Source organism: Acinetobacter seifertii, from assembly GCF_000368065.1.
In the GTDB taxonomy this organism is placed as follows: Bacteria; Pseudomonadota; Gammaproteobacteria; order Pseudomonadales; family Moraxellaceae; genus Acinetobacter; species Acinetobacter seifertii.
In genome coordinates this window covers 115,344-173,014 of the sequence record NZ_KB851205.1, presented here as the reverse complement: position 1 = coordinate 173,014, position 57,671 = coordinate 115,344, and the positions used below count along the sequence as shown (strand labels likewise).

Here is a 57,671-nt window from a genome sequence, read left to right as displayed (position 1 = left end):
GTCTTTAAGCTGGGTGAGCTGTGAGTTTTTAGGAACTAAAATTGCTGACGCCAATGGCTTGGCTGCTTCATAAGCAATGTAATATAAAGGCTTGCCCGCTGCTTGAGCATAGACTGGAGGTGTGTCTCCAGTAACGCCAACATCGAGTGAGCCAACAGCCAAGGCTTCTAAAATTTGTGGGCCGGCAGGGAACTCATTCCAAGTGATTTTGGCATTTGGAAATTCTTGTTCAAATAATTTTTGCTGCTTAGCAATTGCAAAGTTGATCGAGCTTTTTTGAAAACCGATACGAAGTTCTTTTACAGTAGGGTCTATTGCCCAAGCAGGTGCAGCAATCGTTAAACCTAAGACAGCGACTGCGCTAAAGCGCTTAACTAACTGAGTCCACTGACTCTTATTAAATAATGACTGATGTTGCATATAGATATCCTTGTTCCCTTCAGGCAAGGCACAGCATTTATATCGTTATTTAAGCTGTGCCAAAGCTGGGTTTATTTCAGTTTTAAAATGGCATCTTGAATGGTGAGCTTGTTTGGAATGAGCTTTTGCGCATAAAAGGCATCGGCTACATATTGTTGTTCTTGGGTGACCTTGTCAGATATTGGCTGAACACCAAAACCCATTCGCGAAATAGAAGTTTTGAGTACATCAAATTCAAGTGCCGTAGGTTTTTCGAGTAGCTTGGCCGCTTCATCTTGATGCGTGCTGACCCATTGGGTTGTTTGATTTAGCGTTTGCACAACAGTGTTGAGTACTTTTGGATTACTTTCTGCAAATTTACGATCAGCTAAGTAAAACTGATGATTGCTTACCAAGTTTTCACCTGTTGCTAAAACACGAGCCTGAATTTGATGTTCAGCTGCTGCAAAGAACGGGTCCCAAATGACCCATGCATCGACAGCGCCTTTTTCAAAAGCAGCACGTGCGTCTGATGGCGGTAAATAAACTGGTTGAATATCACTTAAGCTTAAGTTGTTGGCTTCTAGAACTTTCAATAATAGGTAGTGAACATTCGAACCCTTATTCAGTGCGACACGTTTGCCTTTTAAATCCTGAATTGAGTGAATAGGAGAGTCTTTTTGTACCAATAATGCTTCTGCTTTTGGTGCAGCAGGTTGGTTTGCAACATAAACTAAATTTGGGTTGGCTGCTTGAGCAAAAATAGGTGGTGCTTCACCTGCTTCACCCAATGAAACGCTTCCGACATTTAGACCCTCAAGTAATTGAGGACCCGCAGGAAATTCGACCCATTTCACTTGTACGCCTTGATCTTTTAGCGCTTTTTCCAAGTCACCACGAGCTTTTAAAATAGGAAGGATGCCATATTTCTGGTATCCAATATTTAGAGTTGTGGTGGTCTGTTCCTCTTTTTTGGCACAACCACCTAGCATCATCACTCCCGCAAGGCTGGCAGCAATGACTGAATATTTTGCCCATGAAGTGGAATTAAAAAGTGCCATGTGGTTTCGTGCTCCCCGAAAGAGAAAAAGAAAAATAATTGGATGAGCAGATACCCTAAAGGGATTTTTATTTCATAAAAAATAAGTATTCAGTCTTTATTTATGCAAAAAAAAGCTAAAAACATTCGGCGATAAACTTATGCAAAAAAATGATTTATTAAACAGAATAATATTTAGGAAATAATTTTTAAGTTTTTGTAAATAAAATGAAAAATATGAAATGAAGAAAATTTAAAGATTTAAAAAAAGTACAACCATACATTAATGGTATGTATGGTTGTAATTTTGGGACTAAGCTTATCTGAAATAAGAATATCTTAAAAAATGCAAAGACTAGGGAAGCAGTTTTTTAAACACTAAAGAATTTCTTTGATAGTTATATAGTGCCTGACGGGCATTTGGTAATTCATCAACAGTGACTTGGTGGAAACCATGTTCTAAAAACCAATGAGCAGTTCGTGTTGTTAACACAAATAATTGACGAATACCTTGTTGTTTGGCCTTTTCTTCAAGGAATTGCAGAATTTGGCTACCACGATTTGATTTGCGATAACTAGGGTGTACTGCTACACAAGCAATTTCTGCCGAACGAGTTTCATTAAATTCAGTTGGAATTGGATAAAGAGCAGCACAAGCCAAAATCATACCGTCTCGTTCAATAACCGCAAACTGGCTAATTTCCTGCTCTAAACGTTCACGCGAACGATAAACCAAAATGCCTTCTTCTTCTAACGGGCGCAATAAATTCATTAAGCCACCCACATCTTGAATATGGGCTGTGCGAACTTCTTCATAGTGCGCATCGGTAATCATGGTACCCACACCGTCACGGGTGAAGAGTTCTTCAATGAGTGCACCATCATAGGCGTAAGAAATTAAATGAACACGATGAACACCCGATAAAGATGCCTTTTTTGCTTCCTGTAAATGTAGGGTTAGGGTGGGGCTACTGGTCTGGTATTGCTGAATATAGTAATCAAGTTGATGCGGACTTAATTCACGCAATAATTGTCCTTCTTCATTAAGCAAACCTTGTTGCTCACCTAAAAATATTAATTTATCTGCTTTTAAATAGGTTGCAGTTTTCGTTGCAACTTCTTCAGCTCTTAAATTAAATACTTCACCTGTGGTTGAATAGCCAGTTGGACCAAGTAAAACAATATTATCGTTATCAAGATGGCGTTCAATCGCGTCGGTGTCTATGGAACGAACCTCTCCTGTAAGCTGAAAATCCATACCATCACGAATACCATAAGGTTTAGCTGTTACGAAGTTCCCTGATACGACGTCTATGCGAGCACCGTACATTGGAGAATTAGCCAATCCCATAGATAACAATGCTTCGATTTCTAAACGAATAGAACCGACAGCACTCATGACACAGCTTAATGATTCACGTGTGGTAATACGGCTATTGTCATAAAAAGGTGTTTCGATACCTTTATCTTTAAGGTTTTGATTAATTTGTGGACGTGCGCCATGGACTAAAATTAAGCGAATACCAAGTGAATGCAATAAAGCAATATCATGGATAATGTGTTCAAAATTAGGATCGCGGACTGCTTCACCGCCGAACATTAAAACAAAAGTTTTATCGCGATGGGCATTAATATAAGGTGCTGAATGTCGGAACCAATGTACATAATGTTGGGTGTTATTATGTGATTTCTCTAAAGACTTAGTTGGCATACCGATCTCGAATCAACAGCAAAAAGATATAAAGATGATTCTAAACAAAAAAGCTTAAAGTCGCATGTATTAGATAGAAAAACGGGACTGTTCTAAATTTTGTGTAAGTACTTAATTTTCATTTATCCTTCAGAGGATAATTACAAAAGGTACTTCACATGGATGAAGCAACAATCAAAAGTATGGCTGCCGAATTGGCTAAAGGTCTAAAAACACCAGAAGACTTAAACCAAATGACAGCAGTCTTTAAAAAATTCATGATTGAAACTGCACTCAATACTGAACTTTCAGACCATCTCGGTTATGAAAAGCATCAGCCCAAGAAAGGCTCAAATAGCCGTAATGGGTTTAGTTCTAAAACCATTACAACTCAAGATGGACAACTGGCTTTAGATATTCCCCGTGATCGAGAAGGTTCATTTGAGCCACAAATTATCAAAAAGCACCAAACACGCATCACCAGTATGGATGACCAAATCCTCTCACTGTATGCAAAAGGAATGACTAATAGGGAAATTGTAGCCTTCTTCAAAGAAATGTACGATGCCGATGTGTCAGCATCTCTCATCAGCAAAGTTACCGATGCTGTGATTGAGCAAGTGACTGAGTGGCAAAATAGAGCCTTAGATAGCCTTTATCCTGTTGTCTATCTTGACTGTATTGTTGTCAAAGTCCGTCAGCACTCCAATGTGATTAACAAGTCCGTATACCTTGCTTTAGGCATCAATATGGATGGGCAAAAAGAATTACTGGGTATGTGGATTGCTCAGACAGAAGGTGCCAAATTCTGGCTGTCAGTCATGACAGAGCTAAAAAATCGAGGAGTACAGGACATTCTTGTTGCCTGTGTAGATGGATTAAAAGGCTTCCCTGACGCGATAGCCTCTGTTTACCCTCATACTGATATTCAACTGTGTATCGTGCATGTTGTACGCAATAGCCTGAGATTTGTAAGCTGGAAAGACTACAAAGCTGTTACGTCGGGTCTGAAAGCGATTTATCAGGCAAGTACAGAGGAAAATGCTTTAAAATCCCTAGACATCTTCTGTGATCAATGGAATCACCAGTATCCCAAAATTGGAGAATCCTGGCGGGCCAATTGGGAAAATATCCGAACGATCTTTAGCTATCCAGCCGAAATACGTCATGCAATTTATACAACAAATGCGATTGAGTCGTTGAATAGCGTAATACGCCATTCAACGAAGAAAAGGAAAATCTTTTCATCTGATGACTCAGTAAAGAAGGTCATTTACTTAGCAACATCAAATGCTGCGAAGAAATGGACGATGCCAATTCAAAATTGGCGTTTAGCAATGAATTGGTTTACGATTCAGTTCGATGATCGATTAAAAGATCATTTATAAAAAATGGAACTTACACAAAATAATTTACAGGCTCAGAAAAACACCCAAATTACATTTGGGTGTTTGTTGGTTTATTAAATTAACGAATCACTTTGATAATTTTATGACTTTGCTCATTTACGAGTACGTAGTTACCGTTCACTTTATACCATTTTTGAAAACGTCCAGGCTTAGTCAATTTATCATGCGTGCGATAGTCGATGACATAACGTGGGTGCTGATATTCATGTGGTACGACTTGGCCTTCTCGCCAGATATTGGCACGATCATCTTTATGAATTACTTTGACTGGTCTGACGTCATGGTTTCGGTAGTTATCATGATGGTCATGATCATTTGGTGCAGCCATCGCTGTTGATGCGATTAAACCACTCATTGAAAGAACAATTGCTGTTGTTAGTTTTTTCATAATGAACCTCGAATGATAAATTAAATTTCGATAATTGAAGATTAGTGAAGAATTACAGATAAATCGTGAAGACTAAGAACAATAAATGTGAAAAATATCTAGGAAATAAGAAGAAATTTAGAATATATAAATTTTTAATATCTTATTGATATAAAAATAAAAAAGGATAAAACCGATGGGCTTTATCCTTTTTTACTAACTGATGAGTGAGGAGCTATCAGTTTTATAAACCACGGATGCTAACAATGCTATTAGAATCTGTGTCGACTAAAATATAGTCATTATTGATTTTGTACCATTGTTGATTACGGTCTGGTTTAGGCAAGTTATTGTCTCTATAGTCGACCTTATAGCCATTACCGCGATAATGCTGTGGCATAACATAGCCTGGCTGCCAGCGATGTTGTTTTAGACGCTCAAAACCGCGTTCTTCGCGCATACGACGCTCATCGCGAAAACGATCTTCATCATCGTCACGGTCATGTTTATGCCCACGATCATTCCATTCACCACGAGGCCCACCTTTAGGTCCTTTCTGGCCATGTCCTCGGTCAAATGGAGGATCAGCAAAGCTTGCCATACTGGTGGTCAGTACAGTTATGCTAAGGGCTAAGATGGTGAACAACTTTTTCATGATGCATCCTCGTTTACATCTGATGTCTCTCATGTTAAATACTGTACGCGCAAAATGCAGAGAAACTGTGAAGATCATTTAATGCTTCAATTAAAATTACGGATAAATCCAGTGTTTTATCAATAATAAAAAAGGCTTGTATATATCTTTTCAGGTATAGCCAAGCCAGATGTGATGATCGGCCGTAATTTATTTTAGCTTTTCATCTATAGTTATTTAGTCCTGTGCATCAATACTTTGACCATTGAGCGTCAGGCTATCTTCACCCATTAAATAAAGATAAGCCGGCATGATTGACTCTGGTGTTGGTAATGTTTTTGGATCTTCTTCAGGATAAGCTTTAGCACGCATTGCAGTACGTGTTGCACCTGGGTTAATGCAGTTAAAGCGAATATTTGGATAAGTATGCTCAGCTGCAAAAATCTTGCTCACAGCTTCAATCGCGACTTTAGATACTGAATAAGCACCCCAAAGTGCACGTGCTTCGCGACCTACGCCAGAGCTGGTAAACACAACAGAAGCGTTATCTGATTTTTGTAAAAGTGGGAGTAAGGCTTGAGTAAGCGCAAAAGGTGCACGTAAATTGACTGCCATCACATCATCCCACACTTCTGCTGGGTAATGAGCGAGTTCTACTCGATCACCTAAAATACCGGCATTATGCAAAATACCATCTAGACGTCCAAATTGCTTTTCTAACGTATTGACTAAAAAGTCATAATCACGATCAGAAGCACTCGAAAGCTGGAGCGGTAAAATTGCAGGTTGAGGGGCGCCTAAACCTTCAATTTCATCATAAATTACTTCAAGTTTATTTAAGGTTCTACCATGCAAAACCACAGTTGCACCGTGTAAAGCATAACTGAGGGCCGCAGCTCGCCCGATTCCATCACCTGCACCGGTGATTAAAATAATTCGATCTTTGAGTAGATCTGGACGAGGTTGATATTCTGAATATTTCATTGGTAAACCTCCTTCTTTTTATACTGATATAAATAACCGTTAAAAAAGCCTGTAAAACTCTTGTGTTAACTTATCATACGCTGATTTTCCTGTAGAGCAGGAAGCTTTTGACGTAACATCTCGTGTAATTCTGTCACCGTATTTACAATCGAATCGGCTTGCCACGCGGCTAAATCATCACGATGTTCGATAGGTAAATAGCCGTATGCTGCCAAGATGGTATACATATTGGCATTGCGACCAGCATCAATATCACGTGGGTGATCGCCCACATAAATAATTTCATCTGCTGGAATATTTAACTGCTTTGCAGCCAAATACATCGGTTCTGGGTCTGGTTTAGTTTTAGAAACATCTTCCGGACACACTAAAACTGCACAGCGTTCAGTCAGGTTTAGCTTTTCTAGAAGAGATTCACTTAAACCGCGTGGTTTATTGGTGACAATACCCCACGGTATTTGTTGGGCTTCCAGCTCTGCCAAAAGCGGATACATCCCTTCAAATAGATCTGTATCGACGACAATATTATTGCCATACATATCTAAAAAATTTTGTCGATGTGCCAAGAAGATTGGATTGGTTACATCCAGCTCTGGATAGACCAATTTGACCATGGCGCGTGCACCTTCAGACACCTGAGTGCGAATAAGGTCTGCTTCTACAACAGGACGTCTTGCATCACGACACATTTGTTGAATAATGCGAATAAAGTCGGCAGCGGTATCGATGAGAGTGCCGTCTAAATCAAATAAAACAGCTTTCATCATGCACCTGTCTTTACGGTATGAACCATATAGTTAACATCAACATTTGGTGCTAACCAATAACGCTTCGTAATTGGGTTGTAGTGCAAACCTGTCATTTCTTTTAAAGTTAAACCTGCATTACGAATGTCATGTGCCATTTCTGACGGGCGAATAAACTTGTGATAATCATGCGTACCTTTTGGAAGCATGCGTAGCACGTATTCAGCACCAATAATGGCAAATAAATATGATTTTGGGTTACGGTTAATGGTCGAGAAGAACACATGGCCACCTGGCTTAACCAAAGCCTGACATGCTTTAACAATAGATGCAGGGTCTGGAACGTGTTCCATCATTTCCATGCAAGTGACCACATCGTATTGACCTGCTTGTTCTTGAGCCAACTCTTCAACTGGAATTTGGCGATATTCAATATTTTGGACATTTTCTTGTTGAGCATGTAAACGACCTACTGCTAAAGGCGCTTCACCCATATCGATGCCGAGTACGTCTGCACCGCGGCGCGCCATACTTTCAGCTAAAATACCGCCACCACAGCCAACATCAAGCACCTTTTTACCAGCAAGACCACCGGCACGTTCATCAATCCAATTTAAACGTAATGGGTTAATTTGATGGAGTGGGCGAAATTCAGAATGTTGATCCCACCATTTGGCAGCAAGAGCTTCAAATTTTGCGATTTCTTGTAAATCAACATTCAATTGCGACATGGTGCTACCTCTAAACTTGGGTTATCTTTTTGATGTAGTTCGCTGTTAGTGTAGCGATTATTGGGAAAAAAGCGATAAACCCAATAAAAAACTTCACAGAAGCAAAACGAATTTAGCATATTTGTTTTATATTTAGGGCATAAGCTAATGCATAACAACTTAGAGGAAAAGCTGTAACAATGAAAAAATTGGTTTTGGGTGGTTTGAGTGCAGCAATTATGGCCGTATCGGGTAGTGCAATGGCAGCAGATTTCGTTGCTGGTAAAGACTACACCGTAATTGCCAATCCAGGCAAAGTGGAAGTACCGGGGAAAATCGAAGTTCGTGAGTTCTTTTGGTATGGTTGTCCGCACTGTTTTAAACTTGAACCGCATATGCAAGAGTGGTTAAAACAGATTCCGAGCGATGTACGTTTCGTACGTACGCCAGCTGCTATGAACAAAGTATGGGAACAAGGGGCACGTACTTACTATACATCTGAGGCATTAGGCGTACGTAAGCGCACGCATTTACCATTATTCCATGCAATTCAGGTGAATGGTCAGCAGATTTTTGATCAGGCTTCTGCGGCTAAATTCTTTACTCGTTACGGTGTGCCTGAACAAAAATTTAATAGCACTTACAACTCATTTGCAGTAACTGCAAAAGTTGCCGAGTCAAATAAACTTGCTCAACAGTACCAATTAACAGGCGTTCCTGCTGTAGTGGTAAATGGTAAGTATGTTGTACAGGGTGAAGATGGTAAAGTTACTCAAGTACTTAATTACTTAATTGAGAAAGAACGTAAAGCAAAATAATTTTGAGTGCGTTAGAAAAAGGGCTTCATCAGAAGCCCTTTTTTATAAAATTTATTTCATAATCACGAAATCATTCAATTAATTTTGAGAATTCTCATCTTCAATCTGAAAATTTAACGCATCAAAATTGGTGGTTTGGGTGGGTAACGACAACGCCTGATTAATATATAAATTAATCAATTTTTGGCGAGAACCAATCGAGCGCTGATAATAAGTCGAATTTAAAAGTAGTGATGCACCGTAAGTCAGTGACCAGATATAAGATAAATAGTCACGAATCGACATGTCATAATTTAATGATTTTAAATAACTTTCTGTAATATCTTTAATCGCTAAAATACGTTGCTGACGGATTTCATACAGCTCTTCAAAAAGGTGCTTCAACTTAGACTCTGTCATCGTCAGATTTTCTTCAAGCTGATGCAATAAAATCGTTTTTCCCGGTGTGAGCAAATGGTGGAGCATGTAACGCGGAGCATACTCTTTGAAATCAGTATTATATTTTTGAGAAATTTCTAAAATTTGTTTTTCATTTTGAATAATGAGTTCAAGTAGAAGTTCATTTTTACTTCTAAAGTGTTTATAAAGCGTACCTTTTGCGATATCTAGCTCGGCCACTAATTCATCTAGAGTAATTTCCTGATTGTTTTCTAGTAACAATTTTTCTGCAACGCTTAGAATTTTTTCTTTGCGCATCAAAAATTGTGTATGACGATCAAGATTCATAGGTATTCCCACACCAGTTTGGCCTAACGAATAGTTTACTTCCTGTAAAAAGAAAAAGACTTTTCTCGAAATTTTAGCCTTTTTCTTTCACTCTTTACGTATTAACACATAACCTGTTTTTTGTCATTTGCCAGTTTTACCGTTCCCAGTTGGCAATGCCTCTAAACAGTAAGCGAACTTGTGTAGACGCATTTTCAATAAACGCAGTTTGTTGCTGTTTAAGTTGCTCACCTTGATATTGTTTGGCGAGGTTGAGCCACGTCATTGCCCATGTAAATGACATATTGGTCAAAATGGTAGATAAGACATTTAAGTCTTGAGGGTTTTGAATATGTTTAAAATTTTCGAGTTTAGTCAGATCTGTTGTTAGATCTTCAATTAAAAATTCAATTTCTCTGGCAATGGCTGCACGAACGGTTTCGGAACCTCCCCAACGTTCAGCAATCATAAATTGCCACTGTTTAGGGCTATGGTTCACTGCCTGTACAAATAGTTCAATACTGGTTTGGGTTTTTGCAGACTTGTGCTGTAAATAACTCTGGCCGAGTTGATGTAAAACGCTTTTTAAATGTAGGGCAACTTGGTCAACCAATTCTTTCCCGAGTTCATCCATGTCTTGAAAATGACGATAGAACGCAGTTGGCACTAAACCTACTTCACGTGCAACTTCACGCAAACTAATACTACTGAACGAACGCCCAGACGTGCTTAGATGCAAGGCTGCATCGAGAAGTGCCTGACGACTTTGCTGTTTTCGTTCATCCCGTATCGACATTAAAAAAACCTATTTAAACCGTGAGCCAAAGTCTAACAAAAAAGAGCAAACTTTCATAAAAAAAATAGTGAACAAGTGTTGACTGAGTGAACACTTATAAATATAGTGTACACATGTTCACTATACGAACATGTGTTCACTCAAATAAATAGCCAGAAACAAAAGAGGAACGTATGAACGCAACACTTAACTATCAACCGCATTGGGTTCGAGAAGATTTCGTTGATTTTATTTTGCAAAAAATTAACGTGTCTTGGGCTTGGAAAAGGGTACTTGCAGAAGTTACCGCTGTTCAGCCGCTTCATACCGATATGGTGCTTATTAGGCTTAAACCGAATCGTAATTTTAATTTCGATCAGGTTTGTGCGGGACAAAGTATTCTATTGACGTTGCTTATCGATGGCGTTTACCAACAACGTAGCTATTCGATTATTGAAGTAACAACTCAAGGTGAAATCGCTTTAGGTATTAAAGTACAAGGCTTGGTGTCTCGTGCAGCTCAACTGTTACATGTGGGCGAGTGTGTTGAGATTTCACAGCCACAAGGTGATTTTACTTTGCATGAAGGTCAGCAGCCTGCGATTTTAATTGCATCAGGAAGTGGTATTACTGCAATTTATTCACTCTTGCAGCAAGCTTTAAAACAGCAGCTTGAACAAATCCATGTCATTTATTTTAATCGTGCGGAAATTTTTCATGCCGAATTAAAAGCTTTAGCAGAACAGCATCCACAGCTTCAGTATCATTTTTTTAATACCAGCGAGCAAAAACAGTATTTAACCGAAAGCTTACTGCAAAAGCTGGTTCCAGATTTTGCGCAGACTGCGACCTATATATGTGGTCATCACGGCATGATGCAGCAGGCGAATGAAATTTATGCGCAAAAAGGTGCTCAGTCTCAGCTTCACCAAGAATATTTCCAACCACTTCAAGTGACTGGTACACATGCAGCACAGCCTGTTATTTTCCGCCGTGCTCAACATGAATTTTTAGCTGAAACAAATTTACTGAGCAGTGCAGAGCAGGCGGGACTACGTCCGCAACATGGCTGCCGTATGGGTGTTTGCAATAAATGCAGCTGTACCAAGGTAAGTGGAGTTACCCAAAACCTGTTAACCGGTGAAATTGAAGACCAACCTAACCGTCCAATTAAACTATGCGTGAGCCAGGCATTAAGCCCAGTCACGATTGATCTATAAAAAGAATTAAAGAGGTTTAACCCTATGAATATGGCATTAGAATTTTCTACTGTTTCTAAATCTGCTCATTTAACACCGGAACAAACTGAAGAATTTGGCCACCGTGTTGAACAGATTCGTCAAGAAGTTATGCAAAGTCTTGGTGAGCAAGATGCAAAATATATCTACAAAGTCCGTAACTTTGTCCGCTATACCGAAATCGCATCACGTGGCATGTTGATGTTTGGTGGCTGGATTCCACCTGTTTGGTTATTTGGTACAGGTTTACTGGGTATTTCTAAAATTGTAGAAAACATGGAACTTGGTCATAACGTTATGCACGGTCAGTTTGACTGGTTAAATGAACCAAGTCTGAATGGTAATACCTATGATTGGGATACCATTGCCTCTGGTGATGACTGGCGTGAAACACACAACTATGTACACCACACCTACACCAATATTGTCGGTAAAGACCACGATGTCGGATATGGAATTTTACGAGTAAGTGATCAACAGAAGTGGGAACCTCGTCACCTGTTTAATATTCCACTCGGTCTACAGTTAATGTTTTTCTTTGAATGGTATGTAGGTGTACAAAACTTACACCTTGAAGATGCATTAGTTTATAAAACCAAGAGCTGGAAACAGGTTTGGAAAGATTCGGCTAAAGTGCGTAAAAAAGCCACACGCCAAGTTTTAAAAGACTATGTGTTTTTCCCTGTGATCTCTGGTCCTATGTTTTTACCAGTTTTTGCAGGAAATGTCGTTGCCAATATTATTCGTAACTTGTGGTCATCTGCCGTGATCTTTAATGGTCATTTTACTGAAGATGCAGAAACGTTTGAGCCGGATAATACCGACACTGAAACTAAGGCAGAGTGGTATTTACGCCAGATTCGTGGTTCGAGTAATTTTAGTGGGACAGAATGGCTTCATTTTCTGAGTGGTAACTTAAGTCATCAAATTGAACACCACTTATTCCCAGATATGCCTGCCAACCGCTATAAAGAAGTGGCACCGAAAATTAAGGCGCTTTGCACAGAATATGGTATTCACTACAACGAAGCGAACTTTATGCGTCAGTTCTGGAGTGTATGGGTACGTTTAGCAAAATGTTCATTGCCAAACCATACCACTGGAAAAGTGATGCAGACATTAGAAAAGTTAAAAGCAAAATTTAAATTTGCATAATCTCAGTTAATCCAAAATAGCTCCTTTTTAGGGGCTATTTTTATTTTTGAGCCATGAAAAGTGCAGACTTACATTTCAAAGTAGGGAATAAACTCAACCTGTCAAAATCCTTTGCTATACTATGCCCAAGTTTGTATTTAAGAGAATTTAGGAAGGATTATGCGTATTGACCAACGTGCATTAGACCAATTACGTGAAGTGAAAATTACACGAAACTACACCCGTTATGCTGAAGGTTCTGTGCTGGTCGAATTTGGTCACACCAAAGTCCTTTGTACTGCAAGCATTGATAACTCAGTGCCACGCTTTTTAAAAGGCCAAGGCCAAGGCTGGGTAACAGCAGAGTATGGTATGTTACCGCGTTCAACACATTCACGTTGTGACCGTGAAGCTGCTCGTGGTAAACAAACTGGTCGTACTCAAGAAATCCAACGTCTCATTGGCCGTAGCTTGCGTGCGATGGTTGATTTGAAAAAGCTTGGTGAAAATACCATTACTATCGACTGCGATGTAATTCAGGCAGATGGCGGTACACGTACAGCTTCAATCACTGGTGCTGCTGTAGCATTGGTTGATGCGATGAATGTTTTACTTGCACAGAAAAAAATTAAGCATGATCCGCTTAAAGGCTTAGTTGCTGCAATTTCTGTGGGTATGTATCAAGATGAAGTACTTCTTGATCTTTGCTATGAAGAAGATTCGAACTGTCAAACTGACTTAAACGTAGTAATGACACAAGCGGGCGAGTTTATTGAAATTCAAGGTACAGCCGAAGATAAACCGTTTACTCGTGCACAAAGCAATGCCATGTTAGAAATGGCAGAAAAAGGAATTGCCGAGCTGATTAAAAAGCAACAAGAAGCTTTAGGCTGGTAATTTCAAGTTATCTAAAAAACGCATCTTCGGATGCGTTTTTTTATGCCTTCATCAAATCGACATAAAAACATCACCTGCCTGTCACCTTTTCGCTTTATTAGTAGTTCGCATTTAAACCGTTTGGAAAAAAATGATGCGAAAACTTTCACTTTTATTTATTACATCTTTAGCGCTTATGCTCAGTGCTTGTAACGATGACAACAACTCAGATAATTCATCGCCAACAACACCGCCAACCAGCAATTGCAAAATGCACTGTGCACCATAATAAAAATTAAGGATGAAAAAATGAATCGTCGCGAATTTCTTTTAAATTCTACAAAAACTATGTTTGGGACCGCTGCTCTGGCAAGTTTCCCGCTAAGTATTCAAAAAGCGCTGGCTATCGATGCCAAAGTTGAAAGTGGAACTATTCAAGATGTTAAACATATCGTGATTTTGACTCAGGAAAACCGTTCTTTTGATAATTATTTTGGAACGTTAAAAGGTGTGCGTGGTTTTGGTGACCGCTTTACCATTCCAATGACAGAAAATCGTAAGGTCTGGGAGCAATACGACGCTAAGAAAAATAAAGTATTGCCTTACCATTTAGATAGTCGTTTAGGAAATGCTCAGCGTGTTTCAGGAACTCCTCACTCTTGGTCTGATGGCCAAGCTGCTTGGGACAATGGTCGTATGAGCGACTGGGTGGCTTATAAGAAACCGCAGTCAATGGGCTACTATAAAAAGCAAGAAGTTGAATATCAGTTTGCTTTAGCCAATGCTTTTACCATTTGTGATGCTTACCACTGCGCTATGCATGCGGGAACTAACCCGAACCGTAAGTTTATCTGGACTGGAACCAATGGACCTACAGGTGCAGGTGTAGCCAGTGTGGTCAACGAATTTGATGGGATTGGATCATCAACAGAAGGTTATGAATGGACGACGTATCCTGAGCGTTTACAGCAGGCTGGCGTGACATGGAAAGTTTATCAAAACATGCCAGATAACTTTACCGATAACCCTTTAGCTGGTTTCAAGCAATATCGCCGTGCTAACGAGCAATCTGGTCAACCTGTCAGTAATGACACCCCAACATGCCTAGCATACGATGAAAAAATCGATGCAACACAGCCACTTTATAAAGGTATTGCCAATACCATGCCGGATGGTGGTTTTTTAGGAACTTTTAAAGCTGATATTGCACAAGGTAAATTACCGCAAGTGAGTTGGTTAGTTGCTCCAGCAACTTACAGTGAACATCCAGGACCATCGAGTCCAGTACAAGGAGCTTGGTATATTCAGGAAGTATTAAATGCTTTAACTGAAAATGCTGAGTTGTGGAGTCAAACCGTTTTATTGGTAAACTTCGATGAAAATGATGGTTTCTTCGACCATGTTCCTTCACCGAGTGCACCATCTAAAGATATAAATGGCGTTGTATATGGAAAAACAACTTTAACCGATCAGCAAGTATCTTATGAATACTTTAATCATCCAGCAGTAGCGACTTCAAAATCTCAACCTAAGCCAGATGGTCGAGTGTATGGGCCGGGTGTGCGTGTTCCTATGTATGTAATTTCACCGTGGAGCCGTGGTGGCTGGGTAAACTCTCAAGTCTTTGACCATACTTCTATTTTACAGTTTTTAGAAAAACGCTTTGGTGTACAAGAGCCGAATATTAGTCCATATCGCCGCGCCGTATGTGGTGATTTAACGACAGCATTTAATTTTAAAACACCGAACCTTTTGCCTGTTGCTGAACTAAATGGGAAGAAAACAAAAGCTGAGGCCGATGCGATTCGTGTTGCTCAAGCTTTGTTGCCACAAGTTCCTGTTCCAAGTCAGCAGCAATTTCCTCAGCAGGAAATGGGAATTAGGCCATCACGTGCTTTGCCATATATTTTACACACCAGTGCCAAAGTCGATGCCACTCAAAAAACAGTTAAATTGATGTTCTCTAATACGGGTAAACAGGCAGCCGTTTTCCATGTCTATAATCGATTAGATCTTACAGTAGCTCCTCGTCGCTATATGGTTGAGGCGGGTAAACAGCTTGATGACGTGTGGAGCACGATAAATGGACAGTACGATTTATGGGTACTTGGTCCAAATGGTTTCCACCGCGCATTTAAAGGTAATTTGATCCAAATCAATCAAACTCAAGCATTACCAGAAATTAGAGTCTGTGTGGAAGAGTGTGATGCGAATTTGTATTTAAAAGTTCGTCACGACGGCAATAAGTCAGTCAAACTTAACGTCAAAGCAAATGCTTATCTACCAAATAAAACATGGAATATAGAAACGAATAGTTCTGAAAAAGAATTAGTTTGGGATATGTCTGAATTTGGTGGTTGGTATGACTTTACGGTGACATTAGCTGATGATGCAACGTTTAGTCGCCGTTTTGCAGGACGTATAGAAACTCAAGAAGATTCGATTTCTGACCCATATATGGGTTATTTAGAGTCTTGAGTTGCTGTAATGGATGGATGATTAAGCTGACGTTTTGAGTTAATAATTATTTTAAATTAGCTAGCGCGACGGAGTCTTATCGTTTATTCATTCAGTGAAAGTAGCTAATTCGTTACTTTGCTTTCGCCCAAAGTAACCAAATGCATTTGTCATCTACAGAACCTGCTCTCTTTCTGCATATATCTGATTTATTGCAAAAACAATATATTTATAGATTTAGGGCAGGCTGTAGATGACATCTCGCACAATCTCATGTTGGGAAATATAAAGGAAGAGAGGGTAATATCTTGTCGTATAGATGAATAATAAAAATAAAGACTTACCTTTTGTAACAGAATCTCCTAAGCTTGGTCATATTTATCTTTTACCTTGAAACCCTGAATTTTTAAAAGTGATGGGGAAAATTTATGCTACAAGGTTTTATTGTATTATTAGCAGTAGTTACTTTTGTTTTAATGGCTGCCGACCCACGAGATAACGGGGCACAAGCGACTCAGTCAGCATGGCAAAAAACACAAGCGGCAGACATAACTAAGTCGCAGAAACAAACCAATAACGATGTGGATTTTATTTAAGCATTAAAACGCATAGATAAATCAACAGCTCTGACGTCTTTAGTCAGGACACCCATAGAAATATAGTCGACACCAGTAGTTGCCACTTCACGCAAGTTTTCAATGGTGATATTGCCAGAAGCTTCGAGTTTACAACGTCCAGCTACATGCTTTACGGCATCAATCATTTGCTGTTGGCTGAAGTTGTCTAGCATGACAATGTCCGCGCCAGCCTCAAGTGCTTGGTTGAGCTCATCCCAAGTTTCAACTTCGACTTCAACTGGTTTGCCTGGTGCAATTTGGTGTGCTTTTGCAATTGCTTGAGCAATACCACCAGCTGCCATAATATGGTTTTCTTTAATTAAGAACGCATCAAATAAACCAAGACGATGGTTTTGACCGCCGCCAATAGCAACCGCATATTTTTGTGCAATACGTAAACCCGGTAAAGTTTTACGTGTATCGAGAAGTTTTGTATTTAAACCTTCAAGATGCTGAACATATTCAGCAGTTTTTGTTGCAACAGCAGACAAAGTTTGAATAAAGTTTAAAGCAGGGCGCTCTACCGTCAGTAAGCTACGTGCAGAACCAGCAAGCTTTAAAAAGGCTTCATTTGCAGCAACACGGTCACCTTCTTGTTTTAACCAAGTTATCTGTACAGTATTGTCATAAGCTGAGATGAGTGCATTTACCCACGGCTGTCCAGCTAAAACCATATCTTCACGGCTAATGATGGTCGCGGTTGCCTGTTCATCTTCAGGCGTGAGCATAGCGGTAATGTCACCGTCCCCAATATCTTCTTGTAATGCTTGTTGAATATTGATTTGAATTGACTGTTCAAGCAAAGACTGAGGTATGCTCATACGGTTTCCATTTTGTCGATGACCCTAAAACTTGCGATATATTAGCACCGTCGACTTTAAAAATAAGCTGTTTTATTCGTTTAATCGCGATAAATAATCGTGCTGACTACTTTGAAAAGCACATAACTGTTTTAAACTAAAACAATTGGCAAGCAATTTATTGGCACTTCAATGAAGAAAATCACACCGTATGAAGTTATAGATGGACAATTAAAAGGGGCGAGACAAGTCCCTTCTCCAAATTTTAACCAGCGTCCGACTGGTACCGAAATTCAAATGATTGTGGTTCATAATATTAGCTTGCCGCCATCTCAATTTGGAGGTGGGTATATTGAGCAGTTTTTTCAAAATAAATTAGATTGGTCGGTTCACCCTTATTTTCAAACTATTGAGGGGATGCAGGTTTCTACGCATTTGCTGATTTTACGTAGTGGGGAAGTCCTACAGTTTGTTAACTTTAATGATCGGGCATGGCATGCAGGGCGTTCGAGTTATTTAGCTAAAGTTGAGTGCAATGATTATTCAATTGGTATAGAGCTTGAAGGAAGTGATGACTTGCCTTTTGAAGAAGTACAGTACAGTGTACTAACTGATGTGGTTGCCGCTATTCGCCAAGCTTATCCAGAAATTAAAAACCATATTGCAGGACATTCAGATATTGCACCGGGCCGAAAAACCGATCCGGGACCTTATTTTAAATGGCAGCACTTTAGACAACTGTTAGCACAGAAAAAAACTTGAGTTCATTCATCATTTCACAACGAAAAGATTTTCTAGTTTCATTACAATAGCGACTTTCGAATATATAGCTGTAGGTGAGTACGATGGCATTGTGGCGATCGACTTTTATTGTCAGTGCGATGACGATGTTGTCACGGGTATTGGGCTTAGTACGAGATGTCGTATTGCTCAACGTGTTTGGTGCGGGTAAAGATTTCGATACCTTTGTCGTTGCTTTTCGTATTCCTAACTTCTTTCGAAGGTTATTTGCAGAAGGAGCTTTCTCGCAAGCTTTTATTCCGGTACTAACCGAATATAAAACAGGTCGATTACATGCTGAAGTTCAAATCCTGATTAGTCGGGTATTTGGTTGTTTGCTTATGGTCATGACTTTACTCACTTTCGTGGCCATGGTTTTGGCACCAGCAATCATCTATATGTATGCGCCGGGTTTCCATAATGACCCTGAAAAATTCGATTTAGCGGTCAGCATGTTCCGTCTGACTATTCCATATTTAATGTTTATGTCACTGACTGCTTTTGCGAGCAGTATCTTAAACAGTTATGGTTCTTTTGCTTCTCCAGCCTTTTCGCCTGTTTTGCTTAATGTTGCAATGATTGCAGGTGCATGGTGGCTTACGCCGTATATGGCTGAGCCTATTAAAGCATTAGGATGGTCTGTTGTCGCAGCAGGTATTTTACAGTTAGCCATACAAATTCCTGAATTATGGCGTAAAAACTTACTGATTCCACCCAAAGTTGATTTTAAACACGAGGGTGTAGAGCGTATTTTAAAATTAATGCTTCCAGCATTATTTGGTGTGTCTGTGACTCAGATTAATCTATTGTTAAATACGATTTGGGCCTCTTTCATGCAAGACGGTTCGGTATCTTGGCTCTACAGTGCAGAGCGTATGACTGAGCTACCTTTAGGTTTAATTGGTGTTGCCATTGGTACAGTGATTTTACCTTCGCTTTCAGCACGTCATGCTGAGCAAGATCAGGAAAAGTTCCGCGGCATGATCGACTGGGCAGCAAGAGTTATTGTGTTGGTTGGTTTGCCAGCAAGTATCGCCTTATTTATGCTTTCTACACCGATTATTCAAGCTTTATTCCAACGTGGCGAGTTTGACCTACGTGATACTCAAATGACAGCACTCGCATTACAATGTATGAGTGCTGGTGTAATTTCTTTTATGCTCATTAAGGTATTTGCGCCAGGCTTCTATGCGCAGCAAGATACTAAAACACCAGTACGTGTAGGTTTAATGTCAGTTGCCGCAAATGCCATTTTAAACGTTGTATTTATTGGATTTTTTAAATTAATCAATTGGCATGCTGAGCATATGGCGCTTGCATTGGCATCTTCTGGCTCAGCTTTGGTAAATGCCGGTTTGCTCTACTTCTATCTACATAAGCGTAATATTTTCCGATTTGGCTCACATTGGAAAAAACTAGCTCTTCAATATGGTTTAGCAAATCTTGCTATGATTGCAGTGCTTTGGTTTGGGTTAAATTGGTATAATGGTGAACTTTCTCAATGGATCCGTATTGCTGAGGTCGCAGGTCTATGTGTAGTAGGTGTGATTGCTTACTTAATTGGCTTACTGATTACTGGTTTTAGACCAAGAGATTTAAAACATTAAAATAAAAAAGCGATCTTAAATGATCGCTTTTTTTGATCTTAAAAAAACTTATTTTGGCAAAACTTGTAGCAATTCAATATCAAAAATTAAAGTACTATTTGGACCAATACTATCACCAGCACCTACTTCACCATAAGCAAGTTTAGCTGGAATAAAGAAACGGGTTTTACCGCCTTCTTTCATCGTTTGTAAGCCTTCTGTCCAGCCTGTAATCACCTGATTCAACTGGAAATCGACAGGGTGATTACGTGCAATTGAACTGTCAAAGACAGTTCCGTCGAGTAAACGGCCTTCATAGTTCACTTTTACACGAGAAGTAGCTTTAGGTGTTTTACCAGAACCTTCTTTTAAAACTTGATATTGCAAACCTGATTTTGTTGTAATCACACCAGATTTTTTAGCATTTTCCGCCAGAAAAGCAGCCCCAGCTTGGGCATTTTGTTGCCCTTGCTTTTGAAATTCAACAAGCTGTTTAGCTTCCAAAGTTTTTTTATACTCATTAATCGCTTTCGCCATTTCTTCATCAGTGAGGCGTGCTGACTTGTTCTGAGCACCTTCTTGAAGACCTTGATAAAAGATATCAAGATTTAAATCTGTTAATGCATCAGTATTATTACGTCCCATTAAATAGCCATAACTATAGCTAAACTGATCTTTTGCTGGGCTTTTATTTGTTATCGGCGTGGCAGCAAGAACAGATAAACTCATTGTTGAAGCTGCAAGAACCAAACTAATTTTTTTCATGCCATTTTCCAAAAAACAGGAGAGTATAATTACTCTCCTGGATTGTCATTATTTCACTGAAATGAGTTCAACATCAAAAATCAGTGTGCTGTTTGCTGGGATCCCTGGAACTTCTTGTGGACCATATGCAAGGTTTGATGGAATAAAGAAAGTCGCTTTTCCGCCTTCTTTCATAAGTTGAAGACCTTCAGTCCATCCTGGAATCACCTGATTAAGAGGGAACTCGATAGGTTGACCACGTTTATAAGAACTATCAAAAACCTGACCGTTAATTAAACGACCTTCATAATGAACTTTAACAACAGACTGAGCTGTTGGTTGCTTACCAGTACCCTCTTTAGTAATGATATATTGCAAACCTGATGCAGTAGTTTTTACTCCAGCTTTTGTTTTGTTTTCAGCAAGGAATTGTGCATCGGCAGATTCAGCAGATGTGCCAGCTTGCTCTGGTTTGTCTTGGTGCTGCATTTTTTGTTGTAACTCTTTTTCATAAGCTGCAACAGCTGCTTTTAAATCTTCTTGAGTATAAGCACTTGGCTGTTTGCTACGCGCATCATGGATCCCTTGAACAAATGCCTTTGTATCCAGTTCTGGAGGAGTTTGTTGCGCAACTTCATACCCAAGCACATAACTGATTTTTTGAATTGGAGAAGCATTTTTGTCTGCTTTACGTCCAACTTCTGTGGTCGGATGTTGAGTTGCATAATATACAGGTACAAGTGCAGCACCGCCTAAAACTACAGCGACAGCAATGGGTAAGGCTTTACTCATAAAAGGTTCCAAAAATAATCATTTTAGTCTAAAAGGCTGCTTCGATCTTAGCATGCTTCGACTTAAGCATAGAATGTTTAACAAAAAAAACGAGTGGTTTTTTTATATATTTTAGTTAGTTTTAATTTGGTGAAACTTAAAAAATTAAATAAAAAACCGGATCACTTGATCCGGTTTTATGAAAACTTGAAACTTAGTCTTCTTTTTGTGCTTTATAGGCATAGGCATAGTTATAACCATAACCACCGCCACTAGAACGTTGAATGTCGTTAAGGATAAAGCCATTCACCTTAACACCAGCTTGTTCAAAACGATTAACGGTTAATTCAAGCTCTTTCATATGAGACTTGATGTAACGGGCAACAATTAAGTTTACGCCAGTATATTGCGAAATAATAATACCGTCGGTTACTGCAAGCACTGGTGGAGTATCAATAATGATATGGTCATATTGGGTCTGGAACTTTTCTAGTAAGTCTTTGAACTGAGTAGAACTCAACATTTCTGAAGGATTGGTTGGACTTTTACCACGAGTAATCACATCAAGATTCGCAACTTGAGTTTTATGTAAAACTTGTGTTAAATCAGCTTGGCCACTTAGCAATTCAGAAAGACCAGGCTTCACATCAATATCAAAATATTTATGCATATAACCACGGCGCATATCAGCATCGATTAGTAATACGCGTTTATTCCCTTGTGCAAAAATAGTTGCTAGGTTAGTTGAAATAAAAGATTTACCAACTTCTGGAGAAGGACCTGCAATCATAATAATATTATTTTTTGCTGAGGTTAAAGCGAAGTGGATCGCAGTACGAATACTACGCAAACTTTCAATCGCAATATCATCACTACTCTTAACTGCTAAAATAGGAATACTCTTTTTCTTCTTCAAAATACTCATACGAGTTTCTTGAATAGGAGAGCGAGGTACAGTTGCATAAACTGGTAGATCAAGCTCAGTTTCGATTTGTGTAGAATCTTTAACTCCGCTACGCATCATATTACGTAATAAAGCAATTAATACACCAATAAATCCACCAGCAAGTATAGATAGAGCTAAGATAATTAGTTTGTTTGGTTTAATGGGTTTAACTGGTTCTACAGCAGTATCAATGATACGAACGTTACCAATTTCACCAGCATTAGCAATTTTGAGCTGTTGATAAGAGTTAAGTAAAGATGTATACAGCTCAGTATTGACTTTAACATCACGATAGAGTTGTAAATATAAACGCTGAGTTTCAGGGAGTTGAGTTAAACGATTATTGAGATCGGCAATCTTTTTATTAATCTCGGCAATTTGCGCATCAATTTGACGGATTAGTGGATGATCATTGGTATATTTAGCAGAAAGCTCAGCTTGCTTTTGTTGTAACTCAATCTTAAGCTTTTCTAAATCAATATTTTGTTTAAGTAATAGCTCTGATTCAGCATTCACATCCACTGTTTTATACTTTTCACGGAACTGATTAAACTTAATCTCAGAATCTTCTAACTGTTTTCTAAGATCTGGTAACTGTTTCTCAAGGAAAGCCAATGTCTGTTTAGATTCTAAAGACTTTCTCTCAATATTTTGTTGATGATAAACATTTAGAACGTTATTGAGCACTTGTGAAATATGCTCTGGATCTTGACCTAAATAGCTTAATCCAATAACACCAGTCATCTTTCCTTTTTCTGCAACACCATAGATATTATTAAAATTTTTAACAGCTGTTGGAAGAGCGGCTTTAGTTAAAGTAAAACTCTGTTTTTTCAAATCACCTTGAGCATTAAGTTGGATATGCCATAAACCTTTTTCAGTATTTAGTAAATTTTTTTGGTTTAACATCCCATTAAATATAACTTGGTCTTTGTAACTTAGAGTAAATTGATTCTGATCTTTAAACTCTAATTTTAATGGTTTATCTAGATAATATTCAGGTACGATAAGTTTTTTAACTATCAAGCTATTGTTTTGATTAGTATAAATTACAGCATCATGGTGATACTCAAGTTTACTTTTATCTTGTGAAACAAGTTTACCAATCAAACCTAATCTATTATCTTTAATTTTAATATCAAGATTAAGATTATGAATCACTTGTCCTAAAACCATTCTAGAGCGAAGAATCTCTATTTCTGGATCGGCTGGTGATTTTTGCGTTAGGCCACCACTAACTTTGGAAAGATCTCCTAGTAAAGCAGCGGATGCAGCACCTTTACTATCTTCGACTTGTACCATAGCATCTACAGCGTAGATGTCTGGGGTTATACGCAAATATAACAAGGCGCAAATTAAACTTAAGACCACGCAGCATGCTATGATTTTCCACTGTGCAATCAATGAAAAGAATAATTCTTTTAAATCGATGCTATCTTCGCTAGTTTTAGAGTTTTGGTTCATAAATTTACAACTAATATACAATTATAATTGAGTGCGCCAATCTTGCACATAGCTTTGGATGTTGCGGCAAGTCTGATCAAAAAAAGCTTGGTCATGTTGGTAAGGATCAGGAACATTTTGTCCTTGCCAATGGCCAAGTCTAAAAATTTTACCCTTAGCAAATGGCCAAGTTTGTTCAATATGCTTTTGTTGATTATTGCTCATTACCAAAATTAAATCATTTTGTTTGATCAATTCAGCGTTGAGTTGACGAGCTACGTGCTGTCTCATATCAATGTTGAGCTGATCCATACAGTGAATTGCTTTATCATCTGCAGCATGTCCTACTAAAGCTGAGATACCTGCAGATGAGATATTTAATGTAGGGTGATGATCTTTTAAAAAGTATTCTGCCATTGGACTGCGGCAAATATTACCCACACAGACTACTAAGATATTTTGTAACTGCATTCTAGTTTTTACCTAATTGATCAAAGGTATAAAGTGCACTTGAGAACGGTACAATTTGGTTCATAATACGTTGCCAGCGTGTTAAACCAGTCGCATCAATATAAACAATGTCATTTTTTTGCATTTGGAATTGATTAGATAGAGCAAGGTTACCAATACTACTCAAATTAAGCTGATAGATTGTTGATCTTTTTGTTTGTAAATCTGTACGCATGACATAAATACGCGCTGCACTTGCCGAGTATGGGTTAACACCTTCACTTTCGCCCAATACATCACTTAATGTCATTCCCTGATCTCGTAATGGAATTGCTGAGCTTTTATTAGACTCACCCATGACATAAAGCTTTTGATTTTGTTTAGTATTTACATAGATCGTATCATTAGGTTGAACTAATAATTTGTGTAGAGAATAGCCTTGTTTTTCAAGTGCAACGACATTTAAGTTATAAACTTCGCCATTACGAATGAGTTGAATATCAGTATTGTCACCAGACTCTTGATTTACACCACCTGCCATACTTAAGGCTGTATAAATACTAATTGGTTGATCATCTAAAGTGTATTGTCCACTTTTCATAACCTGACCATTAACAAAATACCGTTTGGCTTGGTATGACAAGACTCGAACTACAACATCAGGTGTTTTTAAATACTTAGCAAATTGACTTCGTAAATATTTATTGGTTTCAGCCAGTGTTTTCCCTGCAATATGAACTTGTCCTACAAGTGGTAACTGTACATTTCCTGCAGAATCAATAGGATAACCAAATGCTTTAATATCAGTAGAGGCTCCTTGAATAGGAGGAGTAATTTCAGGATAAGCCCAAAGTTGAATAGATAAAACATCCCCGGCGCTTAAGCGGTATTGATAAAAAGGAGTATTAAATAAGGCGCTTATGTTTCCTTGAGGACGTAAAGCATCAGAACTAATTTTTGGAATATTGTTTTGGGTGAGTTGAACAACAGAGACTTCTGCTCCTTGTTCTGTTTTAAAAGCACCTTGTTCAGGTAAGTCGTAAGTTTGTAAGCCTGAGGTGACTGCACATCCTGTAAACGAAAGTGAAATGGCTAAAAATAATAATGTGCTTTGATGCTTCACATTCAAACCCTTTATTGTTTGTAATCCAATGATACTTTGCATGAAGACATTGGATTGTAGTCTATAATTAACCCAAATCATACTTTATTTGCCAAGCAGTGATTGTATATTTCGAGAAAATTTTGTTTAAAGTCTGCTATATTAACGTAGTAGGTCGTGTCCATGATGTTTCCCCATTTAAAATTAAATGGTTAGGTTTTATATATGTTTCAACTTGAGCAACTAAAAATAGCAATTATCGGCTTAGGGTATGTTGGATTACCTTTAGCAGTTGAATTTGGTAAACATAAACCTACAATCGGATTTGATATAAATGAAAATCGAATATTGGAGTTAAAAAACGGACATGATCATACATTAGAAGTAACCTCAGATGAGTTGAAATACGTACAGCATTTATCGTATACAGCAAATATTGAAGATTTACAGAATTCAAACTTCTTTATTGTCACGGTACCAACACCAATCGACGATTTTAAACAACCAGATTTGACCCCTCTTATAAAAGCATCTCAAAGTATTGCGAAGGTTTTAAAAAAAGGCGATATTGTTGTTTATGAGTCAACGGTTTATCCAGGTGCGACAGAAGAGGTATGCATACCTGAATTAGAAAAATATTCAGGTTTAAAGTTCAACCAAGATTTTTTTGTGGGTTATAGCCCTGAGCGTATTAATCCTGGGGATAAACAACGACGTGTCACTAATATTTTAAAAATTACATCAGGTTCAACACCATTGGTAGCTGATTATATTGATCAAGTTTATAACTTAATCATTGAAGCAGGAACACATAAAGCGCCGACTATTAAAGTTGCCGAAGCTGCAAAAGTCATCGAAAATACACAAAGAGATGTCAATATTGCATTGATCAATGAATTGGCTCTTATTTTTAATAAAATGGGTATTGATACAGAGGATGTGCTTAAAGCAGCCGGTACAAAGTGGAATTTTTTAAATTTTAGACCAGGTTTGGTGGGTGGGCATTGTATTGGTGTTGATCCTTATTACTTAACACATAAAGCCGAGTCGATTGGTTTGCATCCTGAAATCATTTTAGCAGCTCGTCGTTTAAATGATCGTATGGGAGAATATGTTGCAACTCAATTGATCAAAGAAATGGTAAAGAAACGTATCCAAGTTGTAGGGGCACGTATATTAATTTTAGGTTTAAGTTTTAAAGAGAATTGTCCAGATATACGAAATACCAAAATTGTAGATATGGTAAAAGCACTAAAAGAATACGATTTAGATCTTGATATCTATGATCCTTGGGTAGATAGTGCTGAAGTTGAAGCAGAGTATGGCTTAGCTCCAATTATGGAATTAAAACAAGGTCGGTATGACGCCATCATAATAGCGGTTGCACATGACCAGTTTAAACAAATGTCTGCACAGGAACTTGTTTCCTTAGGCAAAGAAAAACATGTTTTATATGATTTAAAATATGTTTTAAACAAAGAACAAAGTGATATTCGGCTGTAAAGATTACTAACATAGGAATTTTATGAAAATTTTAGTTACAGGTGGAGCAGGTTTTATTGGTTCTGCTGTTGTTCGTCACATTATCAAAAATACTAATAATGATGTTCTTAATGTTGATAAATTGACATATGCAGGAAATTTAGAATCACTTAAAGAAGTTGACCAAAATTCCAGATATCAATTTTCTCAAACTGATATCTGTGATCGTAAAGCATTAGATTTTTTATTTAAAGATTTTCAGCCAGACTTAGTCATGCATTTAGCTGCAGAATCACATGTTGATCGATCAATTACGGGGTCTGCTGCATTTATTGAAACCAATATTATCGGAACATATCAATTATTAGAAGCCGCACGTCATTATTGGAATAATTTAAGTGACGATAAAAAAACAGCATTCCGTTTTCATCATATTTCAACCGATGAAGTATATGGTGATCTTGAGGGAACTGATGATTTATTTCATGAATCGACATCTTATGCGCCAAGTTCTCCATATTCTGCAAGTAAGGCAAGCTCAGATCATTTAGTACGTGCTTGGAATCGTACTTATGGTTTACCAGTAGTCATTACAAATTGTTCTAATAACTATGGTCCATATCACTTCCCGGAAAAATTAATTCCCTTAGTGATATTAAACGCATTAAAAGGGAAAGCTTTACCAATTTATGGTAAAGGTGACCAAATTCGTGATTGGTTATATGTTGAAGATCATGCACGTGCACTTTATAAAGTTGTTACTGAAGCCAAAGTAGGTGAAACTTATAATATTGGTGGTCATAACGAACAAAAAAATATTGATGTCGTAAAATCAATTTGCCAGTTACTTGAGGAACTTGCGCCAAATAAACCTGAAGGCGTGGCCCATTATGTTGATTTAATTACGTATGTCACAGATCGTCCTGGTCATGATCTACGTTATGCAATTGATGCAACGAAAATTAAAGAAGATCTAGGGTGGGTGCCAGAAGAAAGTTTTGAAACAGGTCTTCGTAAAACTGTTGAATGGTATTTGAACAACCAAGAATGGGTTGAAAACGTACAAAGCGGTGAATACAAAAACTGGGTACAACAACAATATCAGGCAAAAAAAGCCTAAATTTTGAGTGATAACCATGAAAATATTATTGCTCGGAAAAAATGGACAAGTTGGGTGGGAGTTACAACGCTCTCTGCAAACACTTGGTGAGGTGATTGCGATTGACCGTTCTACAAGTTTAGATGGTCTAAGTGGCGATTTGGCTAATTTTGATCAAATTAAACAGACTATTGAAAAAGTCCAGCCAAATATAATTGTAAATGCCGCAGCTTATACAGCGGTTGATAAAGCTGAATCAGATCAAGAAAATGCTGATTTAATTAATCATCTCGCTGTCAAAAATCTAGCTGAACTTTGTCAAACTCATCATATTTTACTCATTCACTATTCAACAGATTATGTTTTTAATGGTGAAGGGGAAAAAGCATGGTCTGAGAGAGACTTAACGGATCCTGTAAATTTGTATGGCAATACAAAGCGTCTTGGTGAAATTGCACTTGAGCAAAGTGGCTGTGCTTTTATTAACTTCAGAACATGCTGGGTTTATGGTTCGCATGGTAATAACTTTATAAAAACGATGTTGAAATTAGCTTCAAATCGTGAAGAGCTAAGTATTATTCATGACCAGATTGGTGCGCCGACAGGGGCTGCCCTTATTGCAGATGTGACAGCACAAGCATTAAAGTATTATTCATTAATGGGTGCTCAGCAACAAAAAGATTTATTAGGGCATTATCATTTGGCTGCTGCTGGTGAATGCTCGTGGTTCGACTATGCGCAATTTGTATTTGAGTTAGCTAAACAAAAAGGACAATCTTTAGCAATTCAAAAAGTAAATGCAATTGAAACTTCTGCATATCCTACTCCAGCTAGACGACCTTTAAATTCCCGTTTAAATACAAATAAACTACAAGCAAATTTTAAAATACATCTACCGAATTGGAAGTTAGGTGTAGCACAAGTTTTAGAGGAAATTATTTAATGAGCCAAGTAAAACGTAAAGGTATTATTCTTGCTGGTGGTTCAGGAACTCGGTTATACCCAATTACAATGGGTACATCAAAACAATTATTGCCAATTTACGATAAGCCAATGATTTATTATCCATTGTCTGTTTTGATGTTGGCCGGAATTAATGAGATTTTAATTATTTCTACTCCTGAAGACTTACCTAACTATGAAAAACTTTTAGGTACTGGTGAGGAAATTGGTTTAAAACTTTCTTATAAAATTCAGCCATCTCCTGATGGTTTAGCTCAGGCATTTATATTGGGTGAAGAATTTATAGGTGAAGATAATGTTTGCTTAATTTTAGGTGATAACATTTTCTATGGCCAAAGTTTCGGGACTCAGCTAAAACGTGCAACTGAAAAAGCGACTGGCGCAACTGTATTTGGTTATTATGTAAATGATCCAGAGCGTTTCGGAGTTGTTGATTTTGATGAAAATGGAAAAGCTTTAAGTATTGAAGAAAAACCTGAACATCCAAAATCACACTATGCTGTTACTGGTCTTTATTTCTATGATAATAAAGTAGTTGATATTGCGAAAAATATTAAACCCTCACAACGAGGTGAGCTAGAAATTACCGATGTAAATAATGTTTATCTTCAACAAGAAGATTTGAATGTTGAGTTGTTAGGGCGTGGATTCGCATGGTTAGATACAGGTACGCATGATTCACTGCTTGAAGCGAGTCAGTTTGTTCAAACTGTAGAGCATCGTCAAGGTTTAAAAATCGCTTGTTTAGAAGAAATTGCATTTAACAATAGTTGGATTGATGAAGAGCAACTTCTTAAACGTGCAAACTTCTTTAAGAAAACAGGTTATGGTCAATATCTATTTAAATTGCATGCTGAACATCAAAAAAAATGATGCTCTCATAATAATTTAGAGTTGGTTGTAAATATTTCAAAATATAGAGATAAAAGAATGAATGTAATTGAAACAAAGATTAAGGGTCTTTTGATTTTAGAACCTAAAGTTTTTGGCGATGATCGTGGCTGGTTTATGGAAAGTTTTAACCAAAAAGCTTTTGAGCAAGCGTTACAAGAACGTGGATTGGATATTCCTCAATTCGTTCAAGACAATCATTCTTTATCTCAAAAAGGTGTTTTAAGAGGATTACATTATCAACTTAATCCATATGCCCAAGGTAAGTTAGTTCGAGTTGTGCAGGGTAAAGCTTGGGATGTTGCTGTTGATATTCGTAAAAGTTCTCCAACTTTTGGTCAATGGGTAGGTGTTGAGTTAACTGGCGAAAATCATAAGCAATTTTGGATTCCTGCTGGATTTGCACATGGTTTTGTTGCTTTAGAAGATAATACCCAATTTTTATATAAAACTACGAACTATTATAATAAAGAAAGTGAAGGAGCGATTGTTTGGGATGATCCGTCTATCGCGATTGACTGGCCCTTAAGTAGTGTTGATCAAGTTTTAGTGAGTGATAAAGATAAAGTTGCATTGAATTTAGAAGATGCAAAGTTATTTGATTAATTAAATAATCACTAAATTTATTTATATATTCTATAAGAGCTTGTAAATTGTTTGCTAAGTTAAATAAATTGATAGCTAACCCTGAAAATAAAAGATTTCTAGGGAACTTTATTTCACTAGCAACGTTACAGGGGCTTAACTATATTTTACCATTACTTACGTTACCCTATCTTGTACGTATATTGGGTGCAGAAAAGTTTGGTACATTAGCTTTTGCAACAGCCATAATTAGTTATTTTATTGTATTAACTGATTATGGTTTTAATTTTACAGCAACCAGAGAAATTGCAGTACATAAAGAAAATAATGAGAAGTTAAATGAAATTTTTAGTAGTGTAATGATTATTAAATTTTTTCTTTTAGTTATATCATTTATAATTCTTTTAGTATTAGTTTCTTTTTTTGAAAAGTTTAGTACAGATCCAGAACTATATTTTTTGACTTTTGGAACAGTATTAGGTCAAGTTCTGTTCCCTATATGGTTTTTTCAGGGAATGGAGAGAATGAAGTATATTACAATAATTAATATCGTAACTAAATTTCTATTTACCATAGCAGTTTTTATATTTGTAAAACATGCATCTGATTATTATTTGGTGCCGTTGTTGACATCTTTAGGCGCAATATTGGCAGGTGGTTACTCTTTATATTTAATCTATAAAAAATTTAATGTTAAATTTAGTTTTCAAAAAATTTATGTAGTTATCTCCTATTTAAAAGGTGGAGTACATTTATTTTTAACCTCTGCACTAAGTAATTTATTGACTTCTTCAGGTACAATTATTTTATCTTTTGTATCAAATAATACTGTTGTTGGTTACTACTCAGCATCCGAAAAGCTTTTTAGAGCTATAGTTGGATTATTTACACCTGTGACTCAGGCTTTATACCCAATAAGTTGTACTAAAGTTAATCAAGAGAATCTAGCAAAGACATATATTAAAAAAATATTTACTATTGTGGGTGGAATTGCACTAATGCTGAGTGTAATCGTTGCTTTATTATCTAAGACTATCGTTAATTTAATCTATGGAATAGAGTTTATTAATTATAGTTATGTGTTAGCTGTAATGATGATTTGGTTATTTTTTGGTGTGATTAACAATATTATTGGTATTCAGTATTTAACCGCAATGAGGAAAGATAAAGTGTACACATACTCATTTGTGGCTGCTGCATCAGCTACGGTTTTATTGAATATTGTTCTAATTCCTCATTTTATGATTGATGGTATATTATTTTCAATGATATTTGGTGAAATCCTTTTAACATTATCTATGTTAGGACTTATTTTTAGGTTGAAACTATGAAAAAAATATTAATTGTGTTTGGAACACGTCCTGAAGCCATTAAAATGGCGCCGTTAGTGAAAGAATTTCAAAAAGATACTTATAGCTTTCAAACTAAAGTATGTGTAACTGCTCAACATAGACAAATGTTAGACCAAGTATTAGAAATATTTGATATAAAACCAGATTATGATTTAAATATTATGAAACCTGGTCAAGATTTATATGATATTACTTCAAATGTGCTAATAGGTATGAAATCTGTATTAGAGGATTTCAAACCAGATGTAGTTCTGGTACATGGTGATACAACTACAACATTGTCAGCTAGCTTGGCAGCTTTTTATGCGAAGATTAAAGTGGGGCATGTTGAGGCAGGCTTAAGAACAAATGATATCTATTCGCCTTGGCCAGAAGAAGGCAATAGACAGTTAACAGGTATTTTAGCCAATTATCACTTTGCTCCAACTCAGCAAAGTGAAGAAAATCTATTAAAAGAAGGGAAAAACCAGCAAGATATCTATGTTACGGGTAATACAGTTATAGATGCCTTAATGTATGTTTTACAGCGAATTGAAAATCAACCGACTCTACAAGAGAAAATTAAGTCTAAAATTTCTGAACAATATCAACTCGATGGAAAAAGAAAAATTATTTTGGTTACTGGCCATAGACGTGAAAATTTTGGTCAAGGCTTTATTAATATTTGTGAAGGACTAAAAGAGTTAGCGAAGAGCAATCCAGATATTGATATCGTTTATCCAGTACATTTAAATCCAAATGTACAAAAACCAGTAAACGAGATCCTTTCTGATTTGACGAATGTATATTTGATTGATCCACTTCAATACGAAGAATTTATTTATATGATGAATAAGTCATATTTTATTATTACTGATAGTGGTGGCATTCAAGAAGAGGCACCTTCTTTAGGTAAGCCAGTTTTGGTTATGAGAGATACAACAGAAAGACCTGAAGCTGTCAAGGCTGGGACGGTTAAGCTAGTAGGGACAGATAAAAATACATTAATCAAAGAAGCACAAACATTAATTGATAATAAAGTTGAATATGAGAAAATGGCTCAGGCCCATAATCCTTATGGTGATGGTAGAGCTTGTGTAAGAATACTAAAGAGTTTATGTTGAGTTCTAATAAAGAGATCGGTCAAGTGATTCTATTTTTAAGTAAATATCCACAATCTCCTGAAGAATATAGAGATGGTTTTTTTCAACGCGTTGAAAATATAGATAATTTTTTCAAGGAAGATGAAAGAATATATTTAAGTGTTAGTCTTTTTAAAAATTTTAAAGCTAAAATTGCAGAGCATGGCTTAAGAACAGAAGTTAATTGTAATTTTTTCTTACATTTTATTTATATTTTAAAACTATTTAAAAAAAGTTCATTTGTATATATACAATCAATTTATAATGCATTAAATTTGATTTTCTTTATATTTTTTATCCATAATTTTTATATTTTAGATTTGCATGGTGTGGTGCCAGAAGAATTAAAATTACAACATAAAATGAAATATGCAGTTATATTTTCTGTAATAGAAAATATACTATTTAAGAAAGTTAATGTATGTATAGCTGTAACTAATAGAATGGCTGAGCATTTTAAATGTAAATATCCTCTTAGCAATACAAAATATATTATTTATTCTATATTGCCAAGTCATTTAAACCCTTGTGATATGAGTTCATTTCAAATAAAGGATGAAGAAATAAAGGTGATTTATAGTGGTAATACTCAAGTATGGCAAAATATAGATTTAATGCTGGATGCCATTAAAAGAAATCAATCTATAAAAATAAACTTTACGATTTTGACTGGTGAGCCTAAAATTTTTGAAGAAAAGTTAAAATCTTATAATATTGAAAATGTAAAAATTACTATCAAATCTGTTAAACCAACAGAATTAGAAGGTTATTATATAGAGAATCATTATGGTTTTGTTTTAAGGGATGATATTTTAGTTAATAGAGTTGCTTGTCCTACCAAAATTATTGAATATCTTAATTATGGTATTGTACCAATTGTTTTATCTGAAAAAATTGGTGATTTTGAAAATTATGGTTATGAATATATTTATTTGCATGAATTTAATGATCAATTGAAGGCTCGGAAAAGTCTGAAGAATGTTAACGTAATTCATAAAATTTTTGAGAACAATAATTTTAATTTAAAGTCAGAACTTAATAAGTTTATGATTTAATTTTATTGAAAATATTTTTTTAAATGTAGTCTTGAATTAAGGTGAAATATTTGTGTATATACTTGGCATTTGTTTTTTTATCTATAGTCTGACACTATTAGTTGTTTTCAATGAAAAGTTATCTAAAGACTATTTAAAATTACCATATATGTTGAGTGGTCTCTTTCTTTCTTTCTTTATAGCACAAAATGTAGAAAACTTAAGTCGAGATTATATAAATTATGTTATTTGGTTTCGAGGTATTCAATCTTATAGTTTGAGTGAAATTATATTTACTGGAGGTGTAGATTCTGGAAAAGATATAGGCTTTCAGTTCTTAGTGGGAATAATTCAAAAATTCCTATCACCAGAATATTATGTTATTTATTTTGTTTTTAGTTGGTTTATTTTTTATTTTAAATATAAGGTATCTACTTTTTTAAATTTCAACTTAAGTATTGTTTTGGCAGTTTGGCTGTTATTTTGTCAAACCTTTATTTTATTTGAAATTACCCAAATAAGAGCTGGTTTAGCTATAGCTTTAGCTTCTTATGCAATTGTACGAGGTATTTTCTTTTATAAAAACAATTTGTGGACAGCATTAATCTTTTTATTGGCAATTAGTGTTCACATTTCAGTATTATTTTTAGTAATTTTATATTATTTGTATACATTAAGGAAATTTAGTATATCAAAATTTTTAGTTATCGCTCTAATTTTCTCTAGTTTTATCTTAAAGTTCTTGTTTTCAAATACTATTATTTCAACTTTTATTACTTATTTTTCTAATAATTTAAGATTTGAAGATTATCTTGATAGTAATGAAAATTTGTCATTAATTTCTGTCTTCCTTATTAGTAAAATTTTAATGATCTTTTTTCTTACATTTTTCTGGGAAAATCTTAATGATTTTAAGAAGTTTGTAGTATTATTAAGTAGTATTGGTTGTGCACTACAGATAACGTTAAGTTTTAATGCGACGTTTGGGTTAAGATTTTCAGAATTGTTTATATTGTTCTCAATGCTTACTTTTGTATTTCCACTAGAAATCAAAAGTATTAACAATCTAACTAAATCTTTTTATCTTTTTATTATATTAAGTTTTAGTTTTATTTTTTTCTATAGTACAACTAAAATTGTTATAGGTTGAAAATTATGAAGCTATCTATTTCTGCTATTATTGTTTTATTTAGGCCAGATCTTGATTCGGTTAAACAACTAGTGGATAATTTATCAAATCAAGTTGACAGTATTATCTTGGTTGATAATACACCAATAATTTATAAAAACTATACTGAGAATTTTTTTCAGAACTTAAATGTAAATTATATAGATTTAAAAGATAATTTAGGTATTGCTGCCGCTCATAACAAGGGCATACTTAAAGCTTTAGAATTGAATTCAGAATTTGTAATTATTTTTGATCAGGATTCATCAATTGATAAAAATTTTATTGCTAGTATGATTTCTGCTTATGAAAATATTTCTAGAATAGAAAATAAAATAGCTGCTATAGGTCCTTCCTATATTGATATTAAAACAAATACGATGGCGCCAGTAATTCAGTTTAATGGATTAAAAGTCAACAGAATTATACCGAAAGAGGATAGTTTATATACTGCTGCAGATTATATTATTTCATCAGGGACTCTCATTCATACAGGTGTATTTAAAGATATTGGATTAATGATGGAGGAGTTGTTTATTGATTATGTCGATTTAGAATGGGGCTTAAGAGCTAAGAAAAAAGGTTATCAATGTTTTGTCGCTAATCAAGTTGTTATGAAACATTCAATTGGGGACCATTCATTAAAAGTTCCATTTTCAAACAAGTACGTAAATATACATTCTGATTTTAGAAAGTATTTTATTATTCGTAATGCTTTTTTCTTGATTTTATACTCTAATTTACAAGCAAATTGGCGTATTGTACAAATACCAAAAACTTTTATGTACTTTGCTTTTCTATGTTTATTTGTGTCACCAAGATTAAATAATGTAAAAATATTCTTTCTCGCATTTAAAGATGCAATTATCAAAAAAATGGGTAAAGGAAGTATGTAATGATTACAGTTAATGCGTCTATTGTAATTTATAAACATTCTTATCTTGAGCTTAAAAATACATTAGATTGTTTAATAGGTTCAAATCATATAAAAAAAATTATTTTGGTTGATAATCATCAAAGTGATTGGGCCTCTACATTTAAAAATGAGAAAGTTATTTATTTAAAATCACAGGGTAACTTTGGCTTTGGTTGTGGACATAATCAAGCCATAAGTAAGTATGCTGCAGATAGTGATTTTTTCTTGATTTGTAATCCCGATATTATGTTTCAAGAGTCAGAGTTTTCCAGTTTAGTTGAGTTTGCAAGTCAGTGTACAGAAGGGCTATTTCTTCCAAAAATTATTTATAGTAATGGGGAAAATCAGTTTGGTGCACGCCTCTTACCTACTCCATTAAACCTTTTTGCTCGAAGATTTTCCAAAAAAATGGCAGGGAGCTTAGACCAAAAATATCTATTGAAAAGCTTCTCTATTGAAAAACCAATTTTTGCGCCTTATCTTTCTGGCTGCTTTATGTTGTTCCGTTCGAACGTCCTTTTAGAGCTGAATGGCTTTGATGAGAGATTTTTCATGTATATGGAGGATGTAGATTTATCAAGACGTTGTGCTGAGCGTTTTGGAACTATGTATTATCCAGATGCTCAAATAGTACATATTCACGAACAAGCATCATACAAAAACAAACTATTACTTAAAGCCCATTTGAAAAGTGCTATACAATACTTCAATAAGTGGGGATGGCTTTATGATATTGACCGTAGTAAGCTTAATAAAAAATGCTTAAACCAGTTTCGTACATAATGTAATTTAAAATGAAAATTGTAGGTATATTAAGATGTTAAAGAGGCTTTTAGATATTTTTATTTCCCTATTTGCCTTACTTATTCTAATGCCTGTTTTTCTGATTGTAGTTTATAAAGTTCGGAAAAATTTAGGTTCTCCTGTTTTTTTCTTACAAGAACGTCCAGGCAAAGATGGTAAACTATTTAAAATGATTAAGTTTCGCTCTATGAGGGACGGAGTTGATCAGGATGGCAATATTTTACCGGATGAAGAAAGGATTACTCCCTTTGGTCAAAAATTACGTTCTACTACCTTAGATGAAATGCCACAACTTATTAATGTATTAAAAGGTGATATGAGTATTGTAGGGCCTCGTCCTCAACTTGCTGATTTTATGCAGCACTATACTTCAAGACAGATGCGACGTCATGACGTTAGACCAGGTATGACTGGTCTTGCTCAAGTGAGTGGTCGTAATAACTTAAGTTGGGAAGAGAAATTCGAATTAGATGTTGAATATGTAGAGAAACATAATATCTGGTTAGATTTTAAAATTATGGTAAAAACCGTTCAGGTCATGTTGAAAAAAGAGGGTATTAATGCACCAGATCAGTTAGTTGGAGCAAGCCGTTTTTCAGGGTCTTCAAAAAAAGATGAAGTACAATATTAATTGTTAGTTATAAAGTTAGTCACATGATCAAAAAAGCAGTTTTACCAGTTGCTGGTTTAGGTACACGGTTTTTACCCGCAAGCAAGTCTATTCCTAAGGAAATGGTTACTGTAGTTGACCGTCCTGCTATTGAATACGTAGTACGTGAAGCGGTGGAAGCTGGAATTGAACAAATTATTTTTGTAACTCATTCGGCGAAGGTTGCTATTGAAGATTATTTTGACCATGATTTTGAGTTGGAAACAATACTAAAACAAAAGCAAAAAATTGATTTAATTAAAGAGATTACTGATATTTTACCCTCCAACGTGAGCATTGTAAGTGTACGTCAGCCTCAGCCATTAGGACTAGGTCATGCGGTATTATGCGCTAAAAGTGTAATAGGAAATGATGATTTTGCTGTATTATTACCCGATGTTTTGGTTAAAGATAATTCAGAAAAAAATGATCTGTCCCAAATGGTTGCGCGTTATACGGAGCATAAAGCCGCTCAGATTATGGTAGAAGCAGTGCCTGATCATCTGGTTGATCAATATGGTATTGTTGATGTTTCGAAAATACCATATATCGGCGAAAGTGTAGCTATACAAGGAATTATTGAAAAGCCCGCGATAGGGACTGCCCCTTCAAGTCTCGCTGTTGTTGGTCGTTACATATTGCCTGCAAAAATTATGCAGATCTTAGAGAATATTCCTACAGGTGCAAGTAGTGAGATTCAATTAACAGATGCGATTGCGATGTTACAACAATCTGATAGGGTTGAAGCTTATCGTATGCGAGGAGAAACCTTTGATTGTGGTAGTAAACTTGGTTATTTAAAAGCTGTACTTCACTATGGCATAGAGCATCCTAAGTTAGGTCATGATTTTAAGAAGTTAATTCAAGAACTTAAATTATAAGATTTTGCGGCTCTATTTAAGCATTTGTAAAATTTAATAAATGTACGAGCTAAGTAATATATTCTCTTCCCTTGAAAGGAAGAGAATTCTATAAAATATTAAAAACAGGTGTGAAATGAAAATCGCAGTGTTTGGAACTACATTACATGCTGGTGTAATGGCAGCGTTGTTAGCTGAGTATGGTAATCAGATCTATTGGTGTACTAGTGTCACCTGTGAGGAAAATATATCTGTACTTTCATATCAAGATCAAGAAGTTAATCATTATTTAAATAAACAAAGGAATGCTGGTTTTTTAATAGAAAGTCCGTTTTCTCAAATTCCTTTAGATATTGAAGTATATTTATTCTGTTTTAGTCCAACACAAATAGAACTTGCTTTAAAAACAGTTGAAAAGCTAAGTGAACGTCCAATTGTTCATCCAAGACTAATGGTGAATGGATCTACCTTTGGTTTACATGGTACATCTAAATTAAAGCATCATTTACCCAAAGATGAGTGGGTCTATTTTCCTGACGTGATTCAAGAGGGAAATGCGATTAATAGTGTACTCAATGTTAAACATGTCATTGTTGGAGTTGAATCGAGTTCTGCTCAAGATACAATGCAAGAATTATTACGTCCATTCTTTCGTTTTAGCTATCAATATTTATTCATGCCGATTTTAGATGCTGAATTTACCAAGCTTAGCATTTCGGGGATGTTGGCAACCAGAATTAGTTATATGAATGACCTTGCTTTAGTTGCTGAGAAGTTGGGTATTGATATTGCGAATGTAAAACATGGTATTACTGCAGATACACGTATTGGTGCGGCCTACTTGTCGGCAGGTGTTGGTTTTGGCGGTGAAAATTTTTCACATGATATTCTCACACTCTCTAGCACTGTTTCTGAAACAGGGGTGAAAAGTCGACTTTTAGAACAAGTTTGGTTAATTAACGAACAACAAAAAGAAATTTTATTCCGTAAATTATGGAACTATTATCATTGTGATTTGAGTGGGAAAACTGTCGCAATTTGGGGTGCTTCATTTAAAGAGAATACTTCAAGTACGCACAATTCTCCCATTCATATTTTATTGGCTGCTTTATGGGCTCAAGGTGTGAAGGTTCGATTACACGATCCTCAAGCTCTTGAGGAAATTGCAAGTATATATGGCAGTCGTGATGATTTAGTTTTATGCGCTGATCGATACGAAGCAGCAAAAGGAGCGCATGCGATGTGTTTGGTTACAGCATGGAAGCAATATTGGAGTCCTGACTTTAACCATTTACAACAGTTAATGCTACATCCTCTTATTTTGGATGGGCGTAATATTTATGATCCTGCATATGTGAAATCTAAAGGTTTTGCTTATGAAGGGGTAGGTCGATTATGAATAAATCTATCGAGAAGTTTCCAAAAGAATTAGTTTCGCCTATCGCTCAGCTTCATTCTTTGGTTGATAAACATTCAAATGTACATATAAAAGAATTATTCGCTTCAGAGTCGGATCGATTTCAGAAATACTCTGTAAAATTTGATCAACTGGTTTTTGATTATAGTAAGCACCGTGTGACAAAGAATATTTTAGAGCATTTGGTTGCTCTAGCAAAAACCAAACAATTGTCTCACTGGATTGAACGATTATTTTCTCAAGATAAAGTTAATTGTACCGAACAGCGTGCAGCTATGCACTGGGCTTTACGTTTGCCAGAAGATTATTCTAAGTCTGCGGAATTGAGTAAACAGGTCCATGCACAATTACAACGAATGTATGCATTGGTCGAAAAAATCCATGCTGGACAATACCGTGGTGCTACAGGTGAAGTCATTCAAGATGTTGTTAATATTGGCGTAGGTGGGTCTGATTTAGGTCCTCAAATGGTGACCCATGCATTATCAGATTTTAAAGTTAAAACAGCCAAACCACTCAATGTCCATTTCGTATCGACCATGGATGGTAGTCAGTTATCAGAATTGCTTCATCAGCTTCGTCCTGAAACTACTTTATTTATTATTTCCTCGAAGTCATTTGGCACTATTGATACTTTATCCAATGCACAAACTGTTCGACAGTGGCTTGAAAAAGCGTTAGGAAAACATGAACGTGTTGTAAAAAGCCATTTTATCGGTGTTTCTACAAAAGCCGAAAAAATGTCAGAGTGGGGAATTGCTCCTGAAAATCAATTACTCCTTTGGGACTGGGTTGGTGGACGATATTCTCTATGGTCATGTATTGGTTTACCTATAGCATTATCAGTTGGGATTGATGGTTTTCAGCAGCTTTTAGCTGGTGCTCATGCTGTTGATGAGCATTTCCAAAATACAAGTTTTGAGCAAAATATTCCTGTACTCATGGCATTATTGGGGGTCTGGAATAATAATTTTTTAAATATTCAGACTCATGCTGTATTACCTTATGATGGCCGTTTAAAATATTTTGCGGCTTATTTACAACAGTTAGAAATGGAATCTAACGGTAAATCTATACAACGTGGTGGACAGAAAGTTGAATTAGATACTTGCCCAATTGTATGGGGTGAAGTTGGACCAAATGCCCAACATGCATTTTACCAACTGCTCCACCAAGGAACTCAAGCAGTAAGCTGTGATTTTATTGCGCCGATACAACGTTATAATGCAGATCATTTTACTTATGTAGAGAATGCTGAAGCGTTGATTGAACAACACCATCTAGCGCTTTCAAATTGTTTAGCGCAGTCACGGTTGTTAGCTTTTGGTAATGAAGCATTAGATTCAAAAGAACTAGAGAACTTGCCTATTCATAAGCAATACGAAGGAAACCAACCAAGTTCAACATTACTTTTAAAAGAACTAAATCCTTATAGTTTAGGAAAGTTGATTGCTTTATATGAGCATAAAGTATTTGTCCAGTCTGTAATTTGGAATATTAATCCGTTTGATCAATGGGGCGTTGAGAAAGGTAAACAGATTGCTGATCAATTACTTCCTATTCTAAATGGTGCCCAAAATGATCTTTCAGCACTCGACGCATCAACACGTGGATTGATTAAAATTTTATTAGAAAAAGTTGACGGATAAAATCTTAGACAAAATTAAAGTGAGATATAAAAGTTGATTATTTAATTTTTCTAAATATCAGTTATATATCTTTCTTAAAGTCAGATAGTACTCTTTTCTAAAAAGAGGCTACAGTTGCTGTGACTACTTTCATGTTAGTATTCGCCATAATCCCCTGTTAGCCTCTTTTTTGTCGTCATGGTTTTTTTACGTCAACAGCTTTTATTTATCTTTATTGCCTTTTTATCCACCTGCGTAGGTGTATATGTTGCATGGGATATGAACTTGACATGGGATAAGTTTTATAGCTATTTGATTTCAGAAAAAGCTATTTTTTCAATTCTCTTTAACTATGCAGTAATTCAACTATTTTTTATTATAGTGGGCCGAAAGTATACAGCTCTTTTTTTAAGTCAATTATTCGTTATATTTTTAAATTTTATTAATAAAAAGAAGCAACAATATTTATTTAGTAATTTAAGTCCGGAAGATATTTTTTTACTTCCAGAGGCTATGAAGGCAACGCCTTGGCACTTACAACTTATCTTTTTTACTCTCATTATTTTCTTTCTTATTGTACTCCTGATTGCCATACGTAAAGAGAGTAAAGCTACTTTTCATACCTATGTTCCCAATATTGTTATTTTTGGATTGCTTGGGAGTGGTTTAGTTTACTTAAATTTTATTAAAAACCCTACGGGAGCGTGTTTTGCAGAAAACAAACCCATGATTTGTGCCAGCTTACAGGAATTTCCAAATACGAGAAATGACTGGATTGGAGACTATCGAAAAATTCAAGATTATGGTTTTGTGACTTTTTACGTATCTAAGGTATTGGATAATGTAACCAGTGTTTTATTACCTAACCGTAAAGTATCTGAGCAAGAGATACAGCAGATTTTGCAGCAACACCATTCTATTCAATCTTTAGAAGACAATGAGAAGGAATATCCGAACATTGTTATTGTGATGGAAGAATCTTTTTGGGATTCTCACCATTTAGATAGTGGTTTATCAAAAGACTTACTATCTTTTGTTCATCAAAATCAAGTGTCTAATTTATTGTCTCCTTCTTTTGGAGGAGGTACTGCGAATGTTGAGTTTGAAGTCCTTACAAGCCTTAATACAACTTTTTTCCCAAATGAGTTGTTATATGTTTCTAAACTGAAAAAGCCAATTTATGCTCTGCCTTATTATTTAAACTCAATTGGTTATAAAACAGTTGCAATGCATAATAACTATGGATATTACTATAATCGCAATAAGGTATATCCAGATTTAGGCTTCGATAAATTTATATCACTTGAAAATATGATTGCCCAAAAAGATCGATCTACAGTTTTTAACTTGGGTGGATGGGCTACAGATGATCTTATTTTTGATTCGATTAAGTCTACTTTAGAAGAGAGTGAGGAACAGCCAAAGTTTATTTATGCGATTACTGTTGAAAATCACCCAATGTATAATGATGATCGTTTTGGTAAGCAAAATTATAAATTTAACAAAGAGCTGTCTGAAAATGAAAAGCAAAAATTAAGTACTTATACTGCTGGAACTGCACGTGCTAACCAAAAGCTAAAAGAGCTCGCTGAATATTTAAAGACAGTAGATCGACCAACAATTTTAGTGGCTTTTGGCGATCATTTACCGAATCTACAAGAAGTTTATGAGAGTTATGGATTTTTTAAAGATGATCCTGAGCGGACTAATTTAAAAAATTATCAGACACCGTTTGTAGTGTGGAGCAATTATAAATTAGATAAGAAGCCCTTGAATCAGCCTTATATTTCTGCAAGTTTCGTTGCTCCAAAACTATTAAAGTTGGCAGGGTTGCCTTTGTCTGATTACTATCAATTTGTTGATGATGTATCGAGTTGTTTTAGTGCCATTCACCAAAAATTTATTAATGAAAATCAAACGTGTAATTTTGATAAAAAAGCGCTGTTGAAAGGTTATGAAAATCTAAATAAGGATGTATTAGATGGACATAATCATACTTATAAAATTATGCAGAATAGCCAAAAAGAGATAGAACAATAATGTTCCATCTCTTTGAGATGAGCTCTATTAAGACTGAATTAGTCCAGTCAATTCATCTACATAATGCTGCATTGGCTGAGCTTGACGGTCTGCACGGCTTTCAATGTTGAGACGTAGTAAAGGCTCGGTATTTGAAGCACGTACATTAAAACGCCATGCACCAAAGTCGAGGCTTACACCATCGGTACGGTCAATTTCCGGGTTTTGAGCAGCATAGAAATCAAAAATCTTTTGAATAGTGATTTGTGTATCAGCTACTTTAAAGTTGATTTCACCACTACAAGGAAATTTGGTAATCATATTTTCAACGAGTGTTGAAAGTGATTGTCCTGTTTCAGAAAGTAGAGCAACAGTAAGTAACCACGGAATCATACCGCTATCACAGTAAGCAAAGTCACGGAAATAGTGATGGGCACTCATTTCACCGCCATATACCGCATTGTGTTCACGCATAACGTCTTTAATGAACGCGTGACCAGATTTTGACTGTACAGCAACACCTTTATATTCATCTACGATATCAAATGTGTTCCACACTAAACGTGGGTCATGCACAATTTTCTCACCTGATTGTTTAATCAAGAAAGCTTGAGCCAGTAGACCAACAATATAGTAGCCTTCAATGAATTGACCTTTTTCATCGAACAAGAAACAGCGGTCAAAGTCGCCGTCCCAAGCAATTCCCATATCTGCTTTATGCTCAAGAACAGCATTTCGAGTACTGTCACGGTTTTCAATTAAAATTGGGTTAGGAATCCCATTTGGGAAAGTACCATCTGCTTCATGGTGAATTTTAATAAATTCAACTGGTACATTAAGCGCCTTAAATTTTTCTTCGATTGCATCAATCACGTGACCAGCTGCACCATTACCCGCGTTTACCACTAACTTAAGTGGGCGGATTTTTGCTGGTTCAATATAGGTGATTAGGTGATCAACGAACTCAGGCAAAATGTTATAACTTTGAGTTGTACCTTTTTGGCTAACTTCTTCAAAGTTATTGGTTTCTGCTAAAGCCTGAATTTCTTTTAAACCGGTATCTGCGCTAATTGGACGAGCATTTTCTCGAACCAATTTCATGCCGTTATAGTCCATTGGGTTATGGCTCGCAGTAACTTCGATACCTCCTTGCACATCTAAATGGAAAGCGGCGAAGTAAACTTCTTCAGTACCTGTCATACCTAAATCAAGAACATTGACACCCGCATCATTTAACCCGCGGATAGTCGCTTGTTTTAAACCCTCACTGCTTAGACGAATATCACAACCTACAACCACGGTCTTTGGTTTATAGATTTGTCCGTATGCGCGGCCAATTTTATAGGCGATTTCTTCATTCAATTCGGTGCCGAGTTTGCCTCGGATATCATAAGCTTTAAAACACGTTAAAGTAGTCATTATTCAATTCAATACATGTGGTTTGAGTTGTGTGCACATTATACATAGATCATGAAACAGGTATGTTTATAGTTTTTATATTCAAATTTTTCACTTCATTTCAGTAATTCATATCTAAATTTATAAGAAAGATTTTTACGACTTTAGTCTAATAAATAAATTTATAAATTAGAAATTGCTTGATTTTACTTAGTACTATTGGTCTTACCAATTATGATAGGTATTTAATGATTGATCTTGCCAATATCTGTGTTTATGATGCGATCTGTGGTTTAAGGAATAACATTTGCACTTAATTTTTAATTGGTCATACCAATTGTGTTGAATGTTTAAGAATTTAAGGTACAAAAAATCGCCCCGGCATTTCAAGGAGATGACAATGCTCAATATGTGGCAACAACTTTATGACCCTTTAAATAATATTTGGCTGTCCAGTGCGGTTGCATTAATCCCGATTATTTTCTTCTTTTTGGCATTGGCTGTTTTTCGTTTAAAAGGCAGTATCGCGGGTACAGGCACAGTCATTATTGCATTATTGATTGCACTATTTTTCTATCAAATGCCGGGTCAAATGGCCTTTGCGTCTATTATTTATGGTTTCTTCTACGGTCTATGGCCAATTTCATGGATCATTATTGGGGCAGTTTTTCTATACAAGATTTCGGTAAAAACAGGCCAGTTTGAGGTTATTCGCTCAAGCATTTTGTCAATTACTGAAGATCAACGTCTGCAAATGTTACTCGTTGGTTTTGCATTTGGTACTTTCCTGGAAGGAGCAGCAGGTTTTGGTGCTCCTGTCGCAATTACGGCTGCACTCCTTGTAGGTTTAGGCTTTAAGCCACTTTACGCTGCTGGTTTATGCTTGATTGTAAATACCGCGCCAGTGGCATTTGGTGCAATGGGCATTCCCATTATTGTGGCAGGGCAGGTGTCAGGCGTAGACACTATGGAAATTAGCCAGATGGTTGGGCGTCAGTTGCCGTTTTTAACGCTGATTGTGCTGTTCTGGATTATGGCGATTATGGATGGTTGGCGTGGTGTTAAAGAAACTTGGCCTGCGGTCGTCGTTGGTGGTGGTTCGTTTGCGATTGCCCAATATCTTACATCTAACTTCATTGGTCCTGAATTACCAGACATTACCGCAGCAATTGCGTCTTTGGTGAGCTTAACTGTGCTGTTCCGCGTTTGGCAACCAAAACATATTTTCCGTTTTGAGCCTGAAGCTGGTCAGACTTTAGCTCAGCAACCTACTACGGTTCAACGTTACAGTATTGGGAAAATTGCTAAGGCGTGGTCTCCATTTGCCATCTTAACAGTCATGGTGACCATCTGGAGTGTTAAGCCGTTTAAAGCATTATTTGCAAAAGATGGTGCTCTTGAGCACTGGATTTTTAAACTTGAAGTGCCGTACTTGCATAAATTGGTCGAAAAAATGCCACCGATTGTGGCAGAGATGAAGCCATATGAAGCGATTTATAAGTTTGACTGGTTCTCTGCAACAGGTACTGCAATTTTTATTGCCGCAATCATCACTGCTATTTTCTTAAAAATGAAAGCAAGTGAGGCTGTAACGACTTTTGGTGAAACAATCAATGAGTTAAAAACACCGATTTACTCGATTGGTATGGTGTTGGCATTTGCTTTTATTGCGAACTATTCAGGTTTATCTGCAACTTTAGCTTTGGCTCTATCGCATACGGGTCATGCGTTTACTTTCTTCTCGCCATTTTTGGGTTGGCTTGGTGTGTTCCTTACAGGTTCAGACACCTCTTCAAATGCTTTGTTCTCGGCATTACAGGCGACTACAGCTCAGCAAATTGGTATTCCAGAAGTGTTATTGGTGGCTGCCAATACCAGTGGTGGTGTGACAGGTAAGATGATTTCTCCGCAGTCGATTGCGATTGCGTGTGCAGCGGTAGGCTTAGTTGGAAAAGAGTCTGACTTGTTCCGTTTCACGGTAAAACATAGCATCATATTCACTGTCTTTGTTGGCATCATTATTACGGTTCAGGCTTATCTGGTTCCGTGGATGATTCCATAACTCCAGTGAAGGAAACGCGATGAGAATCTCCGATCAAGTGGTCATGAAATTGCAGGCATTAATTGAAGAGCGTCACATGAAAAAAGGTGACCGTTTGCCTGCCGAACGCCAGCTTGCAACTAGCTTAGGAGTTTCTCGTCCGTCTTTGCGTGAAGCAATTCAACAGCTCAATAGTCAAGGGGTGCTCAGTAGCCGCCGTGGCGATGGGACTTATATTCAGCAGTTACCTGAACAGTGGCCACAGCAATTGATTGTGAACCCAATTAGTAACTTGATTGAAGAAGATCCGCTGTACCGTTTTGATGTGCAAGAGGCGCGGTTATTACTTGAAGGTGGCACGGCATGGTATGCCGCATTGCGCTCAACACCTGAAGATCGCGCCAAAATTCATCATTATTTTAATGAAATTAGTCGCCACCAAAATGCGGGTGACTCAGCACAGGCTGCTGTGGCCGATGCTGAATTCCACTTAGCGATTGCAGAGGCATCTCACAATGTGGTGCTGATTCAAATGATGCGTAGTCTATTTGATTTGTTGCAATACAACGTCTTGTTGGGACGTAAAAAAGTTTATAACGACCCCATAAATGGTGACTTGCTCAGCGAGCAGCATTTTCAGGTGATGGATGCTATTGATCGTAAAGATCCCGAGGCCGCACGCCAAGCTGTCTGCGGTCATATTGAATTTGTGATTAATCATGTACGTTCTCTGGATGAAGACGAAGCTCGCCAGAAACGTGCAAACCGTTTAAATAGAGTTGATTCAAAATGATTATTTCTTCTGGCAATGATTACCGTGCTGCGGCACAACGTCGCTTACCTCCATTTTTATTTCATTACATTGATGGTGGAGCGTATTCGGAATATACCTTAAAGCGTAACGTACAAGATTTGTCAGAAATTGCATTGCGTCAACGTGTGCTCAACGACATGTCGGCGTTAAGTTTAGAGACAAAACTGTTTAACGAAACATTGTCGATGCCGGTTGCATTGGCACCAGTTGGTTTAACAGGTATGTATGCACGCCGTGGTGAAGTGCAAGCCGCGATGGCAGCCGATAAGAAGGGTATTCCATTTACGCTTTCAACGGTTTCAGTGTGTCCGATTGAAGAAGTTGCACCTGCAATTAACCGCCCGATGTGGTTCCAGCTTTATGTATTACGTGACCGTGGTTTTATGCGTAATGCTTTGGAACGTGCAAAAGCAGCAGGCTGTTCAACACTTGTGTTTACTGTAGATATGCCTGTGCCAGGTGCACGTTACCGTGATGCCCATTCGGGTATGAGTGGACCAAATGCTGCGATGCGCCGTTATATGCAGTCTATGTTCCATCCACATTGGTCGTGGAATGTCGGCTTAATGGGGCGTCCGCATGACTTGGGTAATATCTCTAAATATTTAGGTAAACCAACTGGGCTTGAAGATTATATTGGCTGGTTAGGCTCGAACTTTGACCCTTCGATTTCATGGAAAGACCTTGAGTGGATTCGTGAGTTTTGGGATGGCCCAATGGTGATTAAGGGTATTTTAGATCCTGAAGATGCCAAAGATGCTGTGCGTTTTGGTGCTGACGGGATTGTGGTGTCGAATCATGGCGGTCGTCAGTTAGATGGCGTGATGTCGTCTGCTCGTGCATTGCCTGCAATTGCTGATGCGGTGAAAGGTGATTTAGCAATTTTGGCTGACTCTGGTATTCGTAATGGTTTAGATGTGGTGCGTATGTTAGCTCTTGGTGCCGATACGGTTTTACTTGGCCGTGCGTTTGTTTATGCCTTAGCAGCAGCAGGTGGGCAAGGTGTGTCGAACTTACTTGATTTGATTGATAAGGAAATGCGTGTTGCGATGACGCTGACAGGTGCTAAGTCGATTTCGGATATTAATGCGGATTGTTTAGTACAGGCGATGAAACAGGGTTTTTAAGAAATAACTTTTTAAGTAAAGCAATAAGCACAGCCTCAAAATTTGGTGATTTGCTAATGTTTTGCGTATAGGCATTTGTCACTTTTGAAAGGTCAAAAGTAACCAAAAACCTTTTGTTGAGCAAACAGTACTTCCTTGTACAGTTGCTCAACAGGCGGCATCCCTGCCGCCAACGCGTAGCCAATTTGAATTAAATCTAACACCTAGAGATTAGCTGCTAGTGCTAAGCGTCACTTACAGCCTGCGTGGTATGAGCAAGAATTTGTTTTTGCAATATAAATTGAAAAATGGATACAGCGAACAGGTTTTGTAAGTGACAATGCCTTTGGTTACTTTGGGCAAAACCAAAGTAACAGAATGAACTACTTACATAATTACTTATAAACAGTAAGACTCCGTCGTGCTGATCTAGTTTTAGCATGCATAAGGTACAGCTAGATTTTATATGGATGACCAAAAGGAAACCATCATGCAAACATTTTCTCCTCAAGCAGTGATCGAACACTTACAAAATATTGTAGGGCGTTCGCATGTTTTGACCGATGATCAAAGCACGCGTCAGTATCGTCAAGGTCGTCGTTTTGGTGAGGGGAAAGTGCTTGCTGTGGTGGTGCCGGGCACATTGCTAGAGCAATGGCAGGTGCTTCAAGCTGCTATTGAGGCAGACTGTATTGTGATTATGCAGGCGGCCAATACAGGACTTACTGGTGGTTCAACGCCGTATGGCGATGACTATGACCGTCCTGTTTTGGTGATGAGTACGCGCCGTTTAAAGGGCATTCAAGTTATTCATGACGGTAAGCAAGTGATTTGTTTACCGGGCGCGACTTTAGATAATTTAGAACAAATTTTAAAAGGCTATGACCGTGAACCGCATTCAGTAATTGGTTCATCGTGTATTGGAGCATCGGTACTTGGCGGTGTGTGTAATAACTCCGGGGGGGCTTTGGTGCGCCGTGGCCCGGCTTATACTGAGCTAGCGTTATATGCTCAGGTGAATGCTGCTGGTCAATTAGAACTGGTGAACCATTTAGGGGTGAATTTAGGTTCGACTCCTGAAGAAATTTTGACTCGTTTAGAGAAGCAGAAATATCAAGCCGTAGATATTTTAGATGATAGCGAAAAACAAGCATCTGACCATCGTTATGCGCATGATGTGACTCAAGTTGATGAAGATACACCTGCTCGTTTTAATGCAGACCCGTCACGTTTGTTTGAGGCATCGGGTTCGGCAGGTAAAGTCTGTGTGTTTGCTGTACGCCTTGATACTTATGAAAAAGTAGAGAGTAATGTCTTTTATATAGGTACGAATGATGCCGATGATTTAACAGCGATTCGCCGTTACTTACTCACCTCACTACCAAGCCTGCCAATTGCGGGCGAATATATTCACCGAGATGCTTACTTGATTGGTGAAAAGTACGGAAAAGACACGTTCTTATTTATTGAAAAGTTTGGTACAGCCAATGTTCCCAAAGCTTTTGCGATGAAAGATAAAGTCGATGGCTTTTTAGAACGATTTAAAATTAGAGGCTTAACGGATCATATTTTACAGGCCATTACCTTCTTTTTACCGAGTCATTTGCCTAAGCGTATGATCGAATATCGAGATCGTTATGAGCATCATTTGGTTTTACGTGTTGAAAATAATTCAAAAGTACAGACAGAGCAGTTTTTAAAAGAATATTTTGCAGTGCACCAGTCAGGTAGCTATTTCGTATGTAGTGAAGAGGAAGGTCGAAAAGCGTTCTTACACCGTTTTGCGATTGCAGGAGCGGCAATTCGTTATCGTGATACGCATCGTAGTGAAGTTGAAGATATTGTCGCGCTTGATATTGCGTTACGTCGTAATGACCGAGAATGGGTAGAGCAACTGCCAGCCGAGATGGAAAATAAAATTCTCCATAAACTCTATTATGGGCATTTCTTTTGCCATGTGTTCCATCAGGACTATATTCTTAAAAAGGGCAATGACCCGTTAGAAATGGAACATCAAATGTGGAAGTTGTTAGACGCGCGCCGTGCTGAATATCCAGCAGAGCATAATGTTGGGCATCTTTACATTGCCAAACCTGCATTAGCGAACTTCTATCAAAAACTCGACCCAACCAATAGCTTTAATGTGGGGATTGGGCATACCTCAAAACTGAAATATTGGGGCAAAGCTAAATCTTAATATCGAGACATAAAAAAAGGCGCCGAAGCGCCTTTTTAATAGATGTCTTATGCAGCTTCTACAGATTTAGCAAGTACTTCAGCCATCGCTTTTGCAACAGTGTAAACATTGTTCATGTTTAAGCCTGCTACACAAATACGGCCACTACGTACTAAGTAGATTGCATATTCTTCACGCAAGATATCAACTTGTTCAGCAGTTAAACCTGTGTAGCTGAACATACCTTTTTGGTTTACAAGATAGCTAAAGTCACGGTCTGGTAATGCTTTAGTGAGTTCATCTTTCAAGATGCTACGCATTTTAATAATACGCTCACGCATCTCTTTCACTTCACCTTGCCATTGTTGGTTAAGTTCAGCGTCATTTAACACTTCATCAACTAACCAAGCACCTGTTGTAGGAGGGCTAGAGTAAATACGGCGTACAGTCGCTTTTAACTGACCGAATGTGCACTGAGCAGCTTCTGCATCGTCACATACGAAAGTTAAGCCGCCAACGCGCTCGCCATATAAAGAGAAGATTTTAGAGAACGAGTTGCTCACAATGAAGTTTAGACCTGCTTGGTCTAAAGCACGGATTGCATACGCATCTTCTTCCATACCGTCACCAAAACCTTGGTAAGCGATGTCTAGGAATGGAATAAGGTTACGGTCTTTTAATACTGCAATCACTTGATCCCACTGTGCTGGGTTTAAGTCAGCACCCGTTGGGTTGTGGCAGCATGGGTGCAACAACACAATGCTTTGCTCAGGCAAAGTTTTAAGTGTAGACAACATACCGTCAAAATCTACACCACGTGTTTCGTTGTCGAAATATGGATAGAAATGAGTTTTGATGCCAGCGCCATTGAAAATCGCAACGTGGTTATCCCAAGTTGGTTGGCTTACCCAAACGTCTGAATTTGGGAAATAAGTTTTTAAGAAGTCTGCACCAACTTTCAATGCGCCTGAACCACCAAGTGTTTGGATGGTTACAGCACGGCCAGCTTTAACTGCTGGGCTGTTTGCACCAAATAAAAGTGCTTGAATTGCTTCACGGTAAGGTTTGAAGCCTTCCATTGGCAAATAAAGTTTGGTTTTACCGTTTTTAGGCTCGATACGCTTTTGCGCTTCAATAATGGTCTCTAACTGAGGAACAATACTGTCTTCGTTATAATAAAGACCAATACTCAAGTTTACTTTTTCAGAACGAGTATCAGCATTGAACTGTTCCATTAAAGAGAGAATTGGATCGCCTGCGTATGGGGGGATATGTTGAAACATCAAAAAAGTCCTTTCATTCAACAATATGCATAGTGCTGGGTTTTTTCTGTCTCGAAAAATACGCCACAACTATGTCGATGTTCAATAATGTATCAATAAAGCCACCGTGAAGCACCTGATAATTTCACTAATATCGATATTTTCTGGCTGAAAATAATAAAAAGTTTTAAAAGAAATTACGGTAAATAGATACTAATTTATAACTCATGCTTTCATTCAAGCAGATTGTCTACAATCTTGCTGTAATACATTGGTTGTAGACTAAAGTTTGAAACAAAAGATTAGCGATCGAAAAGCAGCTAAAAAAGTGCGATAAATTTATAGGTAAAATAATATTAACTAACTGTTTTATAAATACAAATTGGAAAGTGGTGTAATACTATAAATATAAGGTGAAATGACAGGCCAAATGATAAAAATTGACCTGATGCGTTCTGTAAAGTGTCAACAATCACCTTGATTTTTTTCATTCATACCGCTATAAAAGCCATAATTGATTAAAAATTGTCGACAATATGCAAGATTTGACCTTCGCACCAGAGCCACTACAAAGTCAGGGAAGAACACTGACCGAGAATGTATTTAAACAAATACAGACGGCGATTGTTTTGGGTCAAATTCCGGCAGGTAGCAAAATTTCTGAGCCTGAACTGGCACGGACTTATGGCATTAGCCGTGGGCCTTTGCGTGAAGCGATTCATCGCCTTGAAGGGCAACGTTTGGTTGAGCGTACTGCACATGTGGGCGCGCGCGTGGTTTCGCTCTCACTGCAACAGTTTAAAGAGCTTTACCAGATTCGTGCGTCTTTAGAAGGTTTGGCTTGCAAACTTGCGGCACAGCATATTGATAAAAAGCAAATTTTGGCGCTGCGTGATGTTTTGCGTATGCATGCTGAAGATGAAAACTTTAAAGCAGGTAAAGGATATTACTTGCAAGAAGGGCAGGACGATTTTCACTACTGCATTATCAAAAGTAGTGGCAATAAAACCCTAGAAAAAATGCTATGTGATGAGCTTTATCACCTCATTCGTATGTACCGAATTCAGTTTTCAAACACACCTGATCGACCGAGCAAAGCTTGGGACGAACACATCCGTATTTTAGATGCAATTGCAGAAGGTGATGGTGAACTTGCCGAGCTGCTCATGCATCGACATATCAATGCTTCTTACAAAATTATTGAGCAAACACTGCTACAAGCACAAGGAGAACATAACAATGGCTAAACAATCCGCAGGTCAGCTATTTCGCGATGCAGTAGCCCAAGAAAAGCCATTACAAGTGGTTGGAACCATTAACGCCAATCATGCACTTTTGGCAAAACGTGCAGGTTATAAAGCGATTTACTTATCAGGTGGTGGTGTAGCCGCTGGTTCTTTAGGTTTACCTGATTTGGGAATTAGTAACCTTGATGATGTGTTGACAGACGTACGCCGTATTACCGATGTATGTGATCTTCCATTATTGGTCGATGCGGACACAGGTTTTGGCGCTTCTGCATTTAACATTGCACGTACAACAAAAGCACTCATCAAGTTTGGTGCTGCGGCAATGCACATTGAAGACCAAGTGGGCGCAAAACGTTGTGGTCACCGTCCGAACAAAGCCATTGTGACTCAAGAAGAAATGGTTGACCGTATTAAAGCTGCAGTCGATGCACGTGGTGATGACAGCTTCGTGATTATGGCACGTACCGATGCATTGGCAGTAGATGGCTTACAAGCTGCAATTGACCGTGCGGGTGCCTACATTGAAGCGGGTGCAGACATGTTGTTCCCTGAAGCAATTACCGAGCTTGATATGTACAAGCAATTTGCTCAGAAGACTGGCGCACCGATTTTGGCAAATATTACTGAGTTTGGTTCTACACCACTGTTTACCACTGAAGAGTTAGCATCTGCCGATGTAAGCCTTGCGCTTTATCCGTTATCTGCTTTCCGTGCCATGAACAAGGCAGCTGAAACTGTGTATGAAACCTTACGTAAAGAAGGTACGCAAAAGAACGTGGTTGATATTATGCAAACGCGTAAAGAGTTATATGAACGCATTAACTACTATGCGTTTGAAGACTACTTAGACAACGCATTTGCTAAAAAGAAATAAACAAGCCCTCTTTTAAAAGAAGGGGAAGCGATGGTCTTGGCTATCGTGAGGGCGGCATGGATGCCGCTACGTTGGACTGCGATATAGGGATATATCGTCAGCCCAACAAATGATTTTTGCTTACTTTTCATCCGTGAAAAGTAAGGCGAACCGCAGGTTAATCAGAAAATTGGATGAGAACTCGGCAAGACGCTGTCGTGGTTTTATCCAAGTGAAAATTGAACAAACAACAAATTCAGATAGATAGGAAAGGAAAATCTTATGAGCTCAAATGAAACAACAACAGGCTTCAAACCAAAAAAATCAGTTGCACTTAGCGGACAAGTTGCAGGCAACACAGCACTGTGTACCGTAGGACGTAGCGGTAACGACTTGCACTATCGTGGCTATGACATTCTTGACCTTGCGGCAGGTAGCGAGTTTGAAGAAGTTGCTCACTTGCTTGTACATGGCAAATTACCAAACAAAGCTGAGCTCAAAGCCTATAAAGCAAAATTAAAAGCACTTCGTGGCTTACCAGCAGCACTTAAAACAGCACTTGAACAATTACCACCGTCTGCACACCCAATGGATGTGATGCGTACAGGTGTATCAGTGCTAGGTTGTTTAACACCAGAACACGAAGACCACAACGAAGCGGGCGCAAAAGACATTGCTGATAAATTAATGGCAAGCCTAGGCTCAATGCTGCTTTATTGGTACCACTTCAGCAACAACGGTCGCCGTATTGAAACTGAAACAGATGACGACTCAATTGCAGCGCATTTCTTACATTTACTTCATGGCGAAAAACCATCTGAAGAATGGATTCAAGCAATGCATACTTCACTTATTTTGTATGCTGAGCATGAGTTTAACGCGTCTACATTTACGTCACGTGTGGTTGCAGGTACAGGTTCTGACATGTACTCGGCAATTACAGGTGGTATTGGTGCACTTCGTGGACCTAAGCACGGTGGTGCGAACGAAGTTGCATTCGTAATTCAACAACGTTACGACAACGCAGACGAAGCAGAAGCTGACATCCGTAAACGTGTTGAAAATAAAGAAGTTGTGATCGGTTTCGGTCACCCTGTATATACAGTTTCTGACCCACGTAACGAAGTCATCAAGAAAGTTGCGCATGACTTAGCAGAAGCACAAGAGAACACCAAAATGTACCTCATCGCTGAACGTTTAGAAGCAGTGATGAAAGAAGTGAAAAACATGTTCCCGAACCTCGACTGGTTCAGTGCGGTGAGCTATCACTTAATGGGTGTTCCAACTGCTATGTTCACACCATTGTTCGTAATTGCACGTACAGCAGGTTGGTCAGCGCACGTGATTGAACAACGCCAAGACGGCAAAATCATTCGTCCAAGCGCGAACTACACAGGCCCTGAAAACCTCAAATTCAAACCATTGGCGGAGCGTGGTTAATGAACACAAAATACCGTAAACCGCTGGCAGGTACCCAGCTTGAATATTACGACGTGCGTCAAGCCGTTGAAGATATTCAGCCAGGCGCATACGAAAAACTGCCTTACACCTCAAAAGTACTCGCAGAGCAATTGGTACGCCGTGCCGATGCCGAGAACTTAACTGCTTATTTAACGCAGTTAATTGAGCGCCGTCAGGACTTGGACTTTCCTTGGTACCCTGCACGTGTGGTGTGTCATGACATCCTAGGCCAAACTGCATTGGTTGACCTTGCAGGCTTGCGTGATGCGATTGCTGACAAAGGTGGCGACCCATCTAAAGTTAACCCAGTTGTACCAACACAACTCATTGTCGACCACTCTTTAGCAGTGGAATATGGTGGTGCTGACCCAGACGCTTTTGCAAAAAACCGTGCTGTTGAAGACCGCCGTAACGAAGACCGTTTCCACTTTATTGAGTGGACTAAAACAGCATTTAAAAATGTCGATGTGATCCCTGCGGGGAATGGCATTATGCACCAGATTAACCTAGAGAAAATGTCTCCGGTGATTCAGGCGCGTGATGGCGTGGCATTCCCAGACACATGTGTAGGCACAGACTCACACACACCACATACAGACGCTTTAGGCGTAATTTCTGTGGGTGTGGGTGGCTTAGAAGCTGAAAACGTAATGTTAGGCCGCGCATCTTGGATGCGTCTGCCAGACATTATTGGTGTTGAGTTTGTTGGTCAGCGTCAGGCAGGTATTACTGCAACAGATATCGTACTAGCTCTAACTGAGTTCTTGCGTAAAGAGCGCGTTGTTGGTGCTTATCTTGAGTTCTTTGGTGAAGGTGCTGATAGCATGTCTGTAGGCGACCGTGCAACCATTTCGAACATGACTCCAGAGTATGGCGCTACGGCTGCGATGTTCTACATCGACCAAAACACGATTGACTACTTACGCTTAACAGGTCGTGAAGATGCTCAAGTGGCATTGGTTGAACAGTACGCAAAAGAAATTGGCCTTTGGGCATCTGACATGACCAAAGCAGAGTACCCACGTGTACTACGTTTTGACCTGTCGACAGTCACACGTAACATTGCTGGTCCATCAAACCCACATGCACGTGTTTCAACTGCGGACTTAAAAGAAAAAGGTATTGCGGGTGTTGTTGAAAACCGTTCTGATGGCTTAATGCCAGATGGCGCAATTATTATTGCTGCAATTACTTCATGTACCAATACCTCTAACCCACGTAACACCGTGGCGGCAGGTTTATTGGCACGTAAGGCAAATGAGCTAGGTTTAGTTCGTAAACCTTGGGTGAAATCATCATTTGCACCGGGTTCAAAAGCGGCTGCACTTTACCTTGAAGAAGCGGGTGTTCTAAAAGACTTAGAGCAACTTGGTTTTGGTATTGTGGCTTACGCTTGTACGACGTGTAACGGTATGTCTGGTGCGTTAGATCCAGTCATTCAACAAGAAATTATTGACCGTGACTTGTACGCAACAGCAGTACTGTCTGGTAACCGTAACTTCGATGGTCGTATCCATCCTTATGCAAAACAAGCATTCTTGGCATCTCCACCGCTTGTTGTGGCGTATGCAATTGCGGGCACGATTCGTTTTGACATCGAAAAAGATGCGTTAGGTCATGACAAAGAAGGTAACCCGATTTACCTCAAAGACATTTGGCCATCTGACGCTGAAATTGATGCCTTAGTTAAAGAAGCCGTGAAGCCTGAACAGTTCCGTAAAGTCTACATTCCAATGTTTGACTTGGGCGAAGTTGAACAAGCGAAAAGCCCACTTTACGACTGGCGTCCGCAAAGTACTTACATCCGCCGTCCACCATATTGGGAAGGGGCGTTGGCTGCACCACGTACTTTGGCGAACATGCGTCCGCTTGCGATTTTGGGTGACAACATCACCACCGACCACTTATCGCCTTCAAATGCTATTTTGATGGACTCGGCTGCGGGTGAATACCTTCACAAAATGGGCGTACCAGAAGACGACTTCAACTCATACGCAACCCACCGTGGTGACCACTTGACTGCACAACGTGCAACATTTGCCAACCCGAAACTCTATAACGAAATGGTGGTTCGTTCAGACGGTACCATTAAGCAAGGTTCA

The 57,671-nt window shown here is 37.7% G+C and carries 53 protein-coding genes (2 of these 53 cut by a window edge); 34 read left to right on the top strand and 19 right to left on the bottom strand.

The genetic code is table 11. The features are described from left to right. The 3 genes from F985_RS24655 to argA form a co-directional block, all read right to left on the bottom strand. On the bottom strand, nt 1-420 hold the 5' portion of the coding sequence (locus tag F985_RS24655; RefSeq protein WP_004706117.1) for a sulfonate ABC transporter substrate-binding protein. It extends 564 nt beyond the left edge of the window; 420 of the gene's 984 nt are visible here — the first part of the coding sequence; its start codon is at nt 418-420; its stop codon lies beyond the left edge, outside the window. A gap of 71 nt (nt 421-491) precedes the next feature. Beyond that, on the bottom strand, nt 492-1,460 hold the full coding sequence (locus tag F985_RS24650; protein WP_004706114.1) for a sulfonate ABC transporter substrate-binding protein: 969 nt from the start codon (nt 1,458-1,460) through the stop codon (nt 492-494). Nucleotides 1,461-1,793: 333 nt separating this feature from the next. Continuing rightward, nucleotides 1,794-3,149, bottom strand: coding sequence for an amino-acid N-acetyltransferase (gene argA / locus F985_RS24645; protein ID WP_004706112.1), 1,356 nt, complete (start codon nt 3,147-3,149; stop codon nt 1,794-1,796). Nucleotides 3,150-3,307: 158 nt separating this feature from the next. On the opposite strand from argA, the gene F985_RS24640 reads away from it, so the two are divergent. Then, nucleotides 3,308-4,516 (top strand): IS256-like element ISAba26 family transposase, encoded by a 1,209-nt coding sequence (locus F985_RS24640; RefSeq protein ID WP_000343018.1) that lies wholly within the window; start codon nt 3,308-3,310, stop codon nt 4,514-4,516. 79 nt (nt 4,517-4,595) lie between these two features. Here F985_RS24640 and F985_RS24635 read toward each other — a convergent pair whose 3' ends face one another. The 5 genes from F985_RS24635 to ubiG all read right to left on the bottom strand — a co-directional run bounded on the left by F985_RS24635 (nt 4,596) and on the right by ubiG (nt 7,999). Then, a complete protein-coding gene (locus tag F985_RS24635; RefSeq protein WP_002050532.1) occupies nt 4,596-4,925 on the bottom strand; it encodes an RcnB family protein in 330 nt (109 codons plus the stop codon). 223 nt (nt 4,926-5,148) lie between these two features. Continuing rightward, nucleotides 5,149-5,559, bottom strand: coding sequence for an RcnB family protein (locus F985_RS24630; RefSeq protein WP_004706109.1), 411 nt, complete (start codon nt 5,557-5,559; stop codon nt 5,149-5,151). Nucleotides 5,560-5,775: 216 nt separating this feature from the next. Beyond that, entirely contained in the window at nt 5,776-6,522 is a 747-nt protein-coding gene (locus tag F985_RS24625; RefSeq protein WP_004706106.1) for a YciK family oxidoreductase, read from the bottom strand. Nucleotides 6,523-6,587: 65 nt separating this feature from the next. Continuing rightward, the gene (locus F985_RS24620) at nt 6,588-7,289 is read right to left on the bottom strand and encodes an HAD family hydrolase (RefSeq protein ID WP_016803557.1); all 702 of its coding nucleotides are present in this window, start codon (nt 7,287-7,289) and stop codon (nt 6,588-6,590) included. Next, on the bottom strand, nt 7,286-7,999 hold the full coding sequence (ubiG, locus tag F985_RS24615) for a bifunctional 2-polyprenyl-6-hydroxyphenol methylase/3-demethylubiquinol 3-O-methyltransferase UbiG (RefSeq protein WP_002050579.1): 714 nt from the start codon (nt 7,997-7,999) through the stop codon (nt 7,286-7,288). Before ubiG ends, F985_RS24620 begins: the two co-directional genes overlap by 4 nt. 179 nt (nt 8,000-8,178) lie before the next feature. Between ubiG and F985_RS24610 the strand changes: the two genes are divergently transcribed. Then, complete coding sequence (locus tag F985_RS24610; RefSeq protein WP_004706102.1) at nt 8,179-8,796, top strand: thiol:disulfide interchange protein DsbA/DsbL; 618 nt, start codon at nt 8,179-8,181, stop codon at nt 8,794-8,796. Between the two features lie 78 nt (nt 8,797-8,874). On the opposite strand, the gene F985_RS24605 is transcribed toward F985_RS24610, so the two are convergent. Further along, nucleotides 8,875-9,522 (bottom strand): TetR/AcrR family transcriptional regulator, encoded by a 648-nt coding sequence (locus tag F985_RS24605; protein WP_002050537.1) that lies wholly within the window; start codon nt 9,520-9,522, stop codon nt 8,875-8,877. Nucleotides 9,523-9,658: 136 nt separating this feature from the next. Continuing rightward, the gene (locus F985_RS24600; RefSeq protein ID WP_000027529.1) at nt 9,659-10,297 is read right to left on the bottom strand and encodes a TetR family transcriptional regulator; all 639 of its coding nucleotides are present in this window, start codon (nt 10,295-10,297) and stop codon (nt 9,659-9,661) included. Between the two features lie 173 nt (nt 10,298-10,470). On the opposite strand from F985_RS24600, the gene F985_RS24595 reads away from it, so the two are divergent. The 6 genes from F985_RS24595 (at nt 10,471) to F985_RS24575 (ending at nt 16,577) form a co-directional block, all read left to right on the top strand. Beyond that, the gene (locus F985_RS24595) at nt 10,471-11,496 is read left to right on the top strand and encodes a ferredoxin reductase (protein WP_004706100.1); all 1,026 of its coding nucleotides are present in this window, start codon (nt 10,471-10,473) and stop codon (nt 11,494-11,496) included. 30 nt (nt 11,497-11,526) lie between these two features. After that, nucleotides 11,527-12,669, top strand: coding sequence for a fatty acid desaturase family protein (locus F985_RS24590; protein ID WP_081401438.1), 1,143 nt, complete (start codon nt 11,527-11,529; stop codon nt 12,667-12,669). Between the two features lie 159 nt (nt 12,670-12,828). Next, the gene (gene rph, locus F985_RS24585) at nt 12,829-13,545 is read left to right on the top strand and encodes a ribonuclease PH (RefSeq protein WP_004706096.1); all 717 of its coding nucleotides are present in this window, start codon (nt 12,829-12,831) and stop codon (nt 13,543-13,545) included. 133 nt (nt 13,546-13,678) lie between these two features. After that, nucleotides 13,679-13,813 (top strand): hypothetical protein, encoded by a 135-nt coding sequence (locus F985_RS26260; protein WP_264653691.1) that lies wholly within the window; start codon nt 13,679-13,681, stop codon nt 13,811-13,813. A gap of 20 nt (nt 13,814-13,833) precedes the next feature. Continuing rightward, complete coding sequence (locus F985_RS24580) at nt 13,834-16,002, top strand: phosphocholine-specific phospholipase C (protein ID WP_004706094.1); 2,169 nt, start codon at nt 13,834-13,836, stop codon at nt 16,000-16,002. Nucleotides 16,003-16,409: 407 nt separating this feature from the next. After that, the gene (locus F985_RS24575; RefSeq protein WP_004706093.1) at nt 16,410-16,577 is read left to right on the top strand and encodes an ABZJ_00068 family colistin stress protein; all 168 of its coding nucleotides are present in this window, start codon (nt 16,410-16,412) and stop codon (nt 16,575-16,577) included. On the opposite strand, the gene nadC is transcribed toward F985_RS24575, so the two are convergent. Continuing rightward, a complete protein-coding gene (nadC, locus tag F985_RS24570) occupies nt 16,574-17,419 on the bottom strand; it encodes a carboxylating nicotinate-nucleotide diphosphorylase (RefSeq protein ID WP_004706092.1) in 846 nt (281 codons plus the stop codon). The genes F985_RS24575 and nadC overlap by 4 nt on opposite strands. Nucleotides 17,420-17,590: 171 nt before the next feature. Here nadC and ampD point away from each other — a divergent pair, with 171 nt between their 5' ends. Further along, the gene (gene ampD / locus F985_RS24565) at nt 17,591-18,160 is read left to right on the top strand and encodes a 1,6-anhydro-N-acetylmuramyl-L-alanine amidase AmpD (protein ID WP_004706091.1); all 570 of its coding nucleotides are present in this window, start codon (nt 17,591-17,593) and stop codon (nt 18,158-18,160) included. A 74-nt stretch (nt 18,161-18,234) separates the two neighbouring features. Beyond that, complete coding sequence (gene murJ / locus F985_RS24560; protein WP_171063688.1) at nt 18,235-19,785, top strand: murein biosynthesis integral membrane protein MurJ; 1,551 nt, start codon at nt 18,235-18,237, stop codon at nt 19,783-19,785. Between the two features lie 48 nt (nt 19,786-19,833). On the opposite strand, the gene F985_RS24555 is transcribed toward murJ, so the two are convergent. From F985_RS24555 to F985_RS24535, 5 genes are all read right to left on the bottom strand, one after another. After that, nucleotides 19,834-20,529, bottom strand: coding sequence for a BamJ family beta-barrel-assembly machinery protein (locus F985_RS24555; RefSeq protein ID WP_004706087.1), 696 nt, complete (start codon nt 20,527-20,529; stop codon nt 19,834-19,836). A gap of 48 nt (nt 20,530-20,577) precedes the next feature. Continuing rightward, nucleotides 20,578-21,300, bottom strand: a complete 723-nt coding sequence (locus tag F985_RS24550) for a BamJ family beta-barrel-assembly machinery protein (RefSeq protein ID WP_004706085.1) — start codon at nt 21,298-21,300, stop codon at nt 20,578-20,580. Between the two features lie 193 nt (nt 21,301-21,493). Next, entirely contained in the window at nt 21,494-23,689 is a 2,196-nt protein-coding gene (locus F985_RS24545; protein ID WP_004706084.1) for a polysaccharide biosynthesis tyrosine autokinase, read from the bottom strand. Nucleotides 23,690-23,710: 21 nt separating this feature from the next. Continuing rightward, nucleotides 23,711-24,139 carry a low molecular weight protein-tyrosine-phosphatase gene (locus tag F985_RS24540; protein ID WP_004706083.1) on the bottom strand — a complete coding sequence of 143 codons (429 nt, stop codon included), beginning with the start codon at nt 24,137-24,139 and terminating at the stop codon, nt 23,711-23,713. Nucleotide 24,140: 1 nt separating this feature from the next. Continuing rightward, on the bottom strand, nt 24,141-25,241 hold the full coding sequence (locus tag F985_RS24535) for a polysaccharide biosynthesis/export family protein (RefSeq protein ID WP_025469267.1): 1,101 nt from the start codon (nt 25,239-25,241) through the stop codon (nt 24,141-24,143). 204 nt (nt 25,242-25,445) lie between these two features. On the opposite strand from F985_RS24535, the gene tviB reads away from it, so the two are divergent. The 16 genes from tviB (at nt 25,446) to F985_RS24455 (ending at nt 43,229) form a co-directional block, all read left to right on the top strand. Continuing rightward, the gene (gene tviB, locus F985_RS24530) at nt 25,446-26,723 is read left to right on the top strand and encodes a Vi polysaccharide biosynthesis UDP-N-acetylglucosamine C-6 dehydrogenase TviB (RefSeq protein WP_004706079.1); all 1,278 of its coding nucleotides are present in this window, start codon (nt 25,446-25,448) and stop codon (nt 26,721-26,723) included. 22 nt (nt 26,724-26,745) lie between these two features. Beyond that, nucleotides 26,746-27,822 carry a dTDP-glucose 4,6-dehydratase gene (gene rfbB / locus F985_RS24525; protein ID WP_004706077.1) on the top strand — a complete coding sequence of 359 codons (1,077 nt, stop codon included), beginning with the start codon at nt 26,746-26,748 and terminating at the stop codon, nt 27,820-27,822. Between the two features lie 16 nt (nt 27,823-27,838). Next, entirely contained in the window at nt 27,839-28,744 is a 906-nt protein-coding gene (rfbD, locus tag F985_RS24520; protein WP_004706075.1) for a dTDP-4-dehydrorhamnose reductase, read from the top strand. Continuing rightward, entirely contained in the window at nt 28,744-29,637 is an 894-nt protein-coding gene (gene rfbA / locus F985_RS24515; protein ID WP_004706073.1) for a glucose-1-phosphate thymidylyltransferase RfbA, read from the top strand. Before rfbD ends, rfbA begins: the two co-directional genes overlap by 1 nt. 57 nt (nt 29,638-29,694) lie before the next feature. Continuing rightward, entirely contained in the window at nt 29,695-30,261 is a 567-nt protein-coding gene (rfbC, locus tag F985_RS24510; protein ID WP_004706071.1) for a dTDP-4-dehydrorhamnose 3,5-epimerase, read from the top strand. A 47-nt stretch (nt 30,262-30,308) separates the two neighbouring features. After that, nucleotides 30,309-31,571 (top strand): flippase, encoded by a 1,263-nt coding sequence (locus tag F985_RS24505; RefSeq protein WP_004706068.1) that lies wholly within the window; start codon nt 30,309-30,311, stop codon nt 31,569-31,571. Then, on the top strand, nt 31,568-32,695 hold the full coding sequence (gene wecB, locus F985_RS24500; RefSeq protein WP_004706067.1) for a non-hydrolyzing UDP-N-acetylglucosamine 2-epimerase: 1,128 nt from the start codon (nt 31,568-31,570) through the stop codon (nt 32,693-32,695). Before F985_RS24505 ends, wecB begins: the two co-directional genes overlap by 4 nt. Further along, on the top strand, nt 32,689-33,768 hold the full coding sequence (locus F985_RS24495) for a glycosyltransferase family protein (protein WP_004706064.1): 1,080 nt from the start codon (nt 32,689-32,691) through the stop codon (nt 33,766-33,768). Before wecB ends, F985_RS24495 begins: the two co-directional genes overlap by 7 nt. 52 nt (nt 33,769-33,820) lie before the next feature. Beyond that, nucleotides 33,821-34,897 (top strand): EpsG family protein, encoded by a 1,077-nt coding sequence (locus F985_RS24490; RefSeq protein WP_004706062.1) that lies wholly within the window; start codon nt 33,821-33,823, stop codon nt 34,895-34,897. 5 nt (nt 34,898-34,902) lie between these two features. Beyond that, complete coding sequence (locus tag F985_RS24485) at nt 34,903-35,811, top strand: glycosyltransferase family 2 protein (protein ID WP_004706061.1); 909 nt, start codon at nt 34,903-34,905, stop codon at nt 35,809-35,811. After that, entirely contained in the window at nt 35,811-36,614 is an 804-nt protein-coding gene (locus F985_RS24480; RefSeq protein ID WP_004706059.1) for a glycosyltransferase, read from the top strand. The genes F985_RS24485 and F985_RS24480 overlap by 1 nt, the downstream gene beginning before the upstream one ends. 34 nt (nt 36,615-36,648) lie before the next feature. Next, entirely contained in the window at nt 36,649-37,266 is a 618-nt protein-coding gene (locus F985_RS24475; RefSeq protein ID WP_004706058.1) for a sugar transferase, read from the top strand. A 23-nt stretch (nt 37,267-37,289) separates the two neighbouring features. Continuing rightward, nucleotides 37,290-38,165 (top strand): UTP--glucose-1-phosphate uridylyltransferase GalU, encoded by an 876-nt coding sequence (gene galU / locus F985_RS24470; RefSeq protein WP_004706055.1) that lies wholly within the window; start codon nt 37,290-37,292, stop codon nt 38,163-38,165. A gap of 115 nt (nt 38,166-38,280) precedes the next feature. Continuing rightward, entirely contained in the window at nt 38,281-39,543 is a 1,263-nt protein-coding gene (locus F985_RS24465; protein WP_004706053.1) for a UDP binding domain-containing protein, read from the top strand. After that, nucleotides 39,540-41,210: a glucose-6-phosphate isomerase gene (gene pgi, locus F985_RS24460; protein WP_004706051.1), complete on the top strand. Its 1,671-nt coding sequence runs from the start codon at nt 39,540-39,542 to the stop codon at nt 41,208-41,210. Before F985_RS24465 ends, pgi begins: the two co-directional genes overlap by 4 nt. 357 nt (nt 41,211-41,567) lie before the next feature. Further along, nucleotides 41,568-43,229, top strand: a complete 1,662-nt coding sequence (locus F985_RS24455; protein WP_081401437.1) for an LTA synthase family protein — start codon at nt 41,568-41,570, stop codon at nt 43,227-43,229. A gap of 27 nt (nt 43,230-43,256) precedes the next feature. Here F985_RS24455 and F985_RS24450 read toward each other — a convergent pair whose 3' ends face one another. Then, nucleotides 43,257-44,627, bottom strand: a complete 1,371-nt coding sequence (locus tag F985_RS24450; RefSeq protein WP_004706049.1) for a phosphohexomutase domain-containing protein — start codon at nt 44,625-44,627, stop codon at nt 43,257-43,259. Between the two features lie 373 nt (nt 44,628-45,000). On the opposite strand from F985_RS24450, the gene lldP reads away from it, so the two are divergent. The 4 genes from lldP (at nt 45,001) to dld (ending at nt 50,764) form a co-directional block, all read left to right on the top strand. After that, a complete protein-coding gene (gene lldP / locus F985_RS24445; protein WP_171063687.1) occupies nt 45,001-46,668 on the top strand; it encodes an L-lactate permease in 1,668 nt (555 codons plus the stop codon). Between the two features lie 19 nt (nt 46,669-46,687). Continuing rightward, nucleotides 46,688-47,440, top strand: coding sequence for a transcriptional regulator LldR (lldR, locus tag F985_RS24440; protein WP_004706044.1), 753 nt, complete (start codon nt 46,688-46,690; stop codon nt 47,438-47,440). Then, entirely contained in the window at nt 47,437-48,588 is a 1,152-nt protein-coding gene (lldD, locus tag F985_RS24435) for an FMN-dependent L-lactate dehydrogenase LldD (RefSeq protein WP_004706043.1), read from the top strand. The genes lldR and lldD overlap by 4 nt, the downstream gene beginning before the upstream one ends. 469 nt (nt 48,589-49,057) lie before the next feature. Further along, a complete protein-coding gene (dld, locus tag F985_RS24430) occupies nt 49,058-50,764 on the top strand; it encodes a D-lactate dehydrogenase (protein ID WP_004706042.1) in 1,707 nt (568 codons plus the stop codon). Nucleotides 50,765-50,811: 47 nt separating this feature from the next. Here the strand turns inward: dld and F985_RS24425 are convergent, their stop codons facing one another. Together F985_RS24425 and F985_RS25565 are read right to left on the bottom strand one after the other, a co-directional pair. After that, complete coding sequence (locus F985_RS24425) at nt 50,812-52,026, bottom strand: amino acid aminotransferase (protein WP_004706039.1); 1,215 nt, start codon at nt 52,024-52,026, stop codon at nt 50,812-50,814. Nucleotides 52,027-52,361: 335 nt separating this feature from the next. Further along, entirely contained in the window at nt 52,362-52,496 is a 135-nt protein-coding gene (locus F985_RS25565) for a hypothetical protein (protein ID WP_081401430.1), read from the bottom strand. Between the two features lie 45 nt (nt 52,497-52,541). On the opposite strand from F985_RS25565, the gene F985_RS24420 reads away from it, so the two are divergent. The 4 genes from F985_RS24420 to acnD all read left to right on the top strand — a co-directional run. Next, nucleotides 52,542-53,252, top strand: a complete 711-nt coding sequence (locus tag F985_RS24420) for a GntR family transcriptional regulator (RefSeq protein ID WP_001153627.1) — start codon at nt 52,542-52,544, stop codon at nt 53,250-53,252. After that, nucleotides 53,245-54,129 carry a methylisocitrate lyase gene (gene prpB / locus F985_RS24415; RefSeq protein ID WP_004706036.1) on the top strand — a complete coding sequence of 295 codons (885 nt, stop codon included), beginning with the start codon at nt 53,245-53,247 and terminating at the stop codon, nt 54,127-54,129. The genes F985_RS24420 and prpB overlap by 8 nt, the downstream gene beginning before the upstream one ends. A 261-nt stretch (nt 54,130-54,390) precedes the next feature. Further along, nucleotides 54,391-55,548: a bifunctional 2-methylcitrate synthase/citrate synthase gene (gene prpC / locus F985_RS24410; protein WP_004706035.1), complete on the top strand. Its 1,158-nt coding sequence runs from the start codon at nt 54,391-54,393 to the stop codon at nt 55,546-55,548. After that, a protein-coding gene (gene acnD / locus F985_RS24405; RefSeq protein WP_004706032.1) for a Fe/S-dependent 2-methylisocitrate dehydratase AcnD crosses the window boundary here: on the top strand, nt 55,548-57,671 show its 5' portion. The gene runs 483 nt beyond the window's last position; 2,124 of the gene's 2,607 nt are visible here — the first part of the coding sequence; its start codon is at nt 55,548-55,550; its stop codon lies off the right edge, out of view. The genes prpC and acnD overlap by 1 nt, the downstream gene beginning before the upstream one ends.

Bases quoted from the DNA above. Each gene is read 5' to 3' on its own strand.
- F985_RS24650 (WP_004706114.1), bottom strand. From the start codon at position 1,460: ATGGCACTTTTTAATTCCACTTCATGGGCAAAATATTCAGTCATTGCT.
- argA (WP_004706112.1), bottom strand. From the start codon at position 3,149: ATGCCAACTAAGTCTTTAGAGAAATCACATAATAACACCCAACATTAT.
- F985_RS24640 (WP_000343018.1), top strand. From the start codon at position 3,308: ATGGATGAAGCAACAATCAAAAGTATGGCTGCCGAATTGGCTAAAGGT.
- F985_RS24635 (WP_002050532.1), bottom strand. From the start codon at position 4,925: ATGAAAAAACTAACAACAGCAATTGTTCTTTCAATGAGTGGTTTAATC.
- F985_RS24630 (WP_004706109.1), bottom strand. From the start codon at position 5,559: ATGAAAAAGTTGTTCACCATCTTAGCCCTTAGCATAACTGTACTGACC.
- F985_RS24625 (WP_004706106.1), bottom strand. From the start codon at position 6,522: ATGAAATATTCAGAATATCAACCTCGTCCAGATCTACTCAAAGATCGA.
- F985_RS24620 (WP_016803557.1), bottom strand. From the start codon at position 7,289: ATGATGAAAGCTGTTTTATTTGATTTAGACGGCACTCTCATCGATACC.
- ubiG (WP_002050579.1), bottom strand. From the start codon at position 7,999: ATGTCGCAATTGAATGTTGATTTACAAGAAATCGCAAAATTTGAAGCT.
- F985_RS24610 (WP_004706102.1), top strand. From the start codon at position 8,179: ATGAAAAAATTGGTTTTGGGTGGTTTGAGTGCAGCAATTATGGCCGTA.
- F985_RS24605 (WP_002050537.1), bottom strand. From the start codon at position 9,522: ATGAATCTTGATCGTCATACACAATTTTTGATGCGCAAAGAAAAAATT.
- F985_RS24600 (WP_000027529.1), bottom strand. From the start codon at position 10,297: ATGTCGATACGGGATGAACGAAAACAGCAAAGTCGTCAGGCACTTCTC.
- F985_RS24595 (WP_004706100.1), top strand. From the start codon at position 10,471: ATGAACGCAACACTTAACTATCAACCGCATTGGGTTCGAGAAGATTTC.
- F985_RS24590 (WP_081401438.1), top strand. From the start codon at position 11,527: ATGGCATTAGAATTTTCTACTGTTTCTAAATCTGCTCATTTAACACCG.
- rph (WP_004706096.1), top strand. From the start codon at position 12,829: ATGCGTATTGACCAACGTGCATTAGACCAATTACGTGAAGTGAAAATT.
- F985_RS26260 (WP_264653691.1), top strand. From the start codon at position 13,679: ATGCGAAAACTTTCACTTTTATTTATTACATCTTTAGCGCTTATGCTC.
- F985_RS24580 (WP_004706094.1), top strand. From the start codon at position 13,834: ATGAATCGTCGCGAATTTCTTTTAAATTCTACAAAAACTATGTTTGGG.
- F985_RS24575 (WP_004706093.1), top strand. From the start codon at position 16,410: ATGCTACAAGGTTTTATTGTATTATTAGCAGTAGTTACTTTTGTTTTA.
- nadC (WP_004706092.1), bottom strand. From the start codon at position 17,419: ATGAGCATACCTCAGTCTTTGCTTGAACAGTCAATTCAAATCAATATT.
- ampD (WP_004706091.1), top strand. From the start codon at position 17,591: ATGAAGAAAATCACACCGTATGAAGTTATAGATGGACAATTAAAAGGG.
- F985_RS24555 (WP_004706087.1), bottom strand. From the start codon at position 20,529: ATGAAAAAAATTAGTTTGGTTCTTGCAGCTTCAACAATGAGTTTATCT.
- F985_RS24550 (WP_004706085.1), bottom strand. From the start codon at position 21,300: ATGAGTAAAGCCTTACCCATTGCTGTCGCTGTAGTTTTAGGCGGTGCT.
- F985_RS24545 (WP_004706084.1), bottom strand. From the start codon at position 23,689: ATGAACCAAAACTCTAAAACTAGCGAAGATAGCATCGATTTAAAAGAA.
- F985_RS24540 (WP_004706083.1), bottom strand. From the start codon at position 24,139: ATGCAGTTACAAAATATCTTAGTAGTCTGTGTGGGTAATATTTGCCGC.
- tviB (WP_004706079.1), top strand. From the start codon at position 25,446: ATGTTTCAACTTGAGCAACTAAAAATAGCAATTATCGGCTTAGGGTAT.
- rfbB (WP_004706077.1), top strand. From the start codon at position 26,746: ATGAAAATTTTAGTTACAGGTGGAGCAGGTTTTATTGGTTCTGCTGTT.
- rfbD (WP_004706075.1), top strand. From the start codon at position 27,839: ATGAAAATATTATTGCTCGGAAAAAATGGACAAGTTGGGTGGGAGTTA.
- rfbA (WP_004706073.1), top strand. From the start codon at position 28,744: ATGAGCCAAGTAAAACGTAAAGGTATTATTCTTGCTGGTGGTTCAGGA.
- rfbC (WP_004706071.1), top strand. From the start codon at position 29,695: ATGAATGTAATTGAAACAAAGATTAAGGGTCTTTTGATTTTAGAACCT.
- wecB (WP_004706067.1), top strand. From the start codon at position 31,568: ATGAAAAAAATATTAATTGTGTTTGGAACACGTCCTGAAGCCATTAAA.
- F985_RS24495 (WP_004706064.1), top strand. From the start codon at position 32,689: ATGTTGAGTTCTAATAAAGAGATCGGTCAAGTGATTCTATTTTTAAGT.
- F985_RS24485 (WP_004706061.1), top strand. From the start codon at position 34,903: ATGAAGCTATCTATTTCTGCTATTATTGTTTTATTTAGGCCAGATCTT.
- F985_RS24480 (WP_004706059.1), top strand. From the start codon at position 35,811: ATGATTACAGTTAATGCGTCTATTGTAATTTATAAACATTCTTATCTT.
- F985_RS24475 (WP_004706058.1), top strand. From the start codon at position 36,649: ATGTTAAAGAGGCTTTTAGATATTTTTATTTCCCTATTTGCCTTACTT.
- galU (WP_004706055.1), top strand. From the start codon at position 37,290: ATGATCAAAAAAGCAGTTTTACCAGTTGCTGGTTTAGGTACACGGTTT.
- F985_RS24465 (WP_004706053.1), top strand. From the start codon at position 38,281: ATGAAAATCGCAGTGTTTGGAACTACATTACATGCTGGTGTAATGGCA.
- pgi (WP_004706051.1), top strand. From the start codon at position 39,540: ATGAATAAATCTATCGAGAAGTTTCCAAAAGAATTAGTTTCGCCTATC.
- F985_RS24450 (WP_004706049.1), bottom strand. From the start codon at position 44,627: ATGACTACTTTAACGTGTTTTAAAGCTTATGATATCCGAGGCAAACTC.
- lldP (WP_171063687.1), top strand. From the start codon at position 45,001: ATGACAATGCTCAATATGTGGCAACAACTTTATGACCCTTTAAATAAT.
- lldR (WP_004706044.1), top strand. From the start codon at position 46,688: ATGAGAATCTCCGATCAAGTGGTCATGAAATTGCAGGCATTAATTGAA.
- lldD (WP_004706043.1), top strand. From the start codon at position 47,437: ATGATTATTTCTTCTGGCAATGATTACCGTGCTGCGGCACAACGTCGC.
- dld (WP_004706042.1), top strand. From the start codon at position 49,058: ATGCAAACATTTTCTCCTCAAGCAGTGATCGAACACTTACAAAATATT.
- F985_RS24425 (WP_004706039.1), bottom strand. From the start codon at position 52,026: ATGTTTCAACATATCCCCCCATACGCAGGCGATCCAATTCTCTCTTTA.
- F985_RS25565 (WP_081401430.1), bottom strand. From the start codon at position 52,496: ATGAAAAAAATCAAGGTGATTGTTGACACTTTACAGAACGCATCAGGT.
- F985_RS24420 (WP_001153627.1), top strand. From the start codon at position 52,542: ATGCAAGATTTGACCTTCGCACCAGAGCCACTACAAAGTCAGGGAAGA.
- prpB (WP_004706036.1), top strand. From the start codon at position 53,245: ATGGCTAAACAATCCGCAGGTCAGCTATTTCGCGATGCAGTAGCCCAA.
- prpC (WP_004706035.1), top strand. From the start codon at position 54,391: ATGAGCTCAAATGAAACAACAACAGGCTTCAAACCAAAAAAATCAGTT.